The organism is Nostoc sp. T09 (assembly GCF_002154695.1).
Taxonomy (GTDB): domain Bacteria; phylum Cyanobacteriota; class Cyanobacteriia; order Cyanobacteriales; family Nostocaceae; genus Aulosira.
Genome location: NZ_MTAV01000013.1, coordinates 1 through 48,124 on the forward strand (window position 1 = coordinate 1; position 48,124 = coordinate 48,124).

Consider the following 48,124-nt stretch of genomic DNA (forward strand, 5'->3'; position numbering starts at 1 on the left):
AAGCCGGGAAACCCTTTCGGCAGTTCCTCCTGGGGGAGACCCCCAAGACCGGACTGCCTCACCAACGCACTGGCTCAACTTTTCGCAAAATCTAAAATCCAAAATGGTATGAGCAGTCTGCTACTCAATCCTGATTATTGAATCGGTATTCTGGTTGATTGGAATTGGCAAAAATATTGCTTGTCTAGGGAGTATCCAATTTTTCAATCAATAGCCTGCAAAAGTATTGCTATAGAGATAGTTTGCCCTGGCGCTTCCCCAACACGTAGCAACTGCCATCCAGGCTTATAGCCTGTAGACTTTAGAAAAATTAACTATAAATCATTACTCTATAATTCCTTTCTATACATTTATCAAAAGGCTGATTTTTTAATTAAAAAATGTGTTGTCGTTCTTCTTAGCTCTTGATTAATATTGACATTTAGTTTTTTCTCTCTTGTGATTGTTAAAATGTGGTTAAGCTCATGGGAGAGGCAAAGTTATGGTTACAAATAAATTTGATAATACCTTAGCGGCCATTGAGTTAAATGCAGCCAGAAAATTACACTGGGATTATAATCAGTTCAAAGACTGTTTTAATTTTACGGTCAATAAGGAAGCTATTGAGATAGCCCTCAAGAATCCAATCGAAGAATCTCAGTTAGAAAGTTTAAAGCAAGCTTTGTTAGATTATGGTTTTCAGTACAAAAAAACCGTAAATAGTTTTGTCTTGATTTTTGAGCAAGATGTTGAATTAAGATAAAGCAACATTGTTGAAAGCTACTAACACAGAGCTAGCAACTAACACACCAAAAGTAACGGTAATTAAACTAAGAATAATGATTTTAAGATAAGTGTTTACCTCATAGACACCTTTCTGAAGCTGAATATCAATACCAAATTTGGATAGTCAGTAGTTGCAATCACACCAATTTGTTAACAATGAAAAATAATTTTCTTACTTGGTACTTTTTGTCTACACGCTCTCGTTAGTCTAGTCATAAGGTCTACTTTTATAAATGCTGGAATTGGATTTATAGCACTTCTTTATGAAGATGCGCTAAATAAAGCCTGCCTAGGCAGGCTTTATTTGTATAGCCCCACTCTTCTTGAGTGACAAATTAAGCGCAGTCTCAGATGGAAACGGTAGGAGAAAGTTGATTTCTGCGTTGCTAAATCTAACTTTTGCCAGAATTTTTATGCATCTCTTTGTTGCCACAATCACTAAAGCTGCACTCAAGATCTTAAAGAGAAGGATATTATGAAAACACTGTTGCTCTACCCCCAGTTTCCTCAGTCTTTTTGGTCTTACGATCGCGCTATGGAAATGGCAGGACTCAAAGCAGCCATTCCACCCCTAGGAATTATTACTGTTGCAGCACTCTTACCTGAAGATTGGGAAGTAAGATTTTATGACCGCAATGTCAGTCTTGAGACAGAGGCAGATTGGGAGTGGTGTGACCTAGTTATTATCTCTGCCATGTTGGTGCAGAAACCGGATTTCCACGCCTTAATTCAAAAAGCTGTGCGGTTAGGCAAAAAGGTAGCAGTGGGCGGACCCTATCCGACATCAGTCCCACAAGATGCCCAAGCCTCTGGAGCAGATTATCTCATACTGGATGAAGGCGAGATGACAGTTCCGCAGTTTCTAGAAGCGATCGCTCAAGGCCAAGCTCAAGGAATCTTCCGCTCCACTGAAAAGCCAGATGTCACTCAAAGCCCCATGCCCCGCTTTGACCTGCTGGGACGGGATGCCTACTTCATGATGGCGATTCAGTTTTCTCGCGGTTGTCCCTTCAATTGCGAATTTTGTGACATCATTTCCCTCTACGGCCGCAAACCGCGCACTAAAGAACCCGCTCAGACCTTAGCAGAGTTGCAATATCTCTATGATTTAGGGTGGCGGGGATCGCTATTCATTGTCGATGACAACTTTATTGGGAATCAGCGCAATGTCAAACTCCTCTTACGAGAATTGATTCCTTGGATGCAGCAGCACAACTATCCCTTCACGTTCATGACCGAAGCCTCTGTGAATTTAGCAGAAGATGATGAACTGCTAGAGCTGATGGTAGAAGCAGGATTCTATGCTGTGTTTCTCGGTATTGAAACTCCCGATCAAGACAGCCTCGTCGTGACGCGTAAAATGCAAAATACGCGCAACCCGCTAGTGGAAGCCTGTCGCAAGATCAACGAAGCAGGACTGCTAATCTACGCAGGGTTTATCCTCGGCTTTGATGGAGAACGTTCCGGTGCAGGTGAACGGATTCAAGCGTTTGTTGAACAAACTAATATTCCGCAACCGATGTTGGGCATCCTCCAAGCGTTGCCCAATACTGCTCTTTGGAATCGACTCCAAGGAGAAGAGCGTTTAATTGAGGGCGTCGGCGTCACGGCTACAGGAGACCAGAATACCTTAATGAATTTCGTTCCTACCCGCCCCATTGCCGAAATTGCTAGAGAGTATGTGGAAGGCTTCTGGACGTTGTACGAACCAGCGAACTATCTTAGAAGATCTTTTCAGCAGTGCCTCAATATTGTTCCTCCAGCAAGGGGAAAACAAACAATGCAAGTTCCTTTAGGTAGGCAGTTGCGGCTTGTAGCTCAGTTAATCTGGCATCAGGGCTTACGACGACCTGAAATTAGAGGGCAATTTTGGAGACAACTATGGACGCTGCTACTGAAAAAGCCCCAAGTTCTGAATATGTATTTGTCGCTCTGCGCTGTGGGTGAGCATTTTTGGGAGTACCGAGTTTTAGCTAGGGAACGGATTACTCAACAGCTAGGCTACGATCCACTAGAAGTCTCTGTGCTACCTAAATTTGAACCAACGCTTGTCAAGAACATCTGACCCAATCGAGATCATTAAGTAGGTCAGCGTTAAAGATTGTCGTTATGAAAAGGCAGATGGCAGAGGGCAGAAGGAAAGAGGTTGTTAGGTAAGTTTACTTTTCGTTAGATACTACTCCCAGAGAAGCCGCTGCGCGGCTACGGTTTTTTTGCGCCTCTCTACTGACATTTGACTGCAAATTTTAGAATCGTTCAGCTTGGCAATCAAAGCAGCTTGGTAACAATAAATTAAAAATATTTCTAGAGTGGTACTATAGACACTCACAAGCTGAATCTGACCATGAAATTAGTTTGCGCCCAAAGCGATCTTAGTACGAACCTCTCCCTTGTCAGCCGTGCTGTACCATCACGACCGACACATCCAGTACTTGCCAATGTGCTGCTACAAGCGGATGCACAAACTAACCAAGTAAGCTTAACTGCCTTCGATCTCAGCTTGGGTATCCGCACTAGCTTTAACGCTGAGGTATGGCAAGGAGGAGCGATCGCACTTCCTGCTAAATTACTTCTAGACATTACCTCTCGTCTACCAGAGGGAGAAATCACCCTAGACGATGAATCAGCAACTGAAACATCTACAGGAGAGGGGTTAATTGTTACCCTGACACCAAAGAGCGGACATTATCAAGTGCGCGCAATGGGGGCGGAAGAGTTTCCCGAACTACCCTTGATTGAAAATTCCGAAGTAATTCATTTAACTGCCGCTGCCTTAATTGAGGGATTAAGAGGATCATTGTTTGCTACCAGTGGAGATGAAACTAAGCAGGTACTCACTGGAGTTCATTTAACAGTTAAACAAGATAGCCTAGAATTTGCTGCTACTGATGGGCATCGTTTAGCAGTAGTAGAAACTACTAATGAGCGTCCCATTGAAGATAGTAGCCAGCTAGAAGTTACAGTACCAGCTAGAGCGCTGCGCGAACTACAGCGGATGTTAGCTCATAGTTCTTCTGATGAAGAACCTATAGCCTTATATTTAGATCAAGGTCAAGTTGTGTTTGCGTGGAAAAATCAACGCTTGACTAGTCGCACTTTAGAAGGGCAATATCCAGCTTATCGGCAACTCATCCCGCGTCAATTTGAGCGCCAAGTTACTATCGATCGCAAACAATTCTTGAGCACTTTGGAGCGAATTGCGGTACTAGCCGATCAAAAGAATAATATTGTTAAGCTCAGCATTGATAGCGGTAACCAAGAAATTACTTTATCTTGTGAAGCTCAAGATGTAGGTAGCGGTAGAGAGTCAATGCCAGCACAGATATCTGGGGAAAATATAGATATTGCTTTTAATATCAAGTATCTTATGGAAGGCTTGAAAGAATTACCAGCTTCGGAAATTCAAATGCATCTCAATCAAAGCCTAACTCCAGTCATCTTTACACCACTGGGTGGGTTGAAGATGACTTATTTAGCCATGCCCGTACAACTGAGAAATTAAAAAAGATTAATTATAAGTATTTTGATGAATGGGAATTTCAATCCAAAATTCTGTACCTAAACCTGGCTGGGAATCACATTTAAATATACCACCGTGTTTATCAACCACAATTTTGTAACTAATTGATAATCCTAAGCCAGTACCCTTACCCACTGGCTTAGTGGTAAAAAATGGGTCACATATTCTTGTTCTCAAAGCTTCTGGGATGCCGGGACCATTATCTACAATACGAATCACTGCACTCTTCACATTGCCTTTCATCTCTCCAATAGAAGTGTAAATAGTAATTTGGCTGTGATGAGCTTCAGATAAAGATTCTTTGTAATCTTCTAGAGCATCGATCGCATTACTCAAGACATTCATAAATACTTGATTCAACTGTCCGGCGTAGCACTCTACTAAGGGCAGCTCGTCGTAATTCTTTACTATGTTAATCATTGGACTGTCTGGCTTTGCTTTCAAGCGATGTTGCAAAATCAGTAGGCTATTATCAATGCCCTCATGAATATCCACCGCTTTCATTTCCGCCTCATCGAGACGAGAAAAATTTCTTAAACCTAAGACAATCTGGCGGATGCGATCAATCCCTACCTTCATCGAAGTTAGAGTTTTAGGTAAATCTTCGATGATAAATTCTAAGTCAATTTCTTCTGCTCGCTTCCAAATCTCAGAGCTAGTATTTGGCACTTCCTGCTGATAAAGTTCCAGCATACTCAGTAAATCATCAGCATAGTCACTGACATGAGCCAGGTTTCCGTAGATAAAGTTGACTGGGTTATTAATTTCATGGGCAACACCCGCCACCAATTGACCTAATGAGGACATTTTCTCAGTTTGGATTAGCTGGGTTTGGGTTTCTTGTAGATCGTGTATAGCTTGAGTTAGCTGTTCTGTTTGCTGCTGAGTTTGCAAGAGTAAGTTAACTTGCTGAAGTGCTACTCCAAGCTGATTGGCAATCTGAGCTAAAAACTGAATTTCTGAAGCTTCCCAGTGGCGGGGTGCAGAGTTTTGATAAGCTGCCAGTAATCCCCAGAGCTTTTGCCCAATAAAAATCGGGGCGATGGCATATGCTTTGATCTGACATTTTTCCAGAAGCTCAATATGACAATCAGAGTAACCAGCCTGATAGACATCATCTACTGCACAGCTTTCATTGTGGCGATATCGGCCACCTTGAGTTTCCTGCAAATAACTATCCTGCCATATTGCCTTGGTCTGGGGACTTACCAGCTCGATCCAACCCTTACCAACAAACTCAGCAATAAACTCACCGCTCCAATCTGGGTGAAACTGGTAAACAGCTACGCGATCCGCTTGCAGCGATTTACAAATTTCTTGAGTAGTTGTCTGGAAAATTGCATCTAAGTCAAGAGATTCACGAATTTTGGCTACAATTTCAAACAATACCCGTTGTTGCTCAGCTGCTTGTTGTAAATCTAATGCTTGCTGCTGTGTTTGCCTGAGTAATTCAGCTTGCTGGAGTGCTACCCCAAGTTGAGCCGCAATCTGACTGAGAAAATTAACTTCCGAATCTTGCCATTGACGGGAGGTAGAGTGTTGATAACTACATAACAAACCCCAAAGCTTTTGTCCAATAAAAATCGGAGCAAGTACAAAAGCGTAAATTTGATACTCCTCTAGATTGTCAATATGACACTGAGTAAAGCCCATCTTGTAGATGTCATCCACCGCAAATGTTTCGTTGTAGCGGTAACGTCCTCCCTGGGTGTCTTGTAAATAAGTGTCATTCCAGACGGTATTGACTCCCAGCTTAGACTCATTTGACCAGTGCGGACTAGCAACCTCAAAATCACCAACAAATTCACCACCCCATTCAGAATCGAAGCGATAAATAGAAACGCGATCAGCTTTGATTAATTGACAAACTTCTTTAGTAGTTATTTGAAAAATAGTTTTAGTATCAAGTGACTCGCGAATTTTAGCAATAACTCCAAACACAGCATGTTGTTGTTCGGCTGTTCGTTGCATTTCAACTGTACGCTTTTTAACTTGTTTTTCTAAACTGCTATTAAAAGCTTGTACCTGTTGATAAAGTTCATATTGTTGAATTGCTGAGGCAAAATGTCTACTAATTTCTCTGGCCATTTCTATCTCTTCGTCTGTCCATTTTTGGATTTGTGCTGTTTTCGTTTCGCGCCATAGCTCAAACGATTGACGAGGATAGAGTTGCCTTTGATCGGGGTCGAATCGACCTGCCCACAAGGTTTCTGTGTCAATTTCATTACGAAAAATACTTAAATAACCCACCAATTCCTGGCGATACTGGAGTGGAATCATCAAAATGCTGCGAATCTTAGTTGATTGAAAAGCAACTTGCACAGTTCGCATATTAGGTGTTTGATAGATGTCTGAAATTGCCCAAACATCATATTCACCAGATTGATAATGTTCTTGCCAAACAATAGACTGTTCTATTAAAGGATAGATGGTTTTTTCTGCCACCGTAGGTTGCTGTCCGCAGATATAAAGCCTGACATAATCACTTCCAGGAATTAAACATTCTGCTAAGGTTTTAAATTTACTATTTTGGAAATTAAAAGCATTATGTCTGATACAAAGTCTACCGCCAGAACCACCGAAAGCAGCTACAGTTGCTTCTAAAGCTGGCTGTAGTACAATTGTGGGCAACGCATGGAGTAGAGTAGCAACGCGATTAATAGTAGCTTCCCGTTCAGCTTTTTTATGGGCTTGAGTGAGCAGATTACTTTGAGCGATCGCTATTGATAATTGATCTACTACCATCTGCACTGCTTCTATTTCATCCTCTAAAATCAAATGAGTTTCAGAGTGATGAGACACCAAAAGACCCCAGAGTTCTTTTTGACATAAAATGGGCGCTACTAAAGAAGACTTAACTCCCATTGCCGTTAGGTATTTTACATGGCAGGGATCGACAGTGCGATAATGGATCTCCTCTAATATAAGTTCTCCTGTTTCCAAGTCACGTAGAAGACTTTGACCAATCTGCTGTGTTTCAACATCGACCCATGAACGTACTTGTGACTTAAGAAATAATTCTCGCGCAGAGAGTGGAATGTCATCAACAGGAAAATTTAGCCCCAAAAGTGATGGCAATCTATCGTTATCAATCGATTCAGCAATGACCTGACCGCTACCATCAGCATGAAACTTGTAAATCATGACTCGGTCAGTTCCAAGTAGCGATCGCACTTCTGTTGTGGTCGTTGTAATAATCTCTTCGAGATCCAACGTTTGACGGATACTGTTTGTAATGCGGCGTAATAAGCCTTCTTGTTCAAGGTTTAACCGCAAGTCTGTTTTTGCGATCGGCTTCATTGCTTATGCTTTAATAATTTTTATCAGAAAAAATTAAAAAAATTCTATATCTAAAAATATTATGAAATCTATTTTTTACATCTGTCTTCAGTAAAACCACGGTATAGTAACTATTGAGAAACTTTATTTATTTTTCAACCAAAAATTGTTATTTTTTAAGAATAATGACTAACTCTATTCACAATATTCCTTAATCTATTCCTTAAGGAGTATTGACATTATTATGATAAGCCTATTAAGAGCTTTTTAAGCTAGTAAGTCTCAATATTTTAAGTAAAAAGTAGAAGGAAAAATTTTCACCTAAGTGTGTTGCATGTCTTACTACCTTATATTGCAATACTCTACCTGATTTATCGTTGAGTTGTAATAGAGAACTTAACTATTTTAGGTTTTGAATTAAAAACATTTCCCACAAATCTGTTTCCATAATCTCCAATAGTAATAGCGATTCCAATCGGGGATCAAAACAAAAAAGTACAGACGCAATAAGGTCTGTACAAACAGCAAAGCTTAATTATTCTGGGTTTGTCAGCAAAATTAAACTGTTAAATATTAAGCAAAACGGATCTTAAGATAGTCTTCATCCATTTTTGCACCTGCGGGTTGAAGTGCTGCTAGAGCTTGTGGCAATACCAAATTACGACGGTGGTTGCCAATAGTAATATTTAACTCATCACCTGTTTTACTCAATTGAACTTGATTTTTGGGAATACCAGGTAAATACAGTTCTAAGCTGTATTGGTTATTATCTTGCACAACCTTGATAGTTGTTTCTTTGTAATAAACTTGCGTGGGATCTTCGTCTTTATAAAGGGTTTCCTTCAATCTTTCTAAGGCTGCCAAACCACACATTTCTTCGGAGAAAAGTGGAACTTCTTTCACAGGTAGAGGATGAAAGTCATCATGAATTTCCTGACGATATTGCTGTTGATTTTGTTTCCATCGTTGGAAAAATGGGTCTTGAACTTCGGCAGGAATGATGCGATTAGCTACCACTAAATCTGTGGCAACATTATATAAACTCAAATAGGCATGAGCGCGAAGAGATTCTTTAATCACCATCTTTTCTGGATTAGTAACGAGGCGAACTGAAGTCTGAGTATTGTCAGTTAGTACTTTTTCCAGAGCTTCTATTTGTTCATAAAACTCGTAAGGTGCATCCATCACTTCTTTATCTGGCAGCGAAAAACCAGCAATTGGTCGAAAAAGAGGTTCAACCAAAGGGCGAAGTGCCACGGAAATGTTTTGAAATGGTTTGTAAAAACGGCGCATATACCAGCCACCAACTTCAGGTAAACTCAGCAATCGCAATGCTGTACCTGTAGGAGCCGAATCGATAATCAATACCTCAAATTCGCCTTCATCATAATGGCGTTTCATTCTTACCAAGCCAAAAATTTCATCCATGCCTGGTAAAATTGCTAATTCTTCCGCCTGTACCCCATCTAAACCCCTCGCCTGTAGAACTTGGGTAATGTAGCGCTTTACAGAACCCCAGTTTCCTTCTAGTTCTTGCAGTGCATCTAGTTCCGCACCCCATAAATTTGGGCGAATCTCCCGAGGTGCGTGTCCTAGTTCCAGGTCAAAACTGTCCGCCAAAGAGTGAGCGGGATCTGTACTCAACACCAGTGTGCGATAGCCTAGTTCTGCACAACGGAGTCCAGTAGCAGCGGCTACAGAAGTTTTTCCAACACCGCCCTTGCCTGTCATTAAAATTACACGCATGGATGATTCTGTCCTGCCTGAGAATTGTTTACATTTATTTACGCTATCTCTATTATTAACTGTTTAAAGGGAATAAATGCAGTTGCAGCACATCTGAGGGCAAAGAGTATAAATATATTGATGAGAGAGAATCAAGCCATACTGGTAGATTAGCTGTTTATTACCCAGGCGATCGCATCTTCCATCATATCTAGGCTTGTCAAACTCGGTACTGGGTCAAAAATTTCTGTGTGGCAATATAACTATTTTGCCTTTGTCTCTAGCTTTATCTACAATCTAACTTTCAATTCTTCTACTTATAACAATCAACCAAAGCCTATTCTGCTAACGATTTTTTAAAGAAAATGAATGTTGTTTCAGCACATCCAACCGCGAACATTTCCAATAATCAATATGGGAAATAATTAAACCTTCAGAGTTAAGACGTAATTCACTCCAACCAGGAATAGAAATCCGCGGTTTCCAAGGTAGGGGGCTATTCCAGCTTAGTGTCCACTCGGTTTTAATTGTATCTCCTAAAGATTGAATATCATGTAAATCCATTTGCGGATTTAAAAAGAAAGTCTTGATGAAATTAATCATCAACTTGTAGAGTTCAACACCACGAAATTTGAAAACAGCGTCTTGAAAATAAACGTCCGGGGCGTAAATGCTATAAGTTTGATTAACTGGAAATCTTTGATAGTCTTCTTTGAGAATTTGAATTATGTCCATATCACCCGAAATATTTGCCATCATTCAATAAAAGATTATTAATTGTTTACGCTTCTATCTCATTCCACAAGCGTTCTAATTGATGTCGCCACAAAGCTAATACTTGTTCACGCGCCTCAGGAGTTTGCTCAATTTCTCCCAATAATCCTTCTGTATAAAAGCGCTCCAGATTTTGCATTGTGAACTGAAGAGATTGTCCTTGCCGTTTTGCTGCTTGGATAATTTGCCGAATCCGGTTTTCAATCAATCGATTGAAAACATCATTTAAACCAGCATCATGTAAAGATATTAAACGAGCGATCGCATTAGACAAATCAGCACTCACCAAAGTGCCACTGTTATGCTGAAAAACTCCCCAAATCACTCCTTGATACAAAGCGTAGCGTACTTCCTGAGTTTCATCAAAGTTTGCTTCTAGGAACTGTTCTAAAAATGGTTGTGCTGCTTCTATTGGCACAATGGGCAGTAAAACCCGCAACCAAGTATGATCTTCGGCAAGCAGCACTAACAAGCGAAAACTCGATGTTTCCACTTGCCACGATCCAGGAGCGATCGCACCAACATCTCCTGTACCAAATAATTCTGTTAGCGTACCAGCGATTTCTTCAGGTGTCATAGGTTATTTTTAGCTATAACCTCTAGGGTAGCGCTTTCAGGTATTAAGGCTGCTGTAGTACTGGCTGAAATACTTCTAACGGTATATCTAACAATGGGGGATGCCTAGCGCGCTCCGCGTGTTTACGCTGCCAAACTCAACTTATACTCTGCCATAGGCGGTATTGCTTCTAACTTGCCTTTTTGTTTACTTCTTCTAAAGCTTTCTGGCGGTAATTTGTCAACGATAGTTGTTTCACTTAAGTTGATTGGATCGCGTTTGGTAGCTGCGTCATTTAGCTATTTATATAAATCTCAGGAATCTTTAGTAAACTATTATATTTTTAACTCGGTTTAGTTGATTTTTTATATATCAAAAATACCGAACCAATTGGCCCAGCATTTTCTACATATATTTTATTGTTGTAATATAATCCTGGCGACATCCCACCATCAAACAAAATTCCTTCTTGAATATTGCCTAAACAATTATTACGAGCGATGCCTTCTAAAACATCATCAAATTTATCTGGCAGTAGTTCTTGATTAATTTGAGAAAATTCAATATTTGAATTAGCTTTAGCATCATTGGCTAACAAAATCACATAACCTTTAGCAGTGATAGCTGCTAGAGAACGATTAGTTGCTTGTTTACAAGCAAATTCTCCCAGATCTACACAAATATCTTTAAATTTACCACCACGATAAAATCGACCATTACCTCCTACCAGGTTGTAATTCAGAATTTCATCTTTTCTTCTACCAGCTTGGATAGTGGCTTTTCTAACTTTGGATTTACCTCCTGAGATCCCAAAAGAAGAACGCTGATTTTTAAAGGCTCCTGAATACTCAAACCCGCGAGAAATATTCAAGCCTTGTGGTTTGTTATCAGTGCCTATATAGTCGGCATTAATTGCTGCTATTGGTGTTTGTCCGTTTAATTTAGAATTTTCATCAGTGATAATTTCTCGAAATTGTTTTGGTACATATTCTTTACGCAATTTACCCTGATTATCTTTGGCATAAAGTTTATGAGTAAGTCCCACATTTACTTTGAAATCTAATTGTTCTGACTGAGGATTAAAAATAACCACATGATTAATGCCTCTGTCATATCTTTTTCCTTGATTGTTGGCTTTAAAAAACTCAATACTAAAGTTAGCATTTTTGCCAATACAAGTAGTTTTCGATGGCTCTTGGGCTGCATTAGATTCAATATTTTTACAGCCTGATAATAACTTGATCGCGATTATGAAGATAGATAACAAGAATAATCTAGACATCTTGAGATAAATTAAATAATTTTAAAATGCAAAAACCCGCTACAGGATTACTATAGCGGGTAAAAAATTTATTATTCAATCTGGAGTTAATTGAGAATTCCCAATTAAGACAGCCACTCTAAAACAGCTTCGTCTTTGGTATTGGTATTTCGGGATGGTGTCTCACGATTAAATTTCATGTGAATCGAGCGAGTTTGTTCGCCATCAGCAGCTACAGCCAAGATTGGATAGTCAATTAAACCATCTTGGAAGGACATCTGGAAGCGGAATGTACCATCTGGATTCAGCTTGATCGGGCGACCACCAATAGTCACGGTAGCATCTGGTTCGGTTGCACCGTAGACAATCAACTCAGCATCAGCAATTAACCAGAACTTGCGTGGACGTACTGGTACAGCAGAAGCCGAGAAGCCAACGCCTGACATACCTACACCAGACATGGTTAAACCAGATGTGGTAGGAACTGCCCACATACCGACGCCTGATGGGAAAATGTAGGAGCTGATAGCTTGTTCTGGGGTTACAGAGCCAGGTACTTGCTGCATAGAACCGAACAGAGAACCTGCAACTCTTTGTGCTTCAGCAGATTCAGCCATACCAAAGATTTGGTCATAAATGGGGTTGCCATTGCTGTTGGCGTAGGCTGTGGATGCTATCTTCTTGGCAGGAGGAACCAATTCGTAGACAGTCTTACCACGCAAATCTTCTTCAAAGTTGACCGTGACGAAGACATCTTCAATCCAGTCAGAAGGATAGACAGGAGGAATGTGGACTCGCGCAGAACGAGCAAGAATTAACCAACGTCCATCAACAGAACGATAGCCAATATCGATTACATAGTCGCGATCGCTCACTGGAACTGGTAGATACCATTCTCTAGCCAATTCATCAGCAGGGTATTCTTGCAGGTTGTGAGGACTTTGGTACTCAAGATTGATGTCGGTAACATCATAAATCCGCAGGGCTAGCTGTTGTCCTCCTTGCCGACGAAGTTCTTCTTTATGTTCGTTTGAAACATCCCAATAGGTATAAGCCCACTGAGGATCTCGCGGTAAGAGTACAATACGGCTGTCACCGTAACCAGCAGGTAAATCTCCTAGTTCTTCATCAACATCAGTTAAAGAAGCACCATTACGATCTACTTGACCTAACTCGAATTTTGCTGCTTCCACGGTTTCCTGTGCCTCCAGTGAACGAGATGGACTAAGCGAGAATTTGCTGCGCTGAACGTCTTGAATCGATGCCAGTAATTGTGATTTACGCATTCGGCTATAGCGAGAAATGCCATATTCACTCGCAACCTTGCGTAGTTGCCGCAATGTCATCTCCTCTAGCGGCGGGCGTTCTTTTGCCATTAATTTGGCCTCCAGTAGTTTGAAAGGTAAATGATTTCCCCTGGTTACAGAATGGTATTTAACATCTCATCCACTCCAGATGAATTTCTTATTCCTGACTCCTGGCCTTGCCCAGAGTTTAACTTTCTTAAACTGTTATTAAATTGAGAGTCACTCCCTTTCAATTCCTTGTCATGCCAAAATCAGCATTTGTTTGGGATCAGAGGAGTCTTTGTTTAATAAATATTAAGCCGTAACTCTTTGCTGGGATCAAGGGGTATCAAGACGCTTTTTCGGCTTTTGTACGAATCTATCAGCACTTTGGGGATCGTATTGTTATGATCCCATAACATTATTTCCTTTGGATGGAATTACAGCAGCAGGTAATGTCAAAATTCCCTGACAATAGGCTGAAAATAAGCCAAAGACTGCAATTTACAGAGGAAGAACGCCAATAAAACTTATGGGTGATACTGTGAAGTACCACCCAATGAAAGAGTTATGAGCTTTGAAGTCGAGTGAAAAGAGTAGGACACTCAGATAAAATCTGTATTTCCTAAATATAGTGGCTAGCAGAAAATTTCCTTAGGTATGAAATATAGCTAAAAGTTCATGCTGAGCTTATTGACCACTGACATACTCTGGATATGCCACACACCATCTTGCAGAATCAAATTATACCGAACTCGCAAACTTTCGTCAGAAGACTTTTTAATTTGGTCATTTTGATAGAACTGCGTTACTTCTTTTACCGTAGCTTCCACGGATGCACGATTTGAGTCTAAATCAGTTTTTTCTACAGATTCTACCTTTAGGTGATGCTCATACTTCCGATAACGGTTTTCCGCTTTATCTTGCTGGGCAATTAACCGCCATTGAGATAAAGATGAACCAGTTAAAATTTGTTGCAAACTATCAATATCATGATTCGATCCTAAAGCAGCAGCTTTGGTAGATAACCAACTCCGAATGATTTCCTCTGCTGTTGCAGTAGTTAAAGCTTCATTTGGCGACTGTGGTTTGCTGTTTTGATCGGGAATCGGTATTGGTGGTTGATTAATTTCTACTGACAACTGTTCGCCTTGTAAACGTGGTGGCGGCGAAAAAAGACTTCTGACGAATCCAAAGGTTGTGGAGACTATCAACCAAAACACTACTATGACAACTAAAGAAACAAACACAGTCCACACTAGACGCGTTTTTCCTTCTAAAGAATTGGCAAAAGTACGCCGTCTTTGAGGCGAACGATGTCGATTATCTAATGCACGTTCTCGGCTAGGAGATTGACTAGGCTTTCGCCTCCGCCGCTGTTGTGTTTGAGCAGGTGCAGAAACCCTGGCTGAACCATTCATGCTGTGGTGAGGTTCTCTAGCTATGCGTTCAGCAGCAGGAAACTGTGTTATCGGCGTTTCTGGTGGTTTACCTCCAGTAGAAGCTTTGTTCCATCTGGATGGCGAGAAGTTTGAATTTTCTGGTCTTTCTCTAGGTGAAGTTTCAGGTAAGCCTGGGTCAGGTGTTCTGTTGTGATGGAATTGTCGAGAAACACCAGTAGAATTATTGCGTTGGTAGGTATTGTTTGTTTGTGGAGGAGATAAAGGCTGGCGGTTAATTACAGACCATTCATTAGTAGGTTCTGCATCCGTTGGTAAGACTTCTAAATAGGTTTGTACCTGTGGTTCTGCAAAGTAACTTTTTAGAGAAGCTTGCTGCTTTGTCAAATCTCGAAAGTGGGGAAACACTTCATGTTGTAGCCACTGTTCGCCATAGAGACACAGTCCTGGTAATAGGTCTGGAGAATCTTGCGATTTTTCTCGAATAAAAGCTAGCGCTTCATATTCTTGACTAAGTTCCAAAACACGAGTAGCTTCTTCGGTTTGCCCTAATAAAAGCGCACATAGCGATTGTTCCAAATGTACATCTTGGCGCTTGCCCAAACGCATAAGCATTTGCTTGGCCTGACGTATCAAAGCTGGTTGACGCTGAACAAATCCCCTTGCTATCAAGGCATAGACTGCTAAGTAAGTAGCGACAGCGGAAGGACGCTTGCTTTCTGCTTCAAATAACTTGTGCTGTTCTGCGACTGTTAAGTGGTAGCGCAACTGCTGGATAAATCGCAAGAAGTCATCTATGTTGAGACCAGATTCATCATTGCCAGTGCCATCAATTCCACCACGAGCGTCTAAGATATTCTGCAATAATTCCAAGCCTTGGTGACGTTCCGCAGTTTTGGCTTCTGGTAAGGCTAGTAATTCCAGAATCCGATATGGTCGCAATTTATAAAGATCTGCCTGAATTTCAGCCTGCACACTAGGAAATAACCCTTCGCGAGATAATACTTCTTGACCAGTTTCTAAGGAATTAGCAGCATTTTCGTAATGACCTTGTTGCCATTGCTCTCGACCCAGTTCTAGGCAAGCCAAAGCAATAGTCAGAACAACATCTGGGCGGTCTTCTAGGGCTTCTTCGCTTCCTAGATCAGTGCCTGTTGTAGCATTTGCTGCATTGTTTTTATGCACTAAGTGGGGTCGACCTAATTTCAGCACGATTTCATACTCGCCTAGGTCTTGCAGAATCAGTAATGCACCAACTAACTCCTCTTGGGAAATTTCAATGCTTAGACTCTGTGTGTCAATCGCGCCATTGCCATTATTGTTTCCTGGGCGATTTTCAACTGTTACGGTCGCAGAGGCAGTACCATCAGGGTCATAAGCATGGGCAAGATACAGCTGATCGTAACTGCTACGTTCTTTCGGATCTGATAAAACCACGTAAGCTTCTTCTATAAGTTGTTTGCGCGAAGAAATTGCTGCTTGAGAATACTCACGTCGCGGCAATTGTACAATGCGATCGCTGTATGCCTGCCGCAATTGCTCCTGACTTGCCGCTAACGGTAGTCCTAAAATTCGGTAGTAATCTAGCGGAATTCGCACAGCCTACTTCCCCTGCACCGTGATCAACATAATTCACCTAGAGCATTCCAGGCATGTAAAACCGTGCCATAATAATACCGTGTTGACTTTACACCACAAGTGTATATTGCAACAACTTGTTTTGTATCTTCCCGAAATTTGAGTCATATTCTAGTACCTATATTTTGCCTTCGCCTAGAAAGGGTCAGCTTTTTGTTTTAATTCTTAGTATTTTGATTTTTTTAACCACTATCAGCCTTTGAGACCATAAAATCAAATTTCTGGTTTTTTAGGCGATATCAGTTTTGTACTTCTAGAAATATTTGACTCTCCCGTGCAGCTTAGACAACGGGAAGTTTCGGAAGGCAGGTTAACTTGCTATACCCTACTTACCAATGGGTGGAATACACTCATTGGTAAAGCTTGTCGGCTAGTAGAAAGCCAGCTTCAGCAATTAAAGCTATGCTAACTACCCTGACTCTCTCTGGTTTACACCATTAAGACGAATTTGACGAATTTTATGTGTTTGATTTATTCACAAGAGTTTGAGTATTGCTGCCTTAGCGCTGGGGGTACATTTTGGTTGTACCTACCCTAAACACATATAAGAACGTTAACTACTCCGATATATCAACACATGCGTGTTGATTTTACCAGATACGAGACAGTCACTAAAACAGGACTACTGCATAGTGTACCTTGCCTCACTGGTGACAAGTATCTTATTCCATCTCCACGAGGTTTAATGATTAATTCTTTTAGGAATTTCTAAATTAATGCCCTATTAATGCACTTGCATCCGGTGGGATAATCACCGCTTGGTAGATTTCCTGTTGATAACTAGAGAAAAAAATCATATCATTCTTAGACTTAAATTACAATTATTTACCTGAGCATTTAATTCGACGAGGAAGTTTCGACTTGATTTTTGCCAAATTGTTAATGGATATGCAGAAAGCAAGCTATCCTGACTGGTAACCTATGAAAGGGTGTGGAGTCACCTCACAGGGCGGGTTTGCCTCAAGGGTAGTATCCTCACAAAACATGGGCGAAAAAATTGATAATTAAAAATTAAAAGTTAAAAATTCACCATTCCCTCATGTTTATTTTGGTACATCAGTTTTGAGCGTTGACTCCAGCAAACACTAGCTTGTTAAATAGCTAATGCTATATGAGAGCAAGTTCTTGAAAATGGTAAATTTCAGTTTAATGCGACAGGGATACTAAACAAAATAATGGTTCAAGAACGTACATTACCCACCTTTAATACCGCTAACGTCCAGATCACTAAAGAAGAAGGCTTGCGGTTGTATGAGGATATGATCCTCGGGCGCTTTTTTGAAGATAAATGCGCGGAAATGTACTATAGGGGCAAAATGTTTGGTTTTGTCCATTTGTACAACGGTCAAGAAGCCGTTTCTACTGGCGTTATTCAGGGAGCGATGCGACCAGGAGAAGATTTTGTTTCTAGTACCTACCGCGATCACGTCCATGCTTTAAGTTCGGGAGTACCCGCTAGAGAAGTCATGGCGGAGTTATTTGGCAAAGCTACAGGTTGCAGTAAAGGCCGCGGTGGTTCCATGCATATGTTTTCCGCGGAACATCGCTTACTAGGTGGCTATGCTTTTGTGGCTGAGGGTATTCCTGTAGCAGCTGGTGCAGCTTTTCAAAGCAAATACCGCCGCGAGGTATTGGGAGACAAAAATGCTGACCAAGTTACCGCTTGTTTTTTTGGCGATGGCGCTGCCAACAACGGTCAGTTTTTTGAGACTTTGAACATGGCAGCCTTATGGAAACTGCCAATTATATTTGTGGTAGAAAATAATAAGTGGGCAATTGGTATGGCTCACGATCGCGCAACTTCCGACCCAGAGATCTACAAGAAGGCCAGTGTGTTTAACATGGCGGGCGTAGAAGTAGACGGAATGGATGTTTTGGCAGTACGTGCAGTCGCCCAAGAAGCTGTGGCCCGCGCCCGTGCTGGCGAAGGACCAACCGTAATTGAAGCACTTACCTACCGTTTCCGCGGTCACTCCTTAGCAGACCCAGATGAAATGCGAAGCAAGGCTGAGAAAGAATTCTGGTTTGCTCGTGACCCAATTAAAAAGTTGGCAGCTTATTTAGTTGAGCACAATTTAGCAGACCAGGAAGAACTGAAAGCCATCGATCGCAAAATTCAGGGAGTTATCGACGACGCGGTTAAATTCGCTGAAAGCAGCCCTGAACCAGACCCCAGTGAGTTATATCGCTTCGTGTTTGCAGAAGACGAATAAACAGTGCTGAGTACCTAGCTATGAGTGCTGAGTAGGAATAAAAATACTCAGCACTGAGTACTCACAACTCTCTTATCTCAGGACTAAATTTGTGTTTTCAATAGCAATTCAACAGCAACAATACAAAACCTACATTCTTTCTGATGAAATCGCTGGTTCCCAACTGGAAGTTGTTCCAGAACGCGGCGGTATTATCACCCGTTGGCGCATCCAAGGTCAAGAAGTTCTTTACCTAGATGCGGAACGCTTTGCTCATCCTGAATTGAGCGTTAGAGGCGGAATTCCGATTTTGTTTCCTATCTGTGGCAATTTGCCAGAAAACACTTATAGCCACAATGGACAAACCTATACTCTCAAACAACATGGCTTTGCCCGTGACTTACCTTGGCAAGTAACTGAACAAGTAACTCACGAGAAGGCTAGCCTCACCTTAGTTCTTAATAGCAACGAGCAAACACGAGCTGTTTATCCTTTTGACTTTCAACTGGCTTTCACCTACGAACTGCAAGGCAATACCTTAGAAATTCGGCAGCAGTATCAGAATTTGTCATCAACACCATTGCCTTTTTCTATGGGGTTCCATCCCTACTTTGTAACTTCTGATAAAAATCAACTAGAGTTTGCCATCCCTTCTGGTGAATATCAAAACCAGAGAACCAAGGAAATTTCTCCATTTCATGGTAATTTTGATTTTGGTCTCGATGAAATCGACGTTGCCTTTAAGCAGCTAACCAGTCAGTCTGCCTCTGTTGTAGACAACAGCAGAAAGTTAAAACTGACTCTAAATTACGGGAATGAATATCCGATTTTGGTGTTTTGGACAATCAAAGGTAAAGAGTTCTATTGTCTAGAACCTTGGAGTGCGCCCCGCAACGCGCTGAACACTGGCGAACATCTGACTGTGTTAGACCCAGGTACTAGTTATCAAGCATCTGTAAGGTTAACAGCCAATTTTTTCTAAACCCCTTTACAAAACTATAGATGTTGATGCTATAATTGCAAAGTTGTGAAAAACAACTTAACGGGTCGCTAACTCAACGGTAGAGTACTCGGCTTTTAACCGATTAGTTCCGGGTTCGAATCCCGGGCGACCCATATCAAAGGAAAAATGCTCGCTAAAACTTGAGAAAGAAAAGTTGAGGCGAGCTTTGTTATTAATAAGAAGTTTGTGGATGCGCAGACACAAGCGACTTGTCGATAGCAGTTTATGTGCGGGGCGCACCTTCAGAATGGAACAAAGCTAGGGAAAGATTGAATATTTATGCTTAAATAAAAATCTTTTTGTTAGGAGACATCGCTTTTGGGGATGGTGATTTAGACAATTAGATAAGCGATCGCACAATACCTACAATAAACTTCCTCAGTTCGGTAGGATAGGCATAGGCTAAACCCAAGTACCATCATCATGGTAAAAACACCTCCACAACATCGGACAATTCCCCTTTTGGAAAATGGCGACAAACTCAATCGTTATGAATTTGAGCGTCGTTACAACGCTATGCTCAATCTGAAAAAAGCCGAATTGATCGAAGGAATTGTCTATATCATGCCTGCTGCTTTGCGTTTTAGAAGTCACGGTCAACCACATAGTCAAATTATTGGTTGGTTATTTAGTTATGAAGCCATGACTCCAGGTTTGGCGTTGGGAGTTGAGCCGACTGTACGTCTAGACCTGGATAACGCACCGCAACCAGATGCCGTTCTACTCATTGACCAAGAAGCAGGTGGTCAAGCAAGGGTGAGTGATGATGATTATATAGAAGGAGCGCCAGAGTTAGTTGTCGAAATTGCCGCTAGCAATGTTGCAATTGACCTTCATGCCAAAAAACAGGCTTATCGCCGCAATGGAGTCAAAGAATATATCGTTTGGCAAGTTCTTGATCAGAAATTAATTTGGTTCTATCTGGAACAGGGTGAGTATCTAGAGTTAGCCAGTGATAGTAATGGAATTCTGCGAAGTCAGGTTTTTCCGGGGCTATGGTTAGCGGTAGCAGAATTATTAGCGGGGAATATGCAGTCAGTGTTGACTGTGTTACAAACAGGCTTGCAATCTCCTGAACACGCAGCATTTGTTCAGAAACTAGCGCCTTAATTGACTTTAAGCGCTAAAAGTGCATAGGCTTAGTCCGTCGTAGACATCGCTTTTGATCAATTATCTAGAATACAGGACTACCAAAGCCCTAAACGGTGGGGTAGCTGACTGTACAGTAAGTTATTGTGAATATAAGGCACATTTATGAGCTGTAGCGTAAAGTTTTTCAACATAAGCACACATCACTAGTTATAATTTCCTATATGTTGAAAAAACTCTTAAGATTAGCGTAACAATTACATTAATGGTAAATAATTACGCTTCTCTCACACCGACTAGCTGACAACCACATTAGGAGGACTATCTATGGCGCTTGTACCATTAAGGCTGTTGTTGGATCACGCGGCTGAAAACGGTTACGGCATCCCAGCTTTCAATGTTAACAACTTGGAACAAATTCAGGCTATCCTGAAGGCTGCTGTAGAGACAGATAGCCCTGTAATTTTGCAAGCTTCTCGTGGCGCTCGTAACTATGCAGGAGAAAACTTCCTGCGCCATTTGATTTTGGCTGCGGTGGAAACCTATCCTCAGATTCCCATTGTCATGCACCAAGATCATGGTAATGCTCCTTCTACCTGCTACTCAGCAATTAAGAATAACTTCACCAGCGTGATGATGGATGGTTCGCTGGAAGCTGATGCTAAGACCCCCGCAAGCTTCGAGTACAACGTCCGTGTTACCAGCGAAGTGGTGAATGTAGCTCATTCTCTAGGTGTCAGCGTTGAAGGCGAACTCGGTTGCTTAGGTTCTCTAGAAACTGGTGCGGGTGAAGCTGAAGATGGTCATGGTTTTGAGGGTACACTCGATCACTCTCAATTACTGACCGACCCCGACGAAGCTGTAAACTTCGTAGAGCAAACCAAAGTAGATGCTTTGGCCGTTGCTATTGGTACTAGCCACGGTGCTTACAAGTTTACCCGTAAGCCGACTGGCGAAATTTTAGCAATTAGCCGCATTGAAGAAATTCACCGCCGTTTGCCTAACACCCACTTGGTAATGCACGGTTCCTCCTCCGTACCTGAAGATTTAATTGCTCTGATTAACCAGTATGGTGGTGCAATTCCTGAAACTTACGGCGTACCTGTAGAAGAAATTCAAAAAGGTATCAAGAGCGGTGTACGTAAGGTAAACATTGACACTGACAACCGTCTGGCAATTACTGCTGCGGTACGTGAAGCTCTAGCAAAAAATCCCAAGGAATTTGACCCTCGTCACTTCCTCAAGCCTTCTATTGTTTATATGCAGAAGGTTTGTGCTGAACGCTATCAACAATTTGGTACAGCTGGTAACGCTAGCAAGATTAAGCAAATTTCTTTGGAAGATTTTGCTGCTAAGTATGCAAAAGGCGAACTCAACGTTGTCACTAAGTCAGCAGCTAAAGTCTAATTTGGTTAAACAATAATTAGGAGCAAAGTACTCCTTTGCTCCGATTAAGCTGGAAATTGTGATTTTAAGAGAGATTAACCAGGTAGCACTTTAGTTACTTGGTTTTTTCGTTGGCATTGAGCATTGGGCTTTTGTCAGTTGTAAGTGGGAACAGGGAACAGGAAATTCCAGTGATTAATAGACATCTTGCATGAATCCAATCATGCCCTCAGACTTGAAGTCTGGGGCTAGACAAACAAAGCCTGCCTCCGCAGGCTAAATACTTTAAATTAAGTAAAAACTAGTTTTTATGTTAGAAATTCAGGCTAATAAATATTTGTGCAAGAGGTCTAATAGTTAGTCTCCTTGTTTTCCTCATCTTCCTCATCCTTTTTGTCTCCTCAGTCCCCAGTCCCCAGTCGCTATTCTCCCGCTAACCGGATAGCCACACTACCGCCGTGGGCTGGCAAACCTTCTGCTTGTGCTAGTGTCACTGCTGCTTTACCTATTGTTTGTAATGCTTGTTGATTACATTCCAAATAAGTAATACGTTTCAAAAAGTCGTAGACACTCAAGCCAGAAGCAAAACGGGCAGAACGGGCAGTTGGTAGCACATGGTTGGGTCCGCCTAAATAATCGCCAATAGCTTCTGGTGTATAGCGTCCTAAAAATAGGCTACCAGCACATTTGATTTGGTTGGCAAGCAATTGGGGATTATCTACACATAATTCCACGTGTTCTGGTGCTAGCTGGTTTAGTAAGGGAATACTTTCTGCCAAATCATTGACAATAATTACTGCCCCATGTTTTTGCCAACTGGCGGTAGCTACCTCCTTGGTAGCCAGATTTGTCAAAATCTGCTCAACTGCCGCGATCGCTTTTTGTGCGAATATTTCGGAATCGGTAATTAAAATCGATTGGGCGCTGGGATCGTGTTCGGCTTGCGATAGTAAATCCCAAGCAATCCAATCTGGATTGTTCTTATCATCTGCGACAACGAGAATTTCCGATGGACCGGCAATACTGTCAATTCCTACTGTGCCAAATACTTGGCGTTTAGCTTCGGCAACATAGGCATTACCAGGCCCGACAATTTTATCGACAGGGGCAATAGTTTCTGTGCCATAGGCTAAGGCTGCGATCGCTTGTGCCCCACCAATACCGTATATTTCCGTTACACCAGCAATCTTAGCTGCTGCCAATACTGCTGGATTAATCTCACCACGCGGCATTGGCACTGTCATCACAATCCGATCTACCCCAGCAATTTTCGCTGGTAGGGCATTCATCAATACAGAACTAGGATAGCTGGCACGTCCTCCGGGAACATAAATTCCTACTTGTGTCAGTGCTACCCAATTTAATCCCAATCTGACCCCGACTGTATCAGTGTAGCCAACATCTTGGGGCAGTTGCTTTTCATGGAACGCTGCAATTCTTTCGGCGGCTAGTTCTAATGCGGCTTTGACATCAGCCGGACATTGGGCTGCAAGTTCTGCAATAAATGTATCGCTTAGACGCAAAGATTGGGAATTGTAATGGTCAAAGCGGCTGGTATATTCCTGAACTGCGGCATCACCACGCACTTTGACATCAGCCAGAATATCTCGTACTGTCCCGCTAACATCAACAGTTGCTTCCCGGCGATCGTTCACAAGTGCTTTGAATTTGGCAGAAAAATCTTTTTCGGTTGTTTGAAGTAGCTGCATGGACAGTATCTTAGATGCCCTAAGGTTAACAAGAAATTGGGTATAAACATTAATATTTTACCCCAAATTTGTGCTTAAAAAAGCTTAATTTTTAAGGTTATAAGTTGTATATTTACAAATTAAGCTGTAACTTTCTCGATGGGACTTATTTAATTTTAGTAAATAGCTTTCCATCCTTCCACAGTTCGTTTACCAATTGCGCTATCTACCGTTTCTCCAGTTTCTGACAAGAGCCTAATACTCACATTTTTAGAAGGTGACTTTTTAAGAGCCGTCGCTAATTCGTCGCTGACTTTAAATATATTGTTGTTGCCTTCTAAACGAAATACCTGTTCGCCTAGTTTTATATAAAGATTACTAATTTGAAGTGTATTGTTAAATACTAAACAATCAGGTACTCTAATCAGGGTACGGTAGTATGAGCCATAAGAGCAATGGCGATCGCTATAGGCTAACAGAACACGAATAGAGTTTCGGCTCCAAAGGCTAATTACTTCAACCCTAGCATTATTATTAACAAAGTTCCGCCAGAAGTAATTACGGTCAAAAATCCCCAAATAATTACCTTCAAAAGGATCATCAATTCTCACAGGCTTTGACCAAGGTACATCCATATTTGTACCCAAAGCCGCTGATTTCACAACTGGTAGTTCGGCAGAAGCCTTGGCTAGCCGATGGCTTTCTTTTGCCATTACTGTCTGGGAGGAAATTAGGCTTAGTGTCGCTAAATTCAAAGATGCTAGACCTAATCCTACTATCGCCAGTCTAGGCAAACTCCACATTCTGTCATTTTTACGCTTGGAGTGCATTAACATAACTGAATCAAAAACTTAGCTATCAAACTTATCCGCAAATTAATTATGAGTATTTATTCTTTATCGGTATTACTTTAATTAACGGATAGGCATACTACAAATATAGCTTCGATTTTTATCAGTGCTGATGGAACAAGATACTCTAAACCAAACTTTACCTAATCAGATAATCAAACAGACGATTTCAATCTTTTCTAATTGAAAAAAGCATAAATAGTGATAAATTTATACTTCGTATTTTATATGGTAAGGTATACAAACTCCCATATTTATTTGTGTAAATTATCTTAAACGCGCTGTGTCATTTTTAAAGCATGCGGATTTATCCGTAGGATAAACTTCATCTGCAAAAGCGTAAGATTTAACCTAAATGCTTCACTTCAAATCCACGCAAACTTTCCGGTTGTTCGTACTCAACTACAACATTTTTTACCACAGCAGCCGGAGGTCCAATGTGACACCAGCGAATCATCTCTTCTACTACTTCTCGTACTCCTTCAAAAACTGCTTCCACCCGGCTATCGGGAAGATTTCGCACCCAGCCAGTTAATCCCAACTGGCTAGCTGTATCTACTGTGGCGTAGCGATAGCCAACCCCCTGGACTCGTCCAGAAATGAAAACATGAGCACGGATTAGCTCTGGTAGCGATGTAGGATTCGGCATTGACTGGTCTATGCTATATGATTTCCAGTGTACTGGGTTTTTACACAAGGATAAAATCATCCCTATATTTGGCAGTCTAGCTGATTATTAGTGATAAATTGTTTTTCTCTGAGATTGCGATCGCTATTAAGGATGCTTGTCCACAACAGGTCATCAAGACTGGGGACTATAACCATCAACCGCATCCTAATCTTGCAATTACCAATTACCCAACGTCTAAATTTAAAATTTCAACTTGCTTATGTCTAACTTGCCACCACTCACTACAGAAACTATTTGGGCAATTCTCAACGAAAAAATTGATGATACAACAGTCAACCAGTTGGTATGGTACTACTTAGGTTATCGCTACAACTTTGAAACTGGAGAATGGGATAGTAGCAAAGTAGTACCAGAATGGCGCGATGAGTACCCACAACCACCAGATTTTATTGATAGTCGCCCTGCAACAGTCAAATTAACTCGTTCTATTCCAAAGGAGAATAAACAAATACTTAAAGAAAAATTGGGTTTCAAAGGTTACAAAATTGGCGAATTCGGACCTCGTCAAACTCGTAGAGCAACAGCAGCGAATTGGTTATTTAGTTATATGCATCAAAATAGCATTAATTCAGACTAAGCATAAATAGCAGATATTTTGGCAAAATAGTCTAATTTCCACCTAATATCTGCTAATTTTATGATTACTAAAATTTTATTTTGGGTAAAAACTAACTTTTTAATCGCCATGAAAACTGTGTATTAAGTAATTGATTATAAATTTCACTAATAATGAATTTAAAATTTATTCCTGGAGATGGAGTAATTACCTAATTATTTATTTCTAGGGAATGATTGGCTAATTTAATTAGAAGTGAGAAAATACTTTTACCAAGATTTTCTCACTTCTAATTAATAACATGGCGAAGCCAATTGAATTTAATTTATTTGCTCCCTATAACAAAGGCGTAGCATTAATTGGTTCTTTTTCTGATTGGCAAGAAATTCCAATGGAAAAAGGTGATGATGGCTATTTTCGTACTTCTGTTGAATTAGAAGATGGTAGCTATGAATATAAGTTTCGCGTGCAATCAAATTCATGGTTTCTTGAGCCAGAACAATGGGTTGATGTAACAGATCCTTACGCAACTAATATTGACGAATTTGGTGGTAAAGATAACGGTATTGTTAGGATTAAAGATGGCGAAAAGATTGTTGATACCTATGTATGGCAACATGATGATAAACCTTTGCCTGCTGACCACGAATTAGTAATTTATGAATTGCATGTTGGAGATTTTTCTGGCGGTGAGGATGATCCTTATGCAAGAGGTAAGTATAAACATGTTGTTGAAAAATTAGATTATTTATGCGAATTGGGAATCAACGCGATCGAGTTGATGCCTGTGAAAGAATATCCTGGTGATTATAGCTGGGGTTACAACCCTCGGCATTTTTTTGCAACTGAATCTAGTTATGGCTCTACAGAAGAGTTAAAAAATCTGATTGATGAGTGTCATGCTAGAGGCATTCGCGTCATTATGGATGGTATTTATAACCATTCAGAAGCTTCTGGACCATTAACACAAATTGACCACGATTATTGGTATCATCATGCTCCTCGCGACCCTGATAATAGTTGGGGTCCTGAGTTTAACTACGAACATTATGACGAAAATTTAGATACATTTCCGGCACGAAGATTTATCGGTGATACCATCCGATTTTGGATTGAAGAATATCATATAGATGGTATTCGCTATGATGCAGCGCGACAAATTGCCAACTACGATTTCATGCACTGGATTGTTCAAGAAGCGAAAAATGCTGCTGGTGCAAAACCTTTTTACAATATTGCAGAACACATTCCAGAAACTACCAGCATTACTAATGTAGATGGACCAATGGATGGTTGCTGGCATGACAGCTTTTATCATACAGTTACTGCACACATTTGTGGTGACGCGTTTGATTTAGAAAACCTCAAAGACGTTATTGATAGTAAACGTCAAGGTTTTATGGGTGCTACCAATGTGGTAAATTATCTCACTAACCATGACCACGATCGCCTGATGGTGGAACTGGGTAATCGGAATATTTTTGATGAAGAAGCATTTAGACGAGCTAGATTAGGAGTAGCGATCCTGATGACATGTGTTGGCGTGCCTTTGGTTTGGATGGGTGAAGAATTTGGAGAGTACAAACCCAAACAACCTGAATCAGCCAAAATCGATTGGACGCTACTAGGTAATGACTTAAATTCTAGTTTATTTGAATACTATAAAGGCTTGATTAACTTGCGTAAAAATAGCCATGCACTCTACACAGAGAATATTGATTTCATCCATGAAAATCCAGAGGCAAAAGTACTTGTTTATAGCCGTTGGAATGACGAAGGTTCTCAAGTTGTAGTAGTAGCAAATTTTTCAGAAAACTTCTTAGCTGGGTATCATGTTCCTAATTTTCCCTGTAGTGGCACATGGCACGAGTGGACAGCTAATTATGATGTGGAAGCTGGCGACGATGGCATCATAACTGATATTGGACCATACGAAGCCAAAGTATTCGTTTGGCAGTAATGAATTACACTGGTACTGGTACGATAATCTAGTAATAGCAAAAAGGGGGAAATAATGCCCCCTTTTAAATTAGGATAATCAACTAAGCTATTAAAAGTATTTATTATGTCTAATAAATTACAAAAAAATATTGAATCTCTGATCCTTAAATCTAGATTTTTTAAAAATCTCTGAGTTTGTGTAGATTTGGCGCTATAAATGTGTATAATTTTTAAGCCTCAATAAAGTAGCATAAATCACATGATCTGCTCCATGCGCCACACATTGTTCGACGCCAACATTGAGAATTCTCATGTCTTATTAACTCCGAACGAAGTAAAAGCAAAAGTACCATTAACTAAATTAGCCGAACAGACAGTTCTGAAATATAGAGAAGAACTAGAACAAATCCTAGATTTTAAAGATAGAAGAAAATTCATAGTTGTGGGTCCTTGTTCAATTCACGATCCCAAAGCAGCAATCGAATATTCAGAAAGACTGAAGATTTTGGCAGAGAAAGTCCGAGATAAATTACTCTTGGTTATGCGGGTTTATTTTGAAAAACCCAGAACAACAGTAGGATGGAAAGGATTGATTAACGATCCCGAAATGGATGATTCTTTCCATGTAGAAAATGGTTTGTTAATTGCTCGTAGCTTATTGTTAAAAATTGCAGAAATGGGATTACCTGCTGCTACAGAAGCCCTTGACCCTATCATACCTCAGTATATTAGTGAACTGATTGCCTGGTCTGCCATTGGCGCGCGCACAACCGAATCACAAACTCACCGGGAAATGGCAAGTGGACTTTCGATGCCTGTGGGTTTTAAAAACGGTACTGATGGCAATATTCAAGTAGCCTTAAATGCCTTACAATCTGCTAGAACTCCTCATAATTTTCTAGGGATTAATCAAGATGGGCAGGTAAGCGTATTTCAAACTAGAGGTAACGCTTATGGTCATGTTATTTTACGGGGTGGTAATCAACCCAATTTCGATGCTGAAAATGTCCGACTGGTAGAACAGAAGTTAAAAGGCGCAGATTTACCACCAAGAATTGTAATTGACTGTAGTCATGGAAATACGAATAAAGACTACAAGTTACAATCTGCTGTCTTGGAAGACGTAATTCAACAAGTCGTTGATGGCAATACATCCATTGTTGGCATGATGTTGGAATCGAATTTATTTGAAGGTAACCAACCAGTTAATTGTCAAAAAGATGAATTGCAGTATGGTGTTTCAGTGACAGACAAATGTATTGGCTGGGAGGAAACAGAAAAAATTATTTTAGCAGCCTACGAAAAGCTTAAGTAGTTTTAGTGATAAGTACAATACAGCCACCAATAGTATTGGTTCCATAAATCCAATTCCTCTGGTGGCTTTTTAATATGGCGATCGCTGTTATAAAAATTAACAATTATTAGTTCATTTTTCAAAATGAGCATTTAAGGAAGCAGAAAAAAGCATCTACGAAAATTCAATCACACTTTATACAAACACTGTTATAGCAGTCCCCAGTCTAATAAGGTACGAATTTATCTGTCTTGAAAAGTTCTGATCGGAGGAAACCTCCACTCCGACTTTTCGCTGTGTTTATCTGTGTTCATCTGTGGTTAATTACTTCTTCCTGTACTTCACTAGGTTGTGAAACGCTATAGTCAACCTCCTCAGTTAAATGAATTTGAGGAGGTTAATGCATTTCTATTTAATAGCGTTTGTCATCTGTTACATTCTAGAGATTTAAAACGCCTATTTTTCAACTCACAAGATTGTACCGACTTCTTTCAAATAAACCCGCGTAAAGGGTTCCTCTTCTCCCAAGGTGTAATCTTCAATTAACCCTTTACGGCTAATAGAAACATTGTTTCCTTTCTTAATCACCACAGTAGAACCGTCTAAGATATCCCTTACTAGCATCATTTCAGTCTCAGTGGGATTGTCTAGAACAACCATATTACTGCCTTGGTAAAACATCCCATCCTTTTCTAAAATCTCGTCCTCATATTCGACAATTAGTAAATCAAGTTTGGGATTACGTAACAAACTTTGAACATTGCTGTTGTAATCTTTGCTTAAGATTTTTTTCGCCCGATTCACGAAAACTGCATCACGACAAACAGCCCCAACTGTCCAATCTGGATGTTGCAAAAGAATATGGTCAATCGTTTCTTGCAACTCTTGAATTGAGATTTTATTAAAGCTGATGATTTGGTATCCTAGCCTCTGTACCTGATTCAAAAAAGGTTCCTAAGATGTGGGAAGGCACATCAACACTGTCACCAACCGCAGGGTTCAGATGCATTAAAACTCCAGGTGCGGCGTTGATTTCTAAAATGGCAAAGTTACCAGATTTCCAAGACTCAGCAAGGCTTTTGGTAATAACATCAATACCAAGGCAAGTTAACCGGAAGTGTTGGGCAATGTCCTGCGCCAAAATAATGTTGTCATGGTGAACTGTGTGCGTAGCATTAATGCTGATACCGCCAGCCGAGAGATTTGCTACTTTGCGCAGATAAACAGTGCGGTCTTTTTCAATCACACTATCTAATGTCAAACGCTGTTCTTTTAAGTACAATTCCATCGCTTCATCACGCTGGATTTTGCTCATTGGCGAAGTGGGTGTATCCAAACGCGCAGCTTTGCGATTTTCTTGGCGAATTAACTCATCAATAGTAGAATCGCCATCACCGACAACCGATGCAGGGCGGCGTTCTGTGGCAGCGACAAATTTACCATTGACGCACAGCAAGCGAAAATCTGCTCCTGATATACTTTTCTCGACAATTATCCGTGTGGGCTGTTCATCGGGAATCGCAGCAAGTGCCCTACTATAGGCAGATTCTAGTTCTTCGGAGTCTTGTACCTCGGCTGTAACACCAATTCCTTTGTGTCCAACTACAGGCTTAACTGCTACTGGATAGCCAATTTCTCTAGCTACTGCTAGGGCTTCTTTTTCAGTAGTAACGATATCACCCTCAGGTACGGGGAAACCCAAGGTTTTTAAGAAAGCCTTGCAGTCATCTTTGCGAGTGGTAAAGTCAGAATCAATGTGGCTGTCACAGTCAAAAGTTGTCGCTATACCGCGAATATGTTTCTTTCCATAGCCGTATTGCATTAGTCCTTCTTCCCACAAATAAAAAGTGGGAATACCTTTTTCGTAAGCTTTGTGTAGTAAGGCGTAGACTGTGGGGCCACCATAGACAGATTGCCTAAATCTATTTTGTAAGCGTACTAGCTCATCTTCAAAAAGAAAGTCTGCATCTCGGTTAATAGCTTCAAACCAATCCCAAACAAAGTAAACTACCCCTCTAGTTGTGCGTTCGTGAAGCGATTGAATAGCGATACGTACATAATCTGGATTTGGTTGTATACTCCAGCGGTTTAGGTGTAAGCCCATTTCGAGTTTTCCTACTTCTGATAGAGTTTGGGCAAACAGATGGGCGTAGGATTCGTATTCTTGATTGCCTAAAATTGGATAGCGATCGCTAATAATTGAAACATAGTCCTCAATGGGTAGAGGTTTTCTAAACTCGGTCATAACAAAATCGAATACTAGGGCCCCTACTTCCAGATAGGGGTTTGGTCCCATGTAATGTTTGAAGTGGAAAATATCGAATACGTCGGTTTTTCTGGCATTGATGCGGACTGCATCGGTGCTTTTTTCTTGAAGCATTGATGATAAACCTCTAGCTAAACACCCTGAAGTCCGGACGCTTAGTTGCGTTTACCCAGACCTATCTACGATCAATTGATTCTCGTTATTGCTTGGAGAGCGATCGCTTTGCGACTAAATCAGAGTATAAAACTCAACGCTCACTGGGACAGCCTAACTCTACTGACAGAGTTTTTCAGCTATCTAAGGGCATAATCAAGCCGATTCTATTTTTATGACTCAGTGTGGACTAGACCAAGAATATTTTTACACCAAATACTATCCATAAAAAATATAACCTTTGAAAGGTGCGATCACTTCCCAAGTTTTATATATCTAATATACGGATATTAAGAGACAGCAAAGTATGAACAACACAGAAGTTTCTTTGAGAAATGAAGTTCGGCAACTTGCTGATCAAGCATTTCACCTCAAGCTTATTTCTGGTCATGGAGATGGTCCAGACATTAACGAGTACCAAATTGTTTACCAGGGTAAACCTAGGCATCTACCGCTAGAACAAGCTCGCCTTTTTTTAGTCAACTTGCTTTATAGAAGCCAAGCGTATTAGACAGTTCGAGAAAAAATAGACCTTGAAATAGATCTAATTTTTTCAACAGGTTGCTAGGCAAGCAAAAACTTTCTAGACTTTTGCCATTTTCCAAATTAAGTAAATATGAAAAAATAATTTAGTAAGCCTCTAGAATAATTTTCTATTGGCTTACAAAATATTAAACCTATATTTTTAATTAAACCAAGAATTAATTAAATTGTTAGTAATTTGTATATATTTGTGTTTCTATTAATTTTGAAAAATTTTAGATAAAAATTTCAATTTTTAAGCTTCATTTATTAATCTACCAAATGGCTGATTTTATAGTTGGAATTGTCATGCTTTATTGAAAATACTTACACGAAATTTAAGGTGAGATCATGGTGACGAGCGAAATTAAGCGGCAGCTAGTGATTATTGGTGGCGCTGAAGATAAAGAGGGTGATTGCCAAATCCTGCGAGAGTTTTTGCGCCGTGCAGGTGGTACAAAGGCTCATATCGTCATTATGACAGCGGCGACAGAACTCCCAAGAGAAGTTGGTGAAAATTATATTAGAGTCTTTGAACGGTTAGGAGCGGAGAAAGTTCGTATAGTTGATACGGAAACTCGTGATGATGCATCATCATCAACAGCTTTAGAAGCCGTTGAAAACGCCACTGGAGTATTTTTTACTGGTGGTGACCAAGCCCGGATTACTAGCATCCTCAAGGACACTCAACTTGATGAAGCTATTCATAAGCGATTTGCTGAAGGAATAGTTGTAGGAGGTACAAGTGCTGGCGCTGCGGTGATGCCTGACAAAATGATTGTAGAAGGTGATTCAGAAACAAATCCGCGAATTGAAATTGTCGATATGGGCCCTGGTATGAGCTTTTTACCAGGAGTAGTAATCGACCAGCATTTTTCACAGCGTGGTCGCCTTGGACGTTTAATTTCTGCTTTGTTACAAGAACCTGCTGACTTAGGATTTGGCATTGACGAGAATACCGCTATGGTAGTGACCGATAACCAAATTGAAGTTGTTGGTGAAGGTGCGGTCACAATCGTTGATGAGTCAGAAGCAACACACAACAATATTGACGAAATTTTGAGGGATGAGCCTTTAGCTATTTTTGGAGCTAAACTTCATATTTTGCCGCATGGCTATAAATTTGACCTCAAAACCCGCAAGCCTATCCTACAAAATGCCTCAGTGGCAGATGCATCTGTACCTGTTGGTTCAGGAAGTATCTAACTTTTAGTAGATGCATGTGAATTAACTGAAGAATAAATATTTATCGATTAGTAATGTTTAGTTCTTGCCGATCCCCCAAATATCTTAAAGAAGAGGGCAAAAAAGCCTTTTTTATAAGAAGTTAGGGGGATTAATAACATTATGATTAGGTAAAAAAATACCTAATGTATTTTAGTGAATTGAAAAGGCTATCAAGAATAGAAATGGCTAGTGTAATTGAATTTAGCTTGTTTGCTCCTCGTAATAAAAAAGCTGCTTTAATCGGGTCATTTTCTGACTGGCAAGAAACGCCAATGCAGAAAACCGAGAATGGGTATTTTTGTACTCAATTAAAGTTAGAAGATGGTATTTATCAATATAAATTTCGTGTCCAAACTCAAAGCCCCAATTTTTCCCCAGATGAATGGGTAGATGTGATTGATCCTTATGCCACAGATGTTGATGAGCAGCAAAAAGTTGGCTTGGTGCGAATTAAAAATGGCAAACGGATTGTTGATAGTTATAGTTGGCAATACGATGATATACCTCTGCCAGAAAATGATGAATTGGTAATATATGAAATGCACGTTGCCGATTTTACAGGTGGTGAGGTTGATAGGGAAAAACGCGGACAATATTTAGATGCTATTGAAAAATTAGATTATCTTCAGGAATTAGGAATTAATGCAGTTGAATTAATGCCAGTTAATGAGTATCCTGGCGATTATAGCTGGGGCTACAAAGTACGCCACTTTTTCGCCACAGAATCTAGCTATGGTTCAACAGAAGATTTAAAGCGGTTAATTGACCAGTGTCATAGGAGAGGCATTCGGGTCTTCATGGATGGAATTTATAACCATACTGATGAAGAATGCCCGTTAATGCTAATTGACAGGAATTATTGGTACTACGAACACATGCACTATCCAGAGGACCCAGCGAACTATTGGGGCCCAGAGTTTAATTATGATAACTATGACGAAAAATTAGATGTTAAACCTGCTTGGAAATACGTTGGGGACGTAGTGCGTTTTTGGGTTCAGGAGTATCACATTGATGGTATCCGCTTTGATGCGGTACGCCAGTTAGCTAATTTTGAATTTTTGCATTGGTTAGCTTCACAAGCCAAAAAGAATACTGTAGCCAAGCCGTTTTATAATATTGCCGAACACATTCCTGATACAAGCAATGTCACAACACCAGAGGGTCCGCTAGATGCTTGCTGGCATGAAAGTTTTCACTACTTTGTAATTCCACATATTTGTGGGGAAAAATTTGAATTAGATCATCTCAAGCAAGTTTTAGATCCTAGACAGCAGGGTTATAAAACTGCTACGAATGTCATAAATTACTTAGCAACTCACGATCGCGAACGTTTATTTAGAGAATTAGGTAACCAAGGTATCTTTGATGAAGCGGCATTTACACGTGCTAAGTTAGCCGCGGTGCTGTTAATGACCGCAATGGGTATCCCAATGCTATGGATGGGAGAAGAGTTTGGTGAACATAAGCGCAAGAGCGAAAACGTTACCCAGCCTAAGAAAATTGCTTGGCCATTGCTAGAAAAACCTGAAAACCAAGATTTATTTGAGTATTACAAAAAACTCATCGTCCTCCGTAAGCACAATCCAGCCCTGCAAAGTGACAATATAGAGTTTTTCCACGAAGATGCACAGGCAAGACTTTTAGCATACTTCCGCTGGGATAACCAGGGTTCTCAAGTAGTGGTTGTAGTAAATTTCTCTGACCACAATCTTACTGGCTATCATATTCCGAACTTCCCATCGGCTGAGCATTGGCAAGATTGGTTGGCTAATACTCAGGTAGAAGTAGGAAAAGATGGTTTGGTGGCTAACTTCCAACCCTACACAGCTAAGATATTCGTTTCCTAGTGCAGTAAAGTTGTTTCACCCCAGAGTTTGAGGGCTGTGATATTATTAGAGACTGCTGCATAAATTTAGAAAAACTAGAAATTGAATCGATCATGGCTCTGACGCAACAGCGCAAACAAGAACTCATTTCCAGCTATCAAGTTCACGAAACCGATACCGGCTCTGCCGATGTCCAAATTGCTATGCTCACTGACCGGATTAACCGTCTCAGCGAACATCTCCAAGCAAACAAGAAAGACCATTCTTCTCGTAGAGGATTGTTGAAGCTAATTGGTCATCGCAAGCGTCTTTTATCCTATGTCCAGCAGGAAAGCCGAGAAAAATATCAAGCTTTGATTGCTCGTTTGGGAATTCGTGGTTAAGGATACCGCTTATGTCTGCTGAAGAATCTGAACGCAGTCGCTTACCTTTTGAACCGAACAAAAAGCGCCAAAAACCAGCAAAAGCCAAGAGTGAACCACCAGTACAGTCCAAGGAATCTGGGGGACAAACAACCAAGCAGCCACCCTTGAATAAAGAGGAGATGGCAATCCCAAAAGTAGTTAGCCAACGCATGATTCGGCGAGTAGCTGCATTCTGTGGTATACCAACAGCTTTGGGTATTGGCACTTTGGCTGGTAGCTATCTATTGACCATCTATACCGACATCAGACTAGCTCCTATCGCCGTGTTATTGGTAAACATGGGATTTTTTGGTTTGGGGGTATTGGGAATTACCTATGGCGTTCTCTCTGCCTCTTGGGACGAAGACAGAGTTGGCAATTGGCTGGGTTTGGCTGAATTTGGCATCAATTGGGGACGTATGGTGGATGTTTGGCGCGAAACTCGGCAAAAAAAGGTTTGATTTTTGGCGCTCAGGTATCAGAAGACTGTAATGTTGGCTAAATTTTAGAGTGAATGTTGAAGTTGAAATTTAATAACTTCAACATTGCTAATTAAAAATTTATGATTATTTTATACCTCCAATCTTCAGTCATAGAACATTGAGCGCTAGATTTTTAAGTAATTAAAAGGTTACGCCCCTTAAATAGCAAGTTAAGTAATCAGGGAATTTAATCATGATTGTCGTAATGAAAATCGGTTCCCCAGAAGCAGAAATTAATCGTATTAGCGAAGAACTAACTAGCTGGGGGCTGACGCCGGAAAAAATTATCGGTAAGCACAAAGTAGTTATTGGTCTGGTAGGTGAGACGGCCGACTTAGACCCGCTACAAATTCAGGAAGTTAGCCCTTGGATTGAGCAAGTTTTGCGCGTAGAGTTGCCTTACAAACGGGCTAGTCGTCAGTACCGCCACGGTGAAGCTTCTGATGTGGTGGTTAGCACTCCTGATGGGCCAGTTGTATTTGGTGAACATCATCCTGTAGTAGTAGTTGCTGGCCCCTGCTCTGTAGAAAATGAGGAAATGATTGTCGAGACGGCTCAGCGCGTCAAAGCATCTGGAGCCAGATTTTTGCGCGGTGGTGCATACAAACCCCGGACTTCACCTTATGCTTTCCAAGGACACGGCGAGAGTGCTTTGGAATTATTGGCAAAAGCGAGGGAAGCCAGCGGACTAGGCATAATTACAGAAGTTATGGACGCTGCCGACCTGGAGAAAATCGCGGAAGTTGCCGATATGATCCAAGTCGGTGCCAGAAATATGCAGAATTTCTCTCTGCTCAAAAAAGTGGGCGCACAATCTAAACCAGTGCTGTTGAAGCGGGGAATGGCAGCTACTATCGAAGACTGGTTGATGGCTGCTGAATATGTTTTGGCAGCGGGAAATCCGAATGTAATTTTATGTGAGCGCGGAATTCGCACCTTTGATCGCCAGTTTACTCGCAACACCCTGGATATATCGGTAGTGCCAGTTTTGCGCAAGCTAACTCATCTACCAATTATGATTGACCCCAGTCACGGTACAGGTTGGTCTGAGTTTGTTCCTTCTATGGCAATGGCCGCGATCGCAGCTGGTACTGATTCTCTCATGATTGAGGTTCACCCCAACCCGAAGAAAGCTTTGTCAGATGGTCCCCAATCGCTCACGCCAGATGCTTTCGAGAACTTGATGCAAGAGTTAGCCGTAGTTGGTAAGGCTGTGGGACGTTGGCAACAAGCAGTTGCAGTAGCTTAAATGTCCTTTAATATTAGTCATTTGTCATTTGTGTTTATAAAGAATAGATGACAGTTTCTACAAAAAGAAAGAGCAATACGTTAGAACATTAACCTAGCGTAAGACGTGTTGCAATAATCCTAATTAAGAGAAAAAAACCACAGATGCACACAGATAAACACTGATATTTATCTGTGTGCATCTATCTTTATCTGTGATTCGATTAGGGTAGGCAAGATGACCACTTAATAAGAGTTTGATAAGTAGAGAAAAATAAAACTTTTGGTATAGAGAAAGATATTCCTATAGTAGAAGTTGAAATAACAGTCAGCATTTATTGTTAATTTAATTAGAAAATTCTAGCTTTAGCAATACTTTTTAAAGCGACTAACACAATTATAAAAACATAACTTTTGTCTATAGTTTGGCACTATTATTGAGATTCATATTGCTGATAACTGGCTAATAAATGTTTAATCTTGTGCTATTGATTAAAGGCAAAAATGTAATTTCAAAATATTGAAATATAAATTAACCTTAGATTTTTATGAACCAGCAATACGACTTTCGTTACTTTCAAGGGAGTTCTCTATCAGATCTATTTGCTCAAGACATATTAGATGCAAGTTATGCATTTATCCCAAATTACCCAGCGACTGCTCGTTGGGCAGCTTACCCCAACACGAAAAAATACTATATTCAAGATGGCAGTAGTGAGTCCACTAAAACGTCTTTCGATAAGATTTGCCAAAAGGAACCTTGGAAAAATTTGGCTGTGCTAGGTGAGGCTATTCCGGGGATTGTGATAATTCCGCCGCAAAACTTACTGGTTGATTACTGGCGAGAGCATTTTGGCTTTAGTTACAGCAATATGAAGATGTTCGATTGCTCTGTTTATTTGGAAGAACTTAGCAAGAGCGATGGCTTTGACAAAATTATCACGCTATTTCCCTTTGATAACCTGCGACATGAAAAACACGCGATCGCTCCCAACATTCACTACCACTTGCTGAGTAAAGTGACGCTAGCTGAACTGGGGGTACAATGTCCAAAATACAAGAGCTACAATCTTCACACCATTAGTCTCGAAGAGATTCAGTTACCAGAAAAATTTCCCTACTTGATTAAAACTTCTCACGGACTCTCAGGAGAAGGTACTTATATTATCAAAAGCACTAGCGATTTAAACTACTGCTTGAAAGAACTCAAAAAATATCTCGATATTAAATTACTGGATTGGATTGTTATCTCCGAATTTATTAAAAATGCAGTACAAAACTATTGCGTACAGTTCTATGTCAGCAAAACGGGAGACATAACGCTTATTGGTACTACGACTCAACTTGTCACCTCAGAGGGCAATTATTTAGGCGGACTAATTCATTACCGCGAAACTGACATGAGTAAGTTCTTTGAGATGATTGCCGCTATTGGTCAGTATGCTCATCAACAAGGTTATTTCGGCGTTATTGGTTTTGATGTTTTAGAAAACCAAGATGGACAGCTTTATACCATTGATGCCAATTTCCGAGTTAATGGCTCAACACCGCTGTGCTTGCAGCGTCATACCCTACTAGGACTAGGAAAGGAAGTTGCTAAATATTCCAGTGACTACCGCATGGATGGGACATTAGACTCTGTTTTAACCACCCTAAAACCAGAACTAGATCGCAAAGACTTAATCATTCTGTCGGCTTTAGAAAAGGTCAAATACGGAAAAATCTATACCGAAATTTACGGGATCGTTACTGGAGAAACGATTGAGGAAATGCAGCAGATTGAGCAGAACTTACAAAGGAAGGGATTACACTGGCTTAGTTAAATTACTTTTCTTTACATACGAGCAAGTAGTCTCTATGATATTCCTCGGTAATTTGTAGTTAAATTAACCAAGGTTTATTATGCCTACTATTGCGGTCGTCTACTTCTCTGGTGCAGGTCATACTCATCTGATGGCTGAAGCTATCGCTAAAGGTGCAAGCCAAGTTGATGGTGCAACTGTGGAAATGCTGCGGATTACTGGCGAGCAGATTGTGAATGGTCGCTGGCAAAATGATGAAATTCTCGAAAAGCTTAACCAGGTAGATGCGATCGTCTTTGGTTCGCCTACCTATATGGGCGGTATTGCGGCTCAGTTTAAGGCTTTTATTGATGCAGCTAGCTCAGTTTGGTTCCGACATGGATGGAAAGACAAGATTGCAGCTGGGTTTACGCACTCTAGCTCACCTAGTGGCGATAAGCAGGGAACACTTTTATACTTGGCAACGAATGCAGCCCAGCATGGGATGATTTGGGTGAATGTGGGCGACTTGCAAAGCTTTTTGTTTGGTAAAGATGATGGGGTAAATCGGTTGGGAGGATTTCTGGGTGTACTTGGTCAAAGCCCACTGGATATGAGTGGCAACCCAGCAGTTTTAGATGAAGGCGATCGCCTCACCTCAGAACGCTTTGGCCAGCGCATTGCAGAGGCAACTAAACGTTGGGTTAAGTAGGATATTTCAGTACTAAATCAAATCTGCATAAGAAATTAAGGGTATTACATCTTGAGTAATACCCTTAATCAATATAATTTTTATTATTATCCTGTCTTTCTTTTTTTTCTTAGGTTTGTACAGCAAAATCAAGAGGATCTATTCCCCAATTTACCCAGCGAATTGCCTCTTGTGCAGATTTCATATCAGGTGGAACGCGTAACACGTGAATGAATTCTGTACTGGGACAAATCATTTTTAATAAAAATATTGGCTCTTCATCTACATCAGCATCAATTTTTATTAAAGTGTATCCTTGGTAGTAATCTAACTCTTTCGCTTGTAATTCTTCAAGAAGGCGACTGTAGCCAATTCCTTGGATTAATACTCTTCGTAATTCTGCATTATCTTCTTCTAAAAGCCATTTAGCTGACCATTGATTTGGGTGAAGTATGCCATATTTCTCTGGTAAGGTTACACCGTGGGAAGCATAGAGACTGTAACCATCAGAAAATTGAACAGCAGGTTCAGCTTCTGAATGTAAACGGAGTTGCTCGTCAAAAGAAAACTTTGTAGGGCGATCGCAAACAATAATCATTTTTTCGCTAGGAAGAACCCACCCCCCATTTTGTGCAATGATTTGTAATATTTCCCATTCTCTTGCATCGTATTCACAGTTTAATATATTAATGCAAAAGTCATACAAGCAGGCACTTTCACACCATTGTCCTAGTTCTATCCAATAATCTTTGTTACCATCAATAACTAGTAAAATTTCTTCTTGTTGAGATAAATGATTCCATTCATGCCAGACTCTGCTTAATTCTGGATTATCGGGTTCTTTATCGATAAGTAACCATAGTGGTAAATCCCACTTATCTGCTGACTGCCTAAATGTTTCACAAATTTGATTTTGTTTCCCAGATATCTCATTAGATATTTGGCTTCTTATCTGTGATATGGCTGCATAAATATTTAGACCAAATTCGTCAACAAAAACTTCATATAGTTCACAATTTAAATACTGTTGTAATTTGTCTCCTAAATCTTTAAAAGTTATATTTTCTATGGCATTGCATAAATATGATAATAATCTTCGAGACAAATATTCACTAAAAATTCCTGTTTTTGGTTGGTATTCATTTCCATATATACATTGAATATGTGTAAAAATTCTTCGTGTTTGTACTATTTCATATAAACTGTCATAAAAAATAATTTCAGGTTCTGGGAAGTCCATCAAAACATAAGTTTGTTTTAGCGCTTTTGATAATTGCGTCCTATCAATCTTTGCTGTTGACAATGCAATTTTTTTCCACTTTTCTAGATACACTGGAATGAGATTTTCTTGTTCTTCAGTTAGGGTTTCAATTTTTCTCGTTGTCATTTATTGCAGATTATTTGTGTTTTCGTAACTATAAATCCTGACAGTTACTCATTAATTTAGTAGAACTACTTAATTAAATATAAAAAATTCCACCTCAGCTTTAGTTAGGTGTACGCTCAATGACATCAATTGCTGTCTTCAGCCAATCAATATAAGTTTGTTCTCGTTGAGTTACCAAATCTAGTACGAGCCGTTGCATCATCTGCTCGCGATTTGCACAATCTTCCAGCTTAGGTAGGTGGATATTGTCACACTCAGCAAGTTTGTTTTGACGTATAGATAGCTGCTGTTCTAACAATTTAATAATGGCTGCGTTCGGTAATTGTGCAGCAAAATGTAATTGCACTAGCAACGGTTCTCGTAATGTCGGTAAGGGCTGATGGCATTGCAACCAGCGGATAAATTCGGCTTTTCCGGCTTCTGTTACAGAATATACCTTACGGTTAGGGCGATCGCTCTGAATCTCAACACTACAACTAATCCAACCCTGCTCAACGAGTTTATCAAGGGTTCTGTAAATCTGTGCCTGGTCTGCGGGCCATAGGTGTGCAACGCATTGATCAAAGCAGGTGGTTTTGAGGTCGTAACCTGTCATCTCCTCTTGCTGAAGCAGAGCGAGAATTGTGTGGGCTAAAGACATAGGCGGTTTTTCGAAGCTAAAGTGGGGGAAACTCTATCTATTCCTTTTTATATAACCTTATGCTAATATAAGATTAATCATATATAAGAGATAACACATTTAAAGATGTTAATTAGGGTGTGCTTCGTCAAAGAACGTAAATAATTCGTTTGAAATCAAACAAGCCCCTGAGTTAGAGAAAGTTTCATGCTTTACCAGTGCAGATTCAGGCTATGTAAATGTTCTGCACCTTACCTATTATCAAGCTGAACAATAGCATACCAAGGAGGAGATTAATGACGACTCAAACACAAACGATGCGAACAGTCGCAGGAATCATCAATAGTGTGCAAACGCTAGAAGGTGAAGGTATGCTGGTTCGTCGTCCTTTTCCTAAGAGTACCTTTAGCGACTTTGATCCGTTTCTCCTCCTTGATGAATTCGGCCCTGTTGATGTTGAACCAGGTAAAGCAAAGGGAGCGCCAGATCATCCACACAGAGGCTTTGAGACAGTTTCCTATATTCTAGAGGGGCGCGTTGAACACAAAGATTCTCAAGGTCATGCAGGAAAACTGAGTGCTGGCGATGTGCAATGGATGACAGCAGGAGCAGGTGTTGTCCATTCGGAAATGCCAGATCGGGAATTTGCTCGTATCGGCGGACGGATTCATGGACTTCAATTGTGGGTGAATCTACCCCGTCGTGACAAAATGATTAAGCCTCGTTATCAGGAAATTCCGGCGGCAAAAATTCCTACGGCTCAAACAGATGATGGTTTGGTGAAGGTAAAAGTTATCGCAGGAGAAGCGCTAGGAGCAAGATCTGTCATCCAGACGCAAACTCCGATTATATACTTACATTTCACACTTCAACCAGATGCGATCGCAGTTCAGCCTGTGCCAAAAGAATACAATGCTTTTATATATGTGCTTGATGGAGAAGGCTTGTTTGGTGCAGAAAAAGAACGTGCGGGAGATGGACAGATGATATTGTTTGCACAAGACGGTGAGGAAGTGGCGATCGCAAATCCATCGAACGCAAAATCACCATTAGATGTATTACTCATCGCTGGTGTACCGCTAAACGAACCAGTTGTTCGCTACGGCCCATTTGTAATGAATACTGAAGCCGAAATTATTCAAGCAATTGAAGACTATCGTAACGGGAGGATGGGTTCCATTGACTTCTAACATACTTCTACAACGAATCAATCAACAGCAATTTTTACGTAATTTGCGCAACAAATTTCTCAGCCTGCACTCCAGTTTGCTGGATACAGAACGCATCGCTTACGAACAAGTGCGTGGTAGAGTAACGAGTGCAGAACTTCTGCAACTAGTTATCGATCATGAACAATTTGCTTGGCTACATCACATTTCTGAGCTGGTTGTGCAAATTGATGAAATGCTGACAGCAGATGAACCGATATTGCCGGAATCTGTGCAAAAGTTGATTGCTGATGCTCAAAAGCTAATCGTACCGTCAGAGTTAGGTAATGCTTTTGCCAGAAAGTACTATGCTGCTCTTCAGCGTGAACCTAGTGTTGTCTTGGCACATGCAGAGGTGTCACAATTGCTTACCACCAAGTAAGTTAGGGTAGACAATTAGTACATCTAAAAATAACTAGCTACTGGCAAACTAGCGCAAAATCCCACCTCCAAAAAGGTGGGATAAACTTAATCATCTTCACCCGAAGGACAGAAGAAATGAACAACTTTTCAAGTTTTTATAGCTCGTTGTGAAATCTGTTCATCATGTCTCTTGTATAAGTCAATGTTGAGGATACAAAATCACATTATTTCTATTTCAGATTTTTATAAAAAGTCTGTTGATGAGCGATCGCTACACTACGCAGTTAACAAAGTGGAGATAAAAATAAGGGATGCCAACCATAAATGTTAACATCCCAAAATAGCAGATTATCTCAAAATACTTCTCCCCAGCTTTGGTTTATGCCAACTTCTGTTGTTTAGGGAGAAGTCTTCGAATTAGCGGCGTCTACCGCCAAAAGCAGGTGCGCGACGACCACTACTACGTCCGCCGCTACCAAAGCTACTACCGCTAGGATTACGTCTGGGCGATCGCGAATTATTAGAAGGTCTGAGTTCACTACCGCCAAAACCAGAACCACTAGGACGGTTAGTAGTAGTACGATTTGGTGTATTGCGTACCGAAGATCCACTAGGATATGTACTTCTGATTCTCCCAGTAGTCCGGAAAGCCGTGCGATTTCTCACAGCTGCTGGTGGCGCATTGTAGCGGCTGCGGTAGCTTGAAACAGCTTGGTCATAGTTGCTGCCATATCCACCAAAGCCAGTCAAAACTCCTCCAGGTTGGTAGACAGGAGGTACATAATACTGGGGTCTAAACAATAGACTACCGATCGCCTGACCCGCTATACCACCAGCCACCGCCCCAGCAAACGGTGCCCAGAAACCATTTTCGCGACGAACAACGACTGTTTCCTGCTGTCCCGTTTGAGGATTAGTTCGGTTCTCCGTAACGTTATGGACGTATTCAATTTTAAAGTCTTCTGTTAAGTATAGAATTGGCTGTCCATTTTCTACTTTTAAATAACTTTTCTTACCTTCTTTAATTTCTTCATCTGTAAGCCGGGCCATTTGTATGTTTTCACTGATAAAGGTTGGGGGCTTACTGTTAATCAAAAACAGCGTGTACTCCCCACTAGCATCATCGTAAGTAGCTTGTTGTACTTGATACTGCCCATCACTCAGCTTGGTAGCCGTAGAGGTTTGGCTGACGTTCCTACCTGGGGGGGTTGTTTGTTCTGCACCACCTCCACAAGCAACTGTTGTCAAGCACAAACTCATGGCTAAACAAACGGCTGTAAATCTACGCAATATGGTCATGATCATTGCACTATTATCCTTATATGAGCTTAACAATTTCTCACTACATCTAGTAAGTACGGACTACCCCACTCAGTAGGGATGAGGGAGTGTGGGGAGTGTGGGGAGCAGAGGAGCAAGAAATAACTATTGACTCTTGACAAATAACAAAATTTTCATCCCTCCTGGTGTACGCTGGGAATGATGACTATCTACAAAGGAATTAACTCTGGATAATATTGCAACAGCTGATCGTTAGTGAGTTCATCACCCAACTGTGCTGGTGAGAAATGCACCTGAACTGCCCGTAGTTTATTTTTGTAGTGCAAATTGATTAAGGCTTTTAAAGCTTCTTTTAAAGCTTGAACATTAGACAAGTCAGTTTCTAACTCCGGTACTTCTCCTTCAAAAGCCACTGTAATCATCACAATAATATTGCGTGTTACAGGTAGAGATAAAGGATCGTTAACTCCAGAATTAGAACTTAAATCGAGGTCAGCACCATATCTTTCAGCAGAGTCACTAAATAATTCATTAACATAATCTCCTGCCTCGCCTTCGCTCCAAAATACATCACCTTCATTGGCAGCAGAAAGCCAGTATTCATCAGATCGCAACAGGGTTTCAGAGATTTCTACTAAGCCTTCGCCTAAAACTTGTAAGTCTCCATCTGCATCGATCGCTTCCCTAGCAACACGATTGAATACCCCCAAAATTGGCGCTACTTCCGACCCACCCAAGTGTAGAAACAAGCGGCAGACAACATAGCGAGTCCGTCCAACCATTCTATTAAAAGTATCACGCATCTGTGTCCTCCAGAACTTTATCAGTTATTAGTGAACGATTATTTTACTGATAATTTTCATTGTTCAATGTAATGAAAACTTTTAACAAAATCTATAACCATGTTTAATGAAGGCAAGATATATTGAGCAGATTCATTGGTCATATTATCAAAAAATCCAGCATTGGTATCGAATTGATTAATAAATCGTTTACCGAAATAAGGATTGTCATACAAAATCAAAGTTTGAGCACTAGAGTTTGTTAATATTGTCTGGGTAGGAGTTTTAAAGAAATTTAATTTTGCTGCTAACTCCAGAATTTTTTGAATTTCCCGAATGGACTGGGCCTGATTTCTAGCTTCCTCGATCGCATTCCTTAATTGCCTCACCCGATGGGGTATTTTTAGACCCATCTGAGATATATCTTCACCCTTGAGCATTTCCACCACCTTGTCAATATTCTTTTGTGTGTTGGTGGCATCATGAAATGGCAGAATCGCTATATAAGCAATAGGCAATAAGTCTTCGTCGTTATCTACCCGGAATGTGAAAACAGTGCGCCGACGCCCAATTTCCATAGTAGGTGGCTGTTTCAGCGTTCGGTATTGCCGAGAAATTTGGTAATAAGCGCCAGCAAGGGCAAAGTTGGCTTCATGTTCTAGAGCAGCATCGACGATAATCCGGATCGTCGGCGGAGTTTCATTAAAAAAGTCGCGTGCATCTTCAGCGTTAAACTTTTGAATGATCGTGCGATCGCCTGTGGGAGAGAGGTCAATCCACTCACAAGTGATACCTTCAGTTTTTAAACCAAACCTGGAAGTGGCGTAAAGTTTGGCCCCAGTTAACGCAGCTCCTGTTAAGTCGGCTCCAATCCATTCCGCCTTAATTAATTTTGCTTGAGTTAAATTGGTATGTACTAAACTGGCATTGGTTAAATTGGCATTGCTCAGATCTGCCCCGGTTAAGTTAGCTCCACTTAATTTAGCTTTGCTTAAATCTGCCCAGCGGAGATTAGCCCCACTCAAATCTGCCCAACGTAGATTAGCCCCGCTTAAATCTGCGCCACTGAGATTAGCACGGCTGAGATTGGCTTTTCTTAGTTCAGCTTCTCGCAAATTTGCGCTACTGAGATCAGTGCGACCCAAATCGGCGGCGTGGAGATTAGCTATCTCTAAGTTGGCACCAGTTAAGGAACTACCTCGCAAACTCGCCTCACTTAAGTTAGCGCGACGGAGATTCGCTTGTCGAAGTGTAGCTTCTCGCAAATCCGCGTTGCTGAGGTTAGCCTCGAACAGGTCTGCACAACTCAGGTCTGCACGAATTAACTCAGCACGAACTAATGAGGCTCCCTTGAGTTGGGCATGATTGAGGTCTGCTCGAATGAGATTCGCGACATTGAGACTGGCATTGTTGAGAATTGCTCTCACAAGATTCACACCACTTAATCTCGCTACATTCAGTGTGGCATTGCTCAAGTCAGCTTTGTTGAGATTCGCTCCACTCAAATTTACTATACTCAAGTTGGCTTGGCTAAAATTCGCACCACTAAGTTTGACGCCACTTAAGTTAGCTTCAGAGAGGTCAATACCACTAAAATCAATAACTCCTGCCGCGTATTTTTCCAGCAATTCTTCTACAGTCATAAATGCTACCCCTCAGATGCCAACTTTAATAGTTGGTAAAGTACGCAGAAAATATTTGAAAGACGGACTATCAAAATCAAAAATGAAAATTGGAATTTTAGGACTCGGACTGATCGGTGGTTCTTTGGGCTTTGATTTGCGATCGCAAGGACATCATGTTTTGGGAGTGAGTCGTCGTGAATCAACTTGCCAAAAGGCGGTATCTCTGGGAAGCGTTGATCAAGCATCAGCCGAGATCAGCCTCTTAGCTACAGCAGAAGTTGTATTTATTTGTACACCTATAGCTCTTATTGTTCCCCAAGTTAAACAGTTAATTGCGCATTTATCTGCTACTACGGTGGTGACTGATGTAGGTTCCGTCAAAGCACCGATAGTCAAGGCTATATCTCCTTTGTGGTCCAATTTTATTGGTGGTCATCCTATGGCAGGAACCGCAGATAGTGGTATAGAAGCTGCACAGCGACATTTATTTGTCGATCGCCCTTATGTACTGACGCCAATAAATACAACGCCGACTGAAGCGATTTCAGTGTTAGAGGAAATTGTGCGATCGCTTGGGTCTAAAATCTACCATTGTCAGCCAGAGCAGCATGACCGCGCTGTTAGTTGGATTTCCCATTTACCTGTAATGGTCAGTGCTTCCTTAATTGCAGCTTGCATGGGTGAAACCGACCCCGCAGTTTTACAGCTAGCCCAAAATTTAGCTAGTTCCGGTTTTCGCGATACCAGCCGCGTTGGTGGCGGAAATCCAGAATTGGGCGTAATGATGGCCCAGTTTAATCAGCAAGCATTACTGGAATCATTGCAACAATATCGCCATCAGCTCGATGAAGTGATTCATTTAATTGAGCAGGAAAACTGGACAGCATTAGAGGAAAAGTTACAGTCTACACAAAAAGCACGACCAGAATTTGTGGAGTAAGGGTTAACGAAGAGGAAAGGGTTAGGGAGCAAGGGGGAAAAGCCCATAAATAAATTTAGTTGCTCTGAATAAAGACGTGTTAATTCTGACGTTTAAATAAGTAAAACTAATCACTGGTATTACTTTTACAAAACTATGAGGACTTGATTAACTTTTGTAAAGCAGTGTAAAGTAAGTTTACAGACACAGACAAACCTTGTCTGATTCATAAATTACCAATCGCAATCATAAAACCATGACAGCAACTCTACAACAGCGCGCCAGCGCTAACGTATGGGATCGCTTCTGCGAATGGATCACCAGCACAAACAACCGTCTATACATCGGTTGGTTCGGTGTCCTGATGATCCCCACCCTGCTAGCTGCAACCGCTTGCTTCGTAATCGCCTTCATCGCTGCACCTCCAGTAGACATCGATGGTATCCGTGAACCTGTTGCAGGT

General features: G+C 40.8%; 36 protein-coding genes, 1 tRNA gene and 2 pseudogenes. 23 read left to right on the forward strand and 16 right to left on the reverse strand.

What is annotated here, in order from left to right; genetic code table 11:
• Positions 1-481: 481 nt before the first annotated feature.
• The 3 genes from BV372_RS04195 (at position 482) to dnaN (ending at position 4,267) form a co-directional block, all read left to right on the forward strand.
• Complete coding sequence (locus tag BV372_RS04195) at positions 482-742, forward strand: hypothetical protein (protein ID WP_086683715.1); 261 nt, start codon at positions 482-484, stop codon at positions 740-742.
• A gap of 498 nt (positions 743-1,240) precedes the next feature.
• Complete coding sequence (locus BV372_RS04200; RefSeq protein WP_086683718.1) at positions 1,241-2,830, forward strand: B12-binding domain-containing radical SAM protein; 1,590 nt, start codon at positions 1,241-1,243, stop codon at positions 2,828-2,830.
• A 279-nt stretch (positions 2,831-3,109) separates the two neighbouring features.
• Complete coding sequence (gene dnaN / locus BV372_RS04205; RefSeq protein ID WP_086683721.1) at positions 3,110-4,267, forward strand: DNA polymerase III subunit beta; 1,158 nt, start codon at positions 3,110-3,112, stop codon at positions 4,265-4,267.
• A gap of 6 nt (positions 4,268-4,273) precedes the next feature.
• Here the strand turns inward: dnaN and BV372_RS04210 are convergent, their stop codons facing one another.
• From BV372_RS04210 to BV372_RS04240, 7 genes are all read right to left on the reverse strand, one after another.
• Complete coding sequence (locus BV372_RS04210) at positions 4,274-7,585, reverse strand: GAF domain-containing protein (protein WP_086683724.1); 3,312 nt, start codon at positions 7,583-7,585, stop codon at positions 4,274-4,276.
• 552 nt (positions 7,586-8,137) lie between these two features.
• Positions 8,138-9,310 carry a TRC40/GET3/ArsA family transport-energizing ATPase gene (locus tag BV372_RS04215; protein WP_086683727.1) on the reverse strand — a complete coding sequence of 391 codons (1,173 nt, stop codon included), beginning with the start codon at positions 9,308-9,310 and terminating at the stop codon, positions 8,138-8,140.
• Between the two features lie 324 nt (positions 9,311-9,634).
• Positions 9,635-10,024 carry a DUF2358 domain-containing protein gene (locus tag BV372_RS04220; RefSeq protein WP_086683802.1) on the reverse strand — a complete coding sequence of 130 codons (390 nt, stop codon included), beginning with the start codon at positions 10,022-10,024 and terminating at the stop codon, positions 9,635-9,637.
• A gap of 46 nt (positions 10,025-10,070) precedes the next feature.
• On the reverse strand, positions 10,071-10,640 hold the full coding sequence (locus BV372_RS04225) for a hypothetical protein (protein WP_086683730.1): 570 nt from the start codon (positions 10,638-10,640) through the stop codon (positions 10,071-10,073).
• Between the two features lie 322 nt (positions 10,641-10,962).
• On the reverse strand, positions 10,963-11,901 hold the full coding sequence (locus BV372_RS04230; protein ID WP_086683733.1) for a phosphodiester glycosidase family protein: 939 nt from the start codon (positions 11,899-11,901) through the stop codon (positions 10,963-10,965).
• Between the two features lie 104 nt (positions 11,902-12,005).
• Positions 12,006-13,256 carry a DUF4912 domain-containing protein gene (locus tag BV372_RS04235; protein WP_086683736.1) on the reverse strand — a complete coding sequence of 417 codons (1,251 nt, stop codon included), beginning with the start codon at positions 13,254-13,256 and terminating at the stop codon, positions 12,006-12,008.
• A 581-nt stretch (positions 13,257-13,837) separates the two neighbouring features.
• Positions 13,838-16,165 carry an IMS domain-containing protein gene (locus tag BV372_RS04240; RefSeq protein WP_086683739.1) on the reverse strand — a complete coding sequence of 776 codons (2,328 nt, stop codon included), beginning with the start codon at positions 16,163-16,165 and terminating at the stop codon, positions 13,838-13,840.
• A 1,214-nt stretch (positions 16,166-17,379) separates the two neighbouring features.
• On the opposite strand from BV372_RS04240, the gene pdhA reads away from it, so the two are divergent.
• From pdhA to fba, 5 genes are all read left to right on the forward strand, one after another.
• On the forward strand, positions 17,380-18,417 hold the full coding sequence (pdhA, locus tag BV372_RS04245; protein WP_086683742.1) for a pyruvate dehydrogenase (acetyl-transferring) E1 component subunit alpha: 1,038 nt from the start codon (positions 17,380-17,382) through the stop codon (positions 18,415-18,417).
• Between the two features lie 91 nt (positions 18,418-18,508).
• The gene (locus tag BV372_RS04250; RefSeq protein WP_086683745.1) at positions 18,509-19,378 is read left to right on the forward strand and encodes an aldose epimerase; all 870 of its coding nucleotides are present in this window, start codon (positions 18,509-18,511) and stop codon (positions 19,376-19,378) included.
• A gap of 62 nt (positions 19,379-19,440) precedes the next feature.
• Positions 19,441-19,512: transfer RNA gene (locus BV372_RS04255), tRNA-Lys, on the forward strand.
• Positions 19,513-19,822: 310 nt separating this feature from the next.
• Positions 19,823-20,509 carry a Uma2 family endonuclease gene (locus tag BV372_RS04260; RefSeq protein WP_086683748.1) on the forward strand — a complete coding sequence of 229 codons (687 nt, stop codon included), beginning with the start codon at positions 19,823-19,825 and terminating at the stop codon, positions 20,507-20,509.
• A gap of 306 nt (positions 20,510-20,815) precedes the next feature.
• Positions 20,816-21,895, forward strand: a complete 1,080-nt coding sequence (fba, locus tag BV372_RS04265) for a class II fructose-bisphosphate aldolase (RefSeq protein ID WP_086683751.1) — start codon at positions 20,816-20,818, stop codon at positions 21,893-21,895.
• Positions 21,896-22,296: 401 nt separating this feature from the next.
• On the opposite strand, the gene hisD is transcribed toward fba, so the two are convergent.
• From hisD to BV372_RS04280, 3 genes are all read right to left on the reverse strand, one after another.
• Positions 22,297-23,583 (reverse strand): histidinol dehydrogenase, encoded by a 1,287-nt coding sequence (hisD, locus tag BV372_RS04270; protein ID WP_086683753.1) that lies wholly within the window; start codon positions 23,581-23,583, stop codon positions 22,297-22,299.
• Positions 23,584-23,738: 155 nt separating this feature from the next.
• A complete protein-coding gene (locus BV372_RS04275; RefSeq protein ID WP_256973081.1) occupies positions 23,739-24,365 on the reverse strand; it encodes a hypothetical protein in 627 nt (208 codons plus the stop codon).
• Between the two features lie 394 nt (positions 24,366-24,759).
• Entirely contained in the window at positions 24,760-25,062 is a 303-nt protein-coding gene (locus BV372_RS04280; RefSeq protein WP_086683756.1) for an acylphosphatase, read from the reverse strand.
• A gap of 241 nt (positions 25,063-25,303) precedes the next feature.
• Between BV372_RS04280 and BV372_RS04285 the strand changes: the two genes are divergently transcribed.
• The 3 genes from BV372_RS04285 (at position 25,304) to BV372_RS04295 (ending at position 28,916) form a co-directional block, all read left to right on the forward strand.
• Positions 25,304-25,681 carry a DUF1823 family protein gene (locus BV372_RS04285; protein WP_086683758.1) on the forward strand — a complete coding sequence of 126 codons (378 nt, stop codon included), beginning with the start codon at positions 25,304-25,306 and terminating at the stop codon, positions 25,679-25,681.
• A 280-nt stretch (positions 25,682-25,961) separates the two neighbouring features.
• A complete protein-coding gene (locus tag BV372_RS04290; RefSeq protein WP_086683760.1) occupies positions 25,962-27,620 on the forward strand; it encodes an alpha-amylase family glycosyl hydrolase in 1,659 nt (552 codons plus the stop codon).
• 252 nt (positions 27,621-27,872) lie between these two features.
• Entirely contained in the window at positions 27,873-28,916 is a 1,044-nt protein-coding gene (locus BV372_RS04295; RefSeq protein WP_086683762.1) for a 3-deoxy-7-phosphoheptulonate synthase, read from the forward strand.
• A gap of 447 nt (positions 28,917-29,363) precedes the next feature.
• On the opposite strand, the pseudogene BV372_RS04300 reads toward BV372_RS04295, so the two are convergent.
• Positions 29,364-31,275, reverse strand: a pseudogene (locus tag BV372_RS04300) (acetate--CoA ligase family protein).
• A 346-nt stretch (positions 31,276-31,621) separates the two neighbouring features.
• On the opposite strand from BV372_RS04300, the gene BV372_RS04305 reads away from it, so the two are divergent.
• From BV372_RS04305 to BV372_RS04340, 8 genes are all read left to right on the forward strand, one after another.
• The gene (locus tag BV372_RS04305; RefSeq protein WP_086683764.1) at positions 31,622-31,825 is read left to right on the forward strand and encodes a hypothetical protein; all 204 of its coding nucleotides are present in this window, start codon (positions 31,622-31,624) and stop codon (positions 31,823-31,825) included.
• A gap of 362 nt (positions 31,826-32,187) precedes the next feature.
• A complete protein-coding gene (locus tag BV372_RS04310) occupies positions 32,188-33,042 on the forward strand; it encodes a cyanophycinase (protein WP_086683767.1) in 855 nt (284 codons plus the stop codon).
• A 203-nt stretch (positions 33,043-33,245) separates the two neighbouring features.
• Entirely contained in the window at positions 33,246-34,913 is a 1,668-nt protein-coding gene (locus BV372_RS04315; RefSeq protein ID WP_086683769.1) for an alpha-amylase family glycosyl hydrolase, read from the forward strand.
• A gap of 92 nt (positions 34,914-35,005) precedes the next feature.
• Positions 35,006-35,275, forward strand: coding sequence for a 30S ribosomal protein S15 (rpsO, locus tag BV372_RS04320; RefSeq protein WP_086683771.1), 270 nt, complete (start codon positions 35,006-35,008; stop codon positions 35,273-35,275).
• 11 nt (positions 35,276-35,286) lie between these two features.
• Positions 35,287-35,757, forward strand: coding sequence for a PAM68 family protein (locus BV372_RS04325; RefSeq protein WP_086683773.1), 471 nt, complete (start codon positions 35,287-35,289; stop codon positions 35,755-35,757).
• A 214-nt stretch (positions 35,758-35,971) separates the two neighbouring features.
• Positions 35,972-37,027, forward strand: a complete 1,056-nt coding sequence (aroF, locus tag BV372_RS04330; RefSeq protein WP_086683776.1) for a 3-deoxy-7-phosphoheptulonate synthase — start codon at positions 35,972-35,974, stop codon at positions 37,025-37,027.
• A gap of 526 nt (positions 37,028-37,553) precedes the next feature.
• Positions 37,554-38,828, forward strand: coding sequence for an ATP-grasp domain-containing protein (locus tag BV372_RS04335; protein ID WP_086683779.1), 1,275 nt, complete (start codon positions 37,554-37,556; stop codon positions 38,826-38,828).
• A gap of 79 nt (positions 38,829-38,907) precedes the next feature.
• The gene (locus BV372_RS04340) at positions 38,908-39,498 is read left to right on the forward strand and encodes a flavodoxin family protein (RefSeq protein WP_086683782.1); all 591 of its coding nucleotides are present in this window, start codon (positions 38,908-38,910) and stop codon (positions 39,496-39,498) included.
• Between the two features lie 109 nt (positions 39,499-39,607).
• Here the strand turns inward: BV372_RS04340 and BV372_RS37390 are convergent, their stop codons facing one another.
• Positions 39,608-40,864 (reverse strand): DUF6745 domain-containing protein, encoded by a 1,257-nt coding sequence (locus BV372_RS37390; protein ID WP_179197973.1) that lies wholly within the window; start codon positions 40,862-40,864, stop codon positions 39,608-39,610.
• A gap of 100 nt (positions 40,865-40,964) precedes the next feature.
• Positions 40,965-41,504 (reverse strand): PadR family transcriptional regulator, encoded by a 540-nt coding sequence (locus BV372_RS04350; protein WP_086683785.1) that lies wholly within the window; start codon positions 41,502-41,504, stop codon positions 40,965-40,967.
• Positions 41,505-41,779: 275 nt separating this feature from the next.
• Between BV372_RS04350 and BV372_RS04355 the strand changes: the two genes are divergently transcribed.
• Positions 41,780-42,673: a pirin family protein gene (locus tag BV372_RS04355; RefSeq protein WP_086683787.1), complete on the forward strand. Its 894-nt coding sequence runs from the start codon at positions 41,780-41,782 to the stop codon at positions 42,671-42,673.
• On the forward strand, positions 42,663-43,073 hold the full coding sequence (locus BV372_RS04360; protein ID WP_179197974.1) for a hypothetical protein: 411 nt from the start codon (positions 42,663-42,665) through the stop codon (positions 43,071-43,073). Before BV372_RS04355 ends, BV372_RS04360 begins: the two co-directional genes overlap by 11 nt.
• A 398-nt stretch (positions 43,074-43,471) precedes the next feature.
• Here the strand turns inward: BV372_RS04360 and BV372_RS04365 are convergent, their stop codons facing one another.
• The 3 genes from BV372_RS04365 to BV372_RS04375 form a co-directional block, all read right to left on the reverse strand.
• A complete protein-coding gene (locus BV372_RS04365) occupies positions 43,472-44,359 on the reverse strand; it encodes a hypothetical protein (protein WP_086683790.1) in 888 nt (295 codons plus the stop codon).
• Between the two features lie 185 nt (positions 44,360-44,544).
• The gene (locus BV372_RS04370) at positions 44,545-45,138 is read right to left on the reverse strand and encodes a DUF1517 domain-containing protein (RefSeq protein WP_086683793.1); all 594 of its coding nucleotides are present in this window, start codon (positions 45,136-45,138) and stop codon (positions 44,545-44,547) included.
• Between the two features lie 56 nt (positions 45,139-45,194).
• On the reverse strand, positions 45,195-46,760 hold the full coding sequence (locus tag BV372_RS04375; RefSeq protein WP_086683796.1) for a pentapeptide repeat-containing protein: 1,566 nt from the start codon (positions 46,758-46,760) through the stop codon (positions 45,195-45,197).
• Positions 46,761-46,842: 82 nt separating this feature from the next.
• Between BV372_RS04375 and BV372_RS04380 the strand changes: the two genes are divergently transcribed.
• Both BV372_RS04380 and BV372_RS04385 read left to right on the forward strand, forming a co-directional pair.
• On the forward strand, positions 46,843-47,682 hold the full coding sequence (locus BV372_RS04380; protein WP_086683799.1) for a prephenate/arogenate dehydrogenase: 840 nt from the start codon (positions 46,843-46,845) through the stop codon (positions 47,680-47,682).
• A gap of 235 nt (positions 47,683-47,917) precedes the next feature.
• A pseudogene (locus BV372_RS04385) lies at positions 47,918-48,124 on the forward strand (photosystem II q(b) protein); the annotation flags it as partial.

Excerpts from the sequence above, each read along its gene's own strand:
- BV372_RS04310 (WP_086683767.1), top strand. The coding sequence starts at position 32,188 with ATGGTGACGAGCGAAATTAAGCGGCAGCTAGTGATTATTGGTGGCGCT.
- BV372_RS04380 (WP_086683799.1), top strand. The coding sequence starts at position 46,843 with ATGAAAATTGGAATTTTAGGACTCGGACTGATCGGTGGTTCTTTGGGC.
- BV372_RS04335 (WP_086683779.1), top strand. The coding sequence starts at position 37,554 with ATGAACCAGCAATACGACTTTCGTTACTTTCAAGGGAGTTCTCTATCA.
- BV372_RS04315 (WP_086683769.1), top strand. The coding sequence starts at position 33,246 with ATGGCTAGTGTAATTGAATTTAGCTTGTTTGCTCCTCGTAATAAAAAA.
- fba (WP_086683751.1), top strand. The coding sequence starts at position 20,816 with ATGGCGCTTGTACCATTAAGGCTGTTGTTGGATCACGCGGCTGAAAAC.
- BV372_RS04295 (WP_086683762.1), top strand. The coding sequence starts at position 27,873 with ATGCGCCACACATTGTTCGACGCCAACATTGAGAATTCTCATGTCTTA.
- dnaN (WP_086683721.1), top strand. The coding sequence starts at position 3,110 with ATGAAATTAGTTTGCGCCCAAAGCGATCTTAGTACGAACCTCTCCCTT.
- BV372_RS04200 (WP_086683718.1), top strand. The coding sequence starts at position 1,241 with ATGAAAACACTGTTGCTCTACCCCCAGTTTCCTCAGTCTTTTTGGTCT.
- BV372_RS04370 (WP_086683793.1), bottom strand. The coding sequence starts at position 45,138 with ATGCGTGATACTTTTAATAGAATGGTTGGACGGACTCGCTATGTTGTC.
- aroF (WP_086683776.1), top strand. The coding sequence starts at position 35,972 with ATGATTGTCGTAATGAAAATCGGTTCCCCAGAAGCAGAAATTAATCGT.
- BV372_RS04305 (WP_086683764.1), top strand. The coding sequence starts at position 31,622 with ATGAACAACACAGAAGTTTCTTTGAGAAATGAAGTTCGGCAACTTGCT.
- BV372_RS04290 (WP_086683760.1), top strand. The coding sequence starts at position 25,962 with ATGGCGAAGCCAATTGAATTTAATTTATTTGCTCCCTATAACAAAGGC.
- BV372_RS04235 (WP_086683736.1), bottom strand. The coding sequence starts at position 13,256 with ATGGCAAAAGAACGCCCGCCGCTAGAGGAGATGACATTGCGGCAACTA.
- BV372_RS04275 (WP_256973081.1), bottom strand. The coding sequence starts at position 24,365 with ATGTGGAGTTTGCCTAGACTGGCGATAGTAGGATTAGGTCTAGCATCT.
- hisD (WP_086683753.1), bottom strand. The coding sequence starts at position 23,583 with ATGCAGCTACTTCAAACAACCGAAAAAGATTTTTCTGCCAAATTCAAA.
- pdhA (WP_086683742.1), top strand. The coding sequence starts at position 17,380 with ATGGTTCAAGAACGTACATTACCCACCTTTAATACCGCTAACGTCCAG.
- BV372_RS04325 (WP_086683773.1), top strand. The coding sequence starts at position 35,287 with ATGTCTGCTGAAGAATCTGAACGCAGTCGCTTACCTTTTGAACCGAAC.
- BV372_RS04215 (WP_086683727.1), bottom strand. The coding sequence starts at position 9,310 with ATGCGTGTAATTTTAATGACAGGCAAGGGCGGTGTTGGAAAAACTTCT.
- BV372_RS04195 (WP_086683715.1), top strand. The coding sequence starts at position 482 with ATGGTTACAAATAAATTTGATAATACCTTAGCGGCCATTGAGTTAAAT.
- BV372_RS04280 (WP_086683756.1), bottom strand. The coding sequence starts at position 25,062 with ATGCCGAATCCTACATCGCTACCAGAGCTAATCCGTGCTCATGTTTTC.
- BV372_RS04285 (WP_086683758.1), top strand. The coding sequence starts at position 25,304 with ATGTCTAACTTGCCACCACTCACTACAGAAACTATTTGGGCAATTCTC.
- BV372_RS04365 (WP_086683790.1), bottom strand. The coding sequence starts at position 44,359 with ATGATCATGACCATATTGCGTAGATTTACAGCCGTTTGTTTAGCCATG.
- BV372_RS04230 (WP_086683733.1), bottom strand. The coding sequence starts at position 11,901 with ATGTCTAGATTATTCTTGTTATCTATCTTCATAATCGCGATCAAGTTA.
- rpsO (WP_086683771.1), top strand. The coding sequence starts at position 35,006 with ATGGCTCTGACGCAACAGCGCAAACAAGAACTCATTTCCAGCTATCAA.
- BV372_RS04350 (WP_086683785.1), bottom strand. The coding sequence starts at position 41,504 with ATGTCTTTAGCCCACACAATTCTCGCTCTGCTTCAGCAAGAGGAGATG.
- BV372_RS04375 (WP_086683796.1), bottom strand. The coding sequence starts at position 46,760 with ATGACTGTAGAAGAATTGCTGGAAAAATACGCGGCAGGAGTTATTGAT.
- BV372_RS04210 (WP_086683724.1), bottom strand. The coding sequence starts at position 7,585 with ATGAAGCCGATCGCAAAAACAGACTTGCGGTTAAACCTTGAACAAGAA.
- BV372_RS04355 (WP_086683787.1), top strand. The coding sequence starts at position 41,780 with ATGACGACTCAAACACAAACGATGCGAACAGTCGCAGGAATCATCAAT.
- BV372_RS04340 (WP_086683782.1), top strand. The coding sequence starts at position 38,908 with ATGCCTACTATTGCGGTCGTCTACTTCTCTGGTGCAGGTCATACTCAT.
- BV372_RS04220 (WP_086683802.1), bottom strand. The coding sequence starts at position 10,024 with ATGGACATAATTCAAATTCTCAAAGAAGACTATCAAAGATTTCCAGTT.
- BV372_RS04260 (WP_086683748.1), top strand. The coding sequence starts at position 19,823 with ATGGTAAAAACACCTCCACAACATCGGACAATTCCCCTTTTGGAAAAT.
- BV372_RS37390 (WP_179197973.1), bottom strand. The coding sequence starts at position 40,864 with ATGACAACGAGAAAAATTGAAACCCTAACTGAAGAACAAGAAAATCTC.
- BV372_RS04225 (WP_086683730.1), bottom strand. The coding sequence starts at position 10,640 with ATGACACCTGAAGAAATCGCTGGTACGCTAACAGAATTATTTGGTACA.